The 57,671-nt window shown below is 65.0% G+C and carries 41 protein-coding genes and 2 tRNA genes (2 of these 43 cut by a window edge); 17 read left to right on the top strand and 26 right to left on the bottom strand.

Translation table 11 applies throughout. The annotated features are described in order from the left end of the window. The 5 genes in view from CSC74_RS04680 to CSC74_RS04700 are tightly spaced (at most 3 nt apart) and all read left to right on the top strand, a layout consistent with a single transcriptional unit that may run on beyond the window. Nucleotides 1–569 carry the 3' portion of a glycosyltransferase gene (locus tag CSC74_RS04680; protein ID WP_162313224.1) on the top strand. The gene continues 583 nt to the left of window position 1, outside the view, so only the last 569 of its 1,152 coding nucleotides appear in the window; its start codon lies beyond the left edge, outside the window; the stop codon is at nt 567–569. After that, complete coding sequence (locus tag CSC74_RS04685) at nt 566–2,353, top strand: asparagine synthetase B family protein (RefSeq protein WP_162313225.1); 1,788 nt, start codon at nt 566–568, stop codon at nt 2,351–2,353. The genes CSC74_RS04680 and CSC74_RS04685 overlap by 4 nt, the downstream gene beginning before the upstream one ends. After that, entirely contained in the window at nt 2,343–3,524 is a 1,182-nt protein-coding gene (locus tag CSC74_RS04690) for a glycosyltransferase family 4 protein (RefSeq protein WP_162313226.1), read from the top strand. Before CSC74_RS04685 ends, CSC74_RS04690 begins: the two co-directional genes overlap by 11 nt. A gap of 3 nt (nt 3,525–3,527) precedes the next feature. After that, nucleotides 3,528–5,408, top strand: a complete 1,881-nt coding sequence (gene asnB, locus CSC74_RS04695; RefSeq protein ID WP_162313227.1) for an asparagine synthase (glutamine-hydrolyzing) — start codon at nt 3,528–3,530, stop codon at nt 5,406–5,408. A gap of 1 nt (nt 5,409) precedes the next feature. Further along, nucleotides 5,410–6,762, top strand: coding sequence for an O-antigen ligase family protein (locus CSC74_RS04700; protein WP_162313228.1), 1,353 nt, complete (start codon nt 5,410–5,412; stop codon nt 6,760–6,762). A 5-nt stretch (nt 6,763–6,767) separates the two neighbouring features. Here the strand turns inward: CSC74_RS04700 and CSC74_RS04705 are convergent, their stop codons facing one another. Both CSC74_RS04705 and CSC74_RS04710 read right to left on the bottom strand, forming a co-directional pair. Next, a complete protein-coding gene (locus CSC74_RS04705) occupies nt 6,768–7,529 on the bottom strand; it encodes a YdcF family protein (protein ID WP_162313229.1) in 762 nt (253 codons plus the stop codon). Further along, complete coding sequence (locus CSC74_RS04710; RefSeq protein WP_162313230.1) at nt 7,529–9,079, bottom strand: oligosaccharide flippase family protein; 1,551 nt, start codon at nt 9,077–9,079, stop codon at nt 7,529–7,531. Before CSC74_RS04710 ends, CSC74_RS04705 begins: the two co-directional genes overlap by 1 nt. Before the next feature lie 451 nt (nt 9,080–9,530). On the opposite strand from CSC74_RS04710, the gene CSC74_RS04715 reads away from it, so the two are divergent. Next, entirely contained in the window at nt 9,531–11,174 is a 1,644-nt protein-coding gene (locus CSC74_RS04715; RefSeq protein ID WP_162313231.1) for a hypothetical protein, read from the top strand. Between the two features lie 75 nt (nt 11,175–11,249). On the opposite strand, the gene CSC74_RS04720 is transcribed toward CSC74_RS04715, so the two are convergent. Genes CSC74_RS04720 through CSC74_RS04735 form a run of 4 tightly spaced genes read right to left on the bottom strand, consistent with a single transcriptional unit; the run spans nt 11,250 to nt 25,203 of the window. Continuing rightward, the gene (locus tag CSC74_RS04720) at nt 11,250–12,032 is read right to left on the bottom strand and encodes an alpha/beta hydrolase family protein (RefSeq protein ID WP_162313232.1); all 783 of its coding nucleotides are present in this window, start codon (nt 12,030–12,032) and stop codon (nt 11,250–11,252) included. Continuing rightward, a complete protein-coding gene (locus tag CSC74_RS04725; protein ID WP_162313233.1) occupies nt 12,025–12,885 on the bottom strand; it encodes an alpha/beta hydrolase family protein in 861 nt (286 codons plus the stop codon). Before CSC74_RS04725 ends, CSC74_RS04720 begins: the two co-directional genes overlap by 8 nt. After that, entirely contained in the window at nt 12,830–19,390 is a 6,561-nt protein-coding gene (locus CSC74_RS04730) for a non-ribosomal peptide synthetase (RefSeq protein ID WP_162313234.1), read from the bottom strand. Before CSC74_RS04730 ends, CSC74_RS04725 begins: the two co-directional genes overlap by 56 nt. Further along, a complete protein-coding gene (locus tag CSC74_RS04735; RefSeq protein ID WP_162313235.1) occupies nt 19,387–25,203 on the bottom strand; it encodes a hybrid non-ribosomal peptide synthetase/type I polyketide synthase in 5,817 nt (1,938 codons plus the stop codon). Before CSC74_RS04735 ends, CSC74_RS04730 begins: the two co-directional genes overlap by 4 nt. Before the next feature lie 346 nt (nt 25,204–25,549). Here CSC74_RS04735 and CSC74_RS04740 point away from each other — a divergent pair, with 346 nt between their 5' ends. Beyond that, the gene (locus CSC74_RS04740; RefSeq protein WP_162313236.1) at nt 25,550–26,011 is read left to right on the top strand and encodes a J domain-containing protein; all 462 of its coding nucleotides are present in this window, start codon (nt 25,550–25,552) and stop codon (nt 26,009–26,011) included. A gap of 45 nt (nt 26,012–26,056) precedes the next feature. On the opposite strand, the gene CSC74_RS04745 is transcribed toward CSC74_RS04740, so the two are convergent. From CSC74_RS04745 to lexA, 9 genes are all read right to left on the bottom strand, one after another. Then, a complete protein-coding gene (locus tag CSC74_RS04745; RefSeq protein ID WP_162313237.1) occupies nt 26,057–27,451 on the bottom strand; it encodes a TIGR03013 family XrtA/PEP-CTERM system glycosyltransferase in 1,395 nt (464 codons plus the stop codon). Nucleotides 27,452–27,750: 299 nt separating this feature from the next. Then, nucleotides 27,751–28,485 (bottom strand): 4'-phosphopantetheinyl transferase family protein, encoded by a 735-nt coding sequence (locus CSC74_RS04750; RefSeq protein ID WP_162313238.1) that lies wholly within the window; start codon nt 28,483–28,485, stop codon nt 27,751–27,753. A gap of 125 nt (nt 28,486–28,610) precedes the next feature. Then, a tRNA-Arg gene (locus tag CSC74_RS04755) sits at nt 28,611–28,687 on the bottom strand. A gap of 120 nt (nt 28,688–28,807) precedes the next feature. Next, nucleotides 28,808–28,900, bottom strand: a tRNA-Ser gene (locus CSC74_RS04760). 80 nt (nt 28,901–28,980) lie between these two features. Then, a complete protein-coding gene (gene csrA, locus CSC74_RS04765; RefSeq protein WP_162313239.1) occupies nt 28,981–29,193 on the bottom strand; it encodes a carbon storage regulator CsrA in 213 nt (70 codons plus the stop codon). 142 nt (nt 29,194–29,335) lie between these two features. After that, nucleotides 29,336–31,993, bottom strand: a complete 2,658-nt coding sequence (gene alaS / locus CSC74_RS04770) for an alanine--tRNA ligase (RefSeq protein ID WP_162313240.1) — start codon at nt 31,991–31,993, stop codon at nt 29,336–29,338. A gap of 111 nt (nt 31,994–32,104) precedes the next feature. Next, nucleotides 32,105–32,602 (bottom strand): regulatory protein RecX, encoded by a 498-nt coding sequence (locus tag CSC74_RS04775; RefSeq protein ID WP_162313241.1) that lies wholly within the window; start codon nt 32,600–32,602, stop codon nt 32,105–32,107. Between the two features lie 55 nt (nt 32,603–32,657). Then, on the bottom strand, nt 32,658–33,692 hold the full coding sequence (gene recA, locus CSC74_RS04780; RefSeq protein WP_162313242.1) for a recombinase RecA: 1,035 nt from the start codon (nt 33,690–33,692) through the stop codon (nt 32,658–32,660). 201 nt (nt 33,693–33,893) lie between these two features. Next, the gene (lexA, locus tag CSC74_RS04785; protein ID WP_162313243.1) at nt 33,894–34,529 is read right to left on the bottom strand and encodes a transcriptional repressor LexA; all 636 of its coding nucleotides are present in this window, start codon (nt 34,527–34,529) and stop codon (nt 33,894–33,896) included. A 115-nt stretch (nt 34,530–34,644) separates the two neighbouring features. On the opposite strand from lexA, the gene CSC74_RS04790 reads away from it, so the two are divergent. Both CSC74_RS04790 and CSC74_RS04795 read left to right on the top strand, forming a co-directional pair. Further along, entirely contained in the window at nt 34,645–35,196 is a 552-nt protein-coding gene (locus CSC74_RS04790) for a hypothetical protein (RefSeq protein ID WP_162313244.1), read from the top strand. A gap of 1 nt (nt 35,197) precedes the next feature. Further along, a complete protein-coding gene (locus tag CSC74_RS04795; RefSeq protein WP_162313245.1) occupies nt 35,198–35,401 on the top strand; it encodes a helix-turn-helix domain-containing protein in 204 nt (67 codons plus the stop codon). 2 nt (nt 35,402–35,403) lie between these two features. On the opposite strand, the gene CSC74_RS04800 is transcribed toward CSC74_RS04795, so the two are convergent. Both CSC74_RS04800 and CSC74_RS04805 read right to left on the bottom strand, forming a co-directional pair. Further along, nucleotides 35,404–35,901 carry a CinA family protein gene (locus tag CSC74_RS04800; RefSeq protein ID WP_162313246.1) on the bottom strand — a complete coding sequence of 166 codons (498 nt, stop codon included), beginning with the start codon at nt 35,899–35,901 and terminating at the stop codon, nt 35,404–35,406. A 137-nt stretch (nt 35,902–36,038) separates the two neighbouring features. After that, on the bottom strand, nt 36,039–38,621 hold the full coding sequence (locus CSC74_RS04805; RefSeq protein WP_162313247.1) for a TonB-dependent receptor: 2,583 nt from the start codon (nt 38,619–38,621) through the stop codon (nt 36,039–36,041). Between the two features lie 313 nt (nt 38,622–38,934). On the opposite strand from CSC74_RS04805, the gene mutS reads away from it, so the two are divergent. The 3 genes from mutS (at nt 38,935) to CSC74_RS04820 (ending at nt 44,058) form a co-directional block, all read left to right on the top strand. After that, nucleotides 38,935–41,490 carry a DNA mismatch repair protein MutS gene (mutS, locus tag CSC74_RS04810; protein WP_162313248.1) on the top strand — a complete coding sequence of 852 codons (2,556 nt, stop codon included), beginning with the start codon at nt 38,935–38,937 and terminating at the stop codon, nt 41,488–41,490. Between the two features lie 296 nt (nt 41,491–41,786). Then, nucleotides 41,787–43,253 (top strand): catalase, encoded by a 1,467-nt coding sequence (locus CSC74_RS04815; protein ID WP_162313249.1) that lies wholly within the window; start codon nt 41,787–41,789, stop codon nt 43,251–43,253. A gap of 187 nt (nt 43,254–43,440) precedes the next feature. Further along, nucleotides 43,441–44,058: a DUF937 domain-containing protein gene (locus tag CSC74_RS04820; RefSeq protein ID WP_162313250.1), complete on the top strand. Its 618-nt coding sequence runs from the start codon at nt 43,441–43,443 to the stop codon at nt 44,056–44,058. A gap of 188 nt (nt 44,059–44,246) precedes the next feature. Here the strand turns inward: CSC74_RS04820 and CSC74_RS04825 are convergent, their stop codons facing one another. The 7 genes from CSC74_RS04825 to ffh form a co-directional block, all read right to left on the bottom strand. Next, the gene (locus CSC74_RS04825) at nt 44,247–44,642 is read right to left on the bottom strand and encodes an RNA-binding S4 domain-containing protein (protein WP_246192942.1); all 396 of its coding nucleotides are present in this window, start codon (nt 44,640–44,642) and stop codon (nt 44,247–44,249) included. A gap of 93 nt (nt 44,643–44,735) precedes the next feature. After that, a complete protein-coding gene (gene rplS, locus CSC74_RS04830; protein WP_162313252.1) occupies nt 44,736–45,140 on the bottom strand; it encodes a 50S ribosomal protein L19 in 405 nt (134 codons plus the stop codon). 153 nt (nt 45,141–45,293) lie between these two features. Then, complete coding sequence (gene trmD / locus CSC74_RS04835) at nt 45,294–46,055, bottom strand: tRNA (guanosine(37)-N1)-methyltransferase TrmD (RefSeq protein ID WP_162313253.1); 762 nt, start codon at nt 46,053–46,055, stop codon at nt 45,294–45,296. 159 nt (nt 46,056–46,214) lie between these two features. Next, the gene (gene rimM, locus CSC74_RS04840) at nt 46,215–46,727 is read right to left on the bottom strand and encodes a ribosome maturation factor RimM (protein WP_162313254.1); all 513 of its coding nucleotides are present in this window, start codon (nt 46,725–46,727) and stop codon (nt 46,215–46,217) included. A gap of 37 nt (nt 46,728–46,764) precedes the next feature. Further along, nucleotides 46,765–47,031, bottom strand: coding sequence for a 30S ribosomal protein S16 (rpsP, locus tag CSC74_RS04845; protein ID WP_162313255.1), 267 nt, complete (start codon nt 47,029–47,031; stop codon nt 46,765–46,767). Nucleotides 47,032–47,193: 162 nt separating this feature from the next. Next, entirely contained in the window at nt 47,194–47,985 is a 792-nt protein-coding gene (locus CSC74_RS04850; protein ID WP_162313256.1) for an aminotransferase class IV family protein, read from the bottom strand. Nucleotides 47,986–48,235: 250 nt separating this feature from the next. Further along, nucleotides 48,236–49,606, bottom strand: a complete 1,371-nt coding sequence (gene ffh / locus CSC74_RS04855; protein ID WP_162313257.1) for a signal recognition particle protein — start codon at nt 49,604–49,606, stop codon at nt 48,236–48,238. A 167-nt stretch (nt 49,607–49,773) separates the two neighbouring features. Between ffh and CSC74_RS04860 the strand changes: the two genes are divergently transcribed. From CSC74_RS04860 to CSC74_RS04880, 5 genes are all read left to right on the top strand, one after another. After that, nucleotides 49,774–50,568, top strand: coding sequence for a cytochrome C assembly family protein (locus tag CSC74_RS04860; protein WP_162313258.1), 795 nt, complete (start codon nt 49,774–49,776; stop codon nt 50,566–50,568). 100 nt (nt 50,569–50,668) lie between these two features. Then, complete coding sequence (locus CSC74_RS04865; RefSeq protein WP_162313259.1) at nt 50,669–51,124, top strand: MarR family winged helix-turn-helix transcriptional regulator; 456 nt, start codon at nt 50,669–50,671, stop codon at nt 51,122–51,124. Nucleotides 51,125–51,130: 6 nt separating this feature from the next. Beyond that, complete coding sequence (locus CSC74_RS04870; protein WP_162313260.1) at nt 51,131–52,612, top strand: efflux transporter outer membrane subunit; 1,482 nt, start codon at nt 51,131–51,133, stop codon at nt 52,610–52,612. Continuing rightward, the gene (locus tag CSC74_RS04875; RefSeq protein ID WP_162313261.1) at nt 52,609–53,811 is read left to right on the top strand and encodes an HlyD/EmrA/EmrK family protein; all 1,203 of its coding nucleotides are present in this window, start codon (nt 52,609–52,611) and stop codon (nt 53,809–53,811) included. The genes CSC74_RS04870 and CSC74_RS04875 overlap by 4 nt, the downstream gene beginning before the upstream one ends. Nucleotides 53,812–53,818: 7 nt before the next feature. Then, nucleotides 53,819–55,408: a DHA2 family efflux MFS transporter permease subunit gene (locus CSC74_RS04880; RefSeq protein ID WP_162313262.1), complete on the top strand. Its 1,590-nt coding sequence runs from the start codon at nt 53,819–53,821 to the stop codon at nt 55,406–55,408. 125 nt (nt 55,409–55,533) lie between these two features. Here the strand turns inward: CSC74_RS04880 and radA are convergent, their stop codons facing one another. Then, nucleotides 55,534–56,913, bottom strand: a complete 1,380-nt coding sequence (gene radA, locus CSC74_RS04885; RefSeq protein ID WP_162313263.1) for a DNA repair protein RadA — start codon at nt 56,911–56,913, stop codon at nt 55,534–55,536. A gap of 443 nt (nt 56,914–57,356) precedes the next feature. Then, nucleotides 57,357–57,671, bottom strand: the 3' portion of a protein-coding gene (locus CSC74_RS04890) for a sterol desaturase family protein (protein WP_343037876.1). It continues 966 nt past the right edge of the window; the window shows 315 of its 1,281 coding nt (coding positions 967–1,281); the start codon falls outside the window, past its right edge — the gene reads right to left on this strand; the stop codon is at nt 57,357–57,359.

A 57,671-nucleotide genomic window follows, 5' to 3' on the forward strand; every position in this document is an offset into this window, starting at 1 on the left:
TGGTCAGGCAGAAGAACCTGGGCTGCCTGATGCGCGCCCTGGCCAGCCTGCCGGCGGCGCAGCGTCCCTGGATCGCGCTGGCCGGCAACGGTCCGTTGCGCGAGGAGATCGATGCGATGCGCGAAGCCGCGGGCCTGGATGACGATGTGCGGTTCCTTGGCGAGCGCAGCGATGCGGTGGAGTTGATGAAGGCCGCCGATTTCCTGGTCCTGCCTTCCTCCTACGAAGGCATGTCCAACGTGTTGATGGAAGCGATGTCCGCGGGCTGCCCGATCATCGCTTCCGATGTCGGCGGCAATCCCGAACTGGTGGAAGACGGAATCACCGGATTGATATTCCCCGCGGACGATGCGGCCGCCCTCGCCTCGCACTTGCGGCGCATGTCCGGCGAACCGGAATTGCGCGAACGGTTGTCGGCCAGCGCGCTCGAGCGGGTGCGCAGCCGGTATTCCATCGGCAACCTGGTCGCCGCCACCGAAGCCATCTACCAGCGCTGCGTTTCCGCGCCAGCGGCCCGCTTTACCAGCGCAGCCACGCTGGTTTCCACCCATTCCGGCGACAAGCCATGACCCTGGCAGCGAGCATCCGCGGCGATTTCATCCTCGCGGGCGGACCGCGGGCAGCGCAATGGCTGGCGCAGTTGTCCGGTTTCGAGGTCGAGCATGCCGCCGGTTCGCCGATCGCACTGGCCACGCGCGATTGCGTCCAGCGCGGTTCTTCCGCCTCGGGCGAGCGCTGGCTGGCTTTGGCCGACCTGGTCCAGGGAAGCCTGGAGGATGCCGCTGGCGACGTGGATGCCTTCCCACAGAAGGACTGGCGCGGCCGCTTCGCCTTCGCCGGCTGGCGCGACGACGATGCGGTCCTGCACGCGTCCACCGACCATTTCGGTTCGCTGCCGTTGTACTGGTACCAGCGCGATGGGCATTACGCCGTGGCCTCGGACCTGCGCCTGCTGCTGGCTGCGCCCGGCGTGCGGCGGGAAGCCGACCCGACCGCGGTCTATCACTACCTCAACTTCGCCTGCATTCCGGCGCCCTCCACCATCTGCCGCGATATCCGCCGGGTCGAACCCGGCACGCGCCTGGACCTGGGGCCGGATAGCAGCAGGCTCACGCGCTATTACCTGCCGGCCTATCCGGCCGACCTGCAGGGCAGCGACGAAAAGCTCGCGGCGGACCTGCGCGAGCGCATGGTCGCCAGCGTGCATGCTTTCCGCCCACAGGCAGACACCGGCTGGGGCTGCTTCCTCAGCGGCGGCACCGACAGCAGCAGCATCGTCAGCATCCTCTCGCGACAGGGTGGCGCGCAGGTGCAGAGCTGTTCGATAGGCTTTCCCGAAGCCGGCTACGACGAGCTGGATTTCGCACGCATCACCAGCGAGGCCTGCGGCGCCAAACCGCACCTGGCCCAGGTCGACCACCAACGCGCGCTCGGCCTGCTCGACTCGGTGATCGAGGCCTACGACCAGCCGTTCGGCAATGCGTCCGCGGCACCGACCCTGGCCTGCGCCGAACTCGGCAAGGCGCAGGGGTTTTCGCAGATGCTGGGGGGCGACGGCGGCGACGAGATCTTCGGCGGCAACCAGCGCTACGCCAAGGACAAGGTGATGGAAAGCTTCTACGGCCTGCCATCGCCGTTGAAAGCGGCGGCGCGCGCCGTGGGCAAGGCGCTCGGCGGCGGCAGCAACAACCTGCTCAACCGCATCGAGAATTTCACCAAGCGGGCTTCGTTGCCCAACCCGGACCGGTTCTACACCGACGATTCCTTTGCTTCGGATTATTACGAGGAACTGCTGACCCCGGAACTGCGCAAGCATGTCGATCGCGATGCCTCGCTGGAGTTCATGCGTGGCGTGTACGCCAAGGGCACCGCTGCCGAACCGCTGCACCGGATCATGCGCCTGGACCTGATGATGGCCATCGCCCAGAACGATCTGGTCAAGGTGCATCGCGCGTGCAAGCACCATGGCATCTCCGCGCGCTTCCCCTACCTGGATCCGGTGCTGGTCGATCATTGCGGGCGCCTGCCCGCCCGCTACAAGGTACGCGGCCTGAAGAAGCGCTACCTGTTCAAGCAGGCCATGGCCGGCATCCTTCCCGAAGCGATCCTGAGCAAGCGCAAGCAGGGCTTCGGCATGCCGATCGCGATCTGGATGAAGACCGATCCCGCGCTGCAGGCGCGGGTGCGCGATGTGTTGCTGGACGACCGCACCCGCCAACGCGGCTGGATCAATCCGGAATTCGTCACCCGCCTGGTCGAACTGCACATGGCAGGCGGCTGGGACCACTCGGCCGCGATCTGGCAGTTGCTGGTACTGGAGTTGTGGATGCGGAGGTACATGGATGTCCAGTGAGAAGCGACCGTTGCGCATATTGATGGTTCTGGAAGCGGCATACCCGGCCGAACAGGGCGGCGGCGCCGAGGCCCAGGTACGCACGCTGTCGCGCGCGCTGCGCGCGCGCGGCCAACGCGTCACCGTGCTGTGCATGCGGCGCGAATGGGGCCCGCAGGAACGGGTTTCCACGGTGGACCGCGTGCCGGTCTGCCGCCTGGCCTATCCGCGCATTCCGTTGCTGGCCGGGCCGTTCTGCTGGCTGGCGCTGCTGTTCTTCCTGTATTCGCGCCGTGGCCGCTACGACGTGTGGCACGTGCACATCGCCCACCGGCTGGCCGCGGTCTGCGCGCTGGTCGCGCCCTGGTGGCGCGCACGCGTGCTGACCAAGGTGTCGGGCTGGTGGGAACTGGAGAAAGGCACGCTGGCGCCCGATGCCCGCCCGGTCAACCGCGTCGCCGGACTGCTGTTGCGGCGAACGGCGAAATGGCAGGCGATCAGCCGCCGCATCGGCAGCACCCTGGTGGCGCGCGGCATCCCCGAATCGCGGATCGCCTATCTGCCCAATGCGGTGGATACCGAACGTTTCGCCGGCATGCGCCGGGTTCCTGATGCGCCGCCCAGATTCATCTTCATCGGCCGCCTGGAGGCGGAGAAAGGACATTCCACCTTGCTCGGCGCTTTCTCCGACATCAACGCGGCGCATCCGCTGGCGACGCTGCTGCTGGTCGGCACCGGCTCCATGGAAGACCAGCTCAAGGCCGAAGCCGAACGACTGGGCGTGGCCCGGAACGTGACCTTCGCAGGCCACCGCGACGATATCGAAACCCTGCTGGCCGAAGCCAACATCGGCTTGCTGTGCTCGCGCATCGAGGGGCTGTCCAACGCCATGCTCGAATGCATGGCTTCTGGCCTGCCGATGGTCGCCAGCCGCATCAGCGGCAACGAAGACTTCGTGCGCCACGGCGAGAACGGCTGGCTGTTCGACTACGGCGACCGCGCGCAGCTGGCGCAATGCCTGGCCACGGCCGCGTCGCTGGCCCCGCAGCAACGCATCGCCATGGGCGAGGCGGCGCTGGAAACCGTGCGCCGGCAATCCGGGCTGGACCAGGTCCTGGGCAAACTCATGCATCTGTATCGCGGCGAAGCGCATGAACTCGCGACCGCCGCAGTCTCCGAAAGGAGCGCCTGACCCATGTGCGGAATAGCGGGCATGGTGGTGGCGCCGGGACAGGCGCCGCCTTCGCCGGAACTCGGACGCCGCATGACCGCGGTCATACGCCATCGCGGACCGGACGACGACGGCCTGCACCACGACGAACGCGCGCTGCTGGGCATGCGCCGGCTGTCGATCATCGACGTGGAAGGCGGCCACCAGCCCCTGTACGGCGCCGAGCGCCGCGTCTGCCTCGTGTTCAACGGCGAGATCTACAACTTCCGCGAACTGCGCGCCGGCCTGGAGAAGGACGGGCACGTTTTCGCTACCCACAGCGACAGCGAGGTGATCCTGCAGCTCTACCTGCGCGACGGAGTGGCGGCGTTCGCGCAACTGGACGGCATGTTCGGCATCGCCCTGTGGGACAAGCGCAACCAGGAACTGATCCTGGCCCGCGACCGCCTCGGCGAGAAACCGCTGTACTACGCCCACAGCCCGCAGCGCCTGCTGTTCGGCTCGGAGCTGAAATCGCTGCTGCAATCGCCGGACTGCCCGCGCGACGTGGATTCCGACGCGTTGCGCGCCTACCTGGCCTTCGGTTACGTGCCTTCGCCCAATGCCATCTTCAACGGCATCGGCAAGCTTCCGCCCGCGCATTACCTGCGCTATCGCGACGGGCAGACCAGCCTGCATCGCTACTGGCGTCCTTCGCTCGCCAGCAAGACCACGCTGGGTGAAGCGGAAGCCGGCGAAAAGCTGGAAGAACTGCTGGATCGCGCGGTGGCCAGCCGCCTGGTGTCGGACGTGCCGTTCGGCGCCTTCCTCAGCGGCGGCCTGGATTCCAGCACCGTGGTCGCGTTGATGGCGCGGCACCTGTCGCAGCCGGTCAAGACCTTCACCATCGGTTTCAAGGAAGCCGCCTACAGCGAGCTGGACGATGCGCGCCGCGTGGCCAGCCACCTCGGCACCGAGCATCACGAACTGGTGGTGGAACCGGATGCGGTGTCGCTGCTGCAGAAGCTGGTCTGGCATTTCGACGAGCCGTTCGCGGACTCCTCGGCGGTACCGACCTTTCTGGTCTCCGAACTCGCCAGCAAGCACGTGAAGATGGTGCTGACCGGCGACGGCGGCGACGAGATGTTCGGCGGCTACGACCGCTACCTGAAATTCATGAAACTCGAACGCCTGGGCGCCTTGCGCGGACCCGCGGCGATGGCGATGGGCCTGGCCGGCGCATTGCTGCCGAATCCGCGCGGGGACCGCTTCCAGCGCATCGGCGAGCGCCTGCGGCTGCCGCCATCGGAACGCTACCTGAGCGGCGTGGCCCTGATGCGCGCCGATACCGCGCGCAGCCTGCGTCCACAGGCCGGTGGCAGCGACCATTTCGACCTGCCCCTGCTGCATGAAGCGGGCAGCGACCTGGGCGCCGGCGACTCCGCCCTGGACCGCGCGGTGGCCATCGATCTGCAGAGCTACCTGCCCGACGACATCCTGGTGAAACTCGATCGCATGGCCATGGCCGCTTCGCTGGAAGGCCGCTCGCCGTTCCTGCAGACCGACCTGGTCGAGTTCGCATTGAGCCTGCCCGACCATTACCGGGTGCGTGGCGACCGCGGCAAACACCTGCTGCGCGAGGTCGCGGGCAAATGGCTGCCGCCACGCGCGATCAGCAAGCCGAAACAGGGTTTCGCCATCCCGCTGGCCGAATGGCTGCGCGGGCCGCTGAGCACGCTGGCCGCGGACACTTTCTCCAGCCGCGCCTTCCGCGAACGCGGGCTGGTCCAGCCGCAAGCCGCGCAATCCTTGCTCGAGGACCACCTGCATCGCAACATCGACCGCAGCGAGGCGTTGTGGCAGCTCCTGTGCCTGGAACTCTGGGCGCAGCGCTTCCTCGACCCGGCCACGGCGCAGGAGCACTGAGATGTGGATGCGCCTGCTGCTGGCGGTGCCGATCCTGTTCATGACGAACATGCTGCACGTGCCGTTCGAAACCGGCATCCCCGGCTTGAACATCGCCAACATCCTGTTCGTCCTGGTCGCCGGCGCGCTGATCGTCGGCGGGCGCAAGTACCGGCCACTGGAGGGACGCGGCCAGTTGACGACCCCGTTGCTGCTTCTGTTCGGCGCGCTGACCTTCGGCTTCGTGATGGCCCAGGCGACTTCACCCGGGGATGTCATGCTGGACATCACCTACCTGAAGAACCTGGTCTTCTACCCGTTGCTGTATTTCCTCTATCGCCGTTGCGGGCAGGGCCTGAAGGGCACTCGCCAGTTGATCATCCTGGTGATGGCGGTGGCGGCCATCGCCGGCCTGGAGGCCGTTCGCGAGGGTATCGACTACGGCTTCGGTTCGTACTCGGAAACGCACCGCGCCGCCGGACCCTTCGGTGAAGATTACGGCTCGTCCAACCGGGCCGGCGTGTTCTACGCCATGTTCCTGCCGATGTTCGTGGCCATGATCCTGTTCTTCCGCAAACAGAAATTCTGGCAGGTGGCCGCGATCGGCGGAGCGACGATCCTGATCGTGGCCATCATGGTCACTTACTCGCGCCAGTCCTATCTGATCGCCCTGGTCGGCATCGCCCTGCTGCTGCTGCGCCGCAACGTGGTGCTTGCGGCGTTGATCGGCGTGCTGATGCTGCCGGCGATAAGCTTCCTGCCGGAAGGCGTGACCCAGCGCGTGGCCGAGACCGAACAGAAGGACGCGGTGGGGAGCGAGAAACTGGATGTCAGCACCGCCAGCCGCTTCGAGATATGGGATGGCGCCATCGAGATGTGGAGCAAGCGCCCGCTGGGCGTGGGCCTCAACCGCTTCAAGGAATCGATCGGCGACTACGTCCCGCGCTATGCGGGTTACGACGCCCACAACATGTACGTGCTGATGCTCGCGGAATGCGGCTTGTTCGGCGTCGGCGCCCTGCTCTACCTGTTGTGGCGGATGCTGCGCATGGGCATGGGTTTCACCCGTGCCGTCCCAAGGTCCGACGCGGAAGCCAAGGCCCTTTCGCTGGGTTTCATCCTCGTGGTGATCTCGGCCGCCATGGGCAATGTGTATGGCAGTCCGTTCTTCGAAGGTGCGGTGATGGCCAACGTGTGGATCTTGTGCGGACTGATGGAGCACTACATCGCACTCAAGCGGCGGGGCGCGGCGGCGGCCAGCGGAGTCGCGACGACCGAAGCGTTTTCCGTTCCCGCGGTCGCCTCGACGCGGATAGGCGAACGCTTCCCACTGGCCGCCAGGATCGCGCCCGGTCGCTATCCCGGCCAGGAATAGCGCCGTCAATCGCTGGCGCCGGAGGGCTCCTGGTAGGCGTGCCAACGGTAGAACACCAGGCCTACGATTTCGTGGAGCGCCATTTCCGATTTCAATACCGCATCGGTGGTGGGAACGAGCGCGCGCAGATTCTCGGCCGGCACATGCCGCCAGTCGGCGCCCAGCGAGCAGGTTTCGAAGCCCGCTTCGTGCATCGAATAGACCGCGCGGCGCATATGCATGGCCGAGGTCACCAGTTCCACCCGACGCGGCAGCTGCGGACGCATCGCCAGCAGGTTGTGGGCGTTCTCCCAGGTATTCCGCGAGCCCGACTCCACCCTGACGGAAGACGGATCGACGCCCAGTTGCGTGGCGTAATTGGCGATCAGCAGGCTTTCGGCAATGCGCCCGCGTCTGATCGTGCCGCCCGCGAAGACCAGCTCGCGCCCTGGTCGATCGCGCCACCAGTCGATGGCCTTTTCCGCGCGGCGACGGCTGACGATGTTGATGGCGCCGAAATCCCTGTCGTTGCGTGGCCAGCGGTCCAGGCCACCGCTCAACACCACGGCGGTCTTCGGCGGATCGCTTTTGCAGAACTGCGGGCGCGGCTGGTAGTACTCCAGCCAGTCGACCAGCAGGTTGGCGAACAGCGGCGTCATTGCGAAAACCGACAACGCCGCTGCCGTTGCACAGGTCCAAAGGAACTTGCGTCCGCGCAAACCGGCGGCACGGCCGGCGACCAGTGCCAGCAACGCGAGAAGCAACCAGGTCAGCGGCGACAGGTACATCAGCCGTTCTTCGCCTGCACCGGAGGCGTCGCACCGGTCCTGCCACGACGCAACAACAGGGCGCGAAGGCGCCCGTCCAGCGCCAGTGCGGGCAATACGTACAACAGCAGCCAGAAGCCACCCGCCACGAACAACCGTGCCCACGGCGATGCCAGCCCGAACAGATCGGAGAACCCGACCGCTGCCAGGAACATCGCCGCGCCACCCAGTGCGATCGCCATCGCTCTGGCGTCCGGAAGCCGGCGCAGATCGCGCGGGCACATGGCGGTGATCGCCAGGCCGAGCACGGCATAGGCCGCGACTGTCGCGTACACCGAGCCCATGATGCCGTAGACCGGAATAAGCCAGAGATTGAGCCCGATGTTCAGCAGCGCCACGAACACCGTCAGTCCCAGCAAGGTCATCGAGCGCTTGTGCAGCAGCAGGCCATAGCCGCCGATGTCGAGCAACGGGTACAGCGCATACATCATGCCGATCCATGCGAACACCGGCCCCGAAGCCGCCTTGTCGGCGCCGCTGATGGCCTGCACCGCTTCGCTGCCCACGCACCAGATCGCCACGCCCACGCCGATGGACGCATAGGTCATCGGGAACAATACTTTCGATTTGAGCTCGCGGACGCCCGAGGATCCCTGGGTTTCGTAGGTACGGTTGGCCACCGGGATGAACGATTCGGAAAGCGCGGAATTCATCAGCATGCTGACCTGCAAGGCAAGCGAATAACCGATGGTGTAGATGCCCACTGCGGCGAAATCGTCCAGCATCCCCTTCAGCATCAGCCTGTCGATGGAGATCAGCAGCACGGTGGCGATCTCGTTGACCACCAGCGGCATGCCATAGGCCAGCGAAGCGCGGAACTGGCCGAAATCGACCAGTTCGCGCGAGAACCGCAGGTGCTTGCGCACCCAGTGCACGTAATACAACGCGACCACCACCGCTGCCAGCACCTTGCCGCCGTACGCGGCCAGCGCGGTGCGTTCCAGCGCCAGCACCGCGCCAAGCATCATCACCAGTTCCATCCAGCGCCACGACACCCGGGTGACCATCAGCAGGCCGGAATGTTCGCCTGCGCGCAGCAGCATCTGCACCAGGCTGACGAACACCATCAGGGGAATGGAAAGCACCGCCAACCACAGCACCGCCGAGAAATCCGCGCCGCCGAAGTAATCGATGCACAGGAATACCGTGATCGCGACCGCCCACAGCGCCACCGACACCAGCATGGGCAGCAGGAAGAAATTGGTGGCGAAATGCTTGAGCCCCGCGCTTTCGCCGCCGTAGGGATAAAAGCGGATGATCGCGTGCTGGGCACCCAGCTTGGCCACCGCCACGGCGATCATCAACCAGGTCTCGTAATAGCCCAGGATGCCGTACTGGGTGTTGTCGAGCAGGCGGGTCAGCAGCGGGAACGAGATCAGCCCCGCCAGCATCACCAGCACGCTGGCCGACGAGTACCGCAGGTAGTGCGTGCCGATGCCGACCTTCCCTGGCGTGACCACTGCCGGCTCCGGCGCGGGTATCGCGGCGGAGTCGTCCGGGGGAATACTCATCGTGCGTCCAATAGGAGGAAATCCATTGCGCGCACCGGTCCGCCGGGCATGGCGCACCCATCGCGCGCGCTCAAGCCCGTATGCATGTCGACAGGCTCATCGCTCATTGGGAATCGTGGAAATGCCCTTCGAAAGCCCCGGGACGCCCTTGGCGCAGGCCTCCGGTGGACACGGAATGCGTCGCGTGATGATGTGCTCACATTTATCAACCGGACTTAAAGGCATGTTTTAAAAGGGGTTTTTTGTGAACTCAATCTAAATATCGAGCCGGATTTCTGGCGAATACGTGAACTGGGTAGCGGCACGGGTAACAACGTTCTATAGACTTGCAAGCGGACAGGGGTGATCCATCTATCAAAGTGCCAGCGGCCGACAGGAGCCGTTCTAGATGACTGCCCATTATTTTTTTGGCTTTCCCCCCTCTCGCGCCCTTCTGGGCGTTTTTGCGGCCTTGTTCGGCCTCTTCAGCGCCAATGCCGGCGCCCAGTCCCTGGGCAAGTGCAATTCATTCTATTCGACCGGTTTCAGCGTAGCCGAAGGCAAGGTGAATCCCGCCATGCCTAGCCTGGCCAAGCCCGCCCAGGGGGCGGCGGTCAAGGAACCCAACTTCAATACCTGCCTGGTGCGCGGCACCAACCATGCGGGTACGCCGAGCACCCAGTTCGCGCGCAACGACTACTCGCGGCGGCAGGCCTTCAATGCCGACAACACCTACTTCATCGTCTACACGGGCGGCGGCTGGTGGCATCTGTACGACGCCAACACCATGAAGTTCCTGCGCCAGTTGTCGCCCAAGGTAGCGAACTCCAATGTTTCGAACGAGTTCCATCTGGCGGCCGATGCCGAGCCGCAGTGGCACCCCACCGATCCGAACATCCTCTATTACCTGCCGACCAACGGCGGCACCAAGCTGCTTAAGCTCGACGTGCGCACGAATACGTATTCCATCGCGGCCGACTTCGCCGGCAAGCTGCCTTCGTGGGCGTCCACCGCGCGCCATATCTGGACCAAATCGGAGGGTTCGCCTTCCGCCGACGGCCGTTACTGGGGTTTCCAGGTCGAGAACAGCAACTTCGGCCTGCTGGGCTACATGGTCTGGGACCTGCAGAACAACAAGCTGGTCGGCAGCGTGCAGAACAGCAGCCGCCCCGATCATTCCAGCATGTCGGCCGCCGGCCGCTGGTACGTGACCTCCTCGGACAGCAACGGTACCTGGGCCTGGGCGCCCGACTTCAGCAAGAAGAAGCTGCTGCTGCACAAGAGCGAGCATTCGGATCTCGCGCTCGGGCCGAATGGCGAGGACTACTACCTGTCCATCGATTTCCAGAGCGGCAACGGCGATGTTTTCTTCATCAACATCGACAGCTGCCCGTCCGTCGCACCAACCGCCACCACCGCGACCGAATGCCCGCGCACGGTGCTGTTTCCGACCTACGTCAACGGTTCCTCGTCCTCCTTCCATTTTTCCGGCAAGGGCATGAAGAAGCCGGGTTGGGCAGTGGCCAGCACGTATGGCACCAAGGCTTCGCGCGACGGCACCTATCCCTGGTTCAGCAACAAGGTCTTCGCGTTCGAACTGAAAGCCAATCCGCGCGTCTACCCTCTGGCCTACACCCGCCGTGTTGGCGGCGGCACCTACTGGTCCGAACCGCAGGCCTCGGTGAGCCGCGACTTCACCCGTGTCGCGTTCAACAGCAACTGGGGCGCGGCTGGCGACGACATCGACGATTACATCATCCATATCCCGTCGAGCGCGCTGCCTGGCGGCACCACGACGACCAAGCCCAGCCACGTGACTGGCGGCAACTCGCAGCCCATGCAGGCACCGAGCGGCTCGCGGCCCGCAGCCTCGCAAGGCGCCGGCATCCGCGTGACCGGCGGCGATACCTCGACAAGCGGAAACTCGACCTCGGCCAGGGGTGACGGCAGCACGATGTGGGTTTCGCCCGGCGAGCGGTTGCTGCGCCGTGCCGCGACGGCGGCCCGCCGCACTGCACGTTCGCTGGCCGCAAGCCGCAGGCTGCGTGCCGCGCTGCTTGCGGTACCAAGCGTAGCGTGGTGGCACAGCGCCTTCGAGGAAGAGGACGACCGCTGAAGACGGTCATTGATCGCCTCGAAAAAACAGCCGGCCCCGCCGGCTGTTTTTTTATTCGGCGCCTACGGGCATCCGTTATCCGCCTGCGGACCACTCGCTTATCCGCTCCACCATCCGTTGGCGATCAGGCGGCACGAACACCAGGTGATCGACGCCGGGCCAATAGTGGACCTGCAAGCCCGGATGTCGCCGCGAAGCGCCGAAGGTGGCGTCGAGTTGACGACGATGCAGCAGATAGTGCGCGACTCCCCCGGTATAGAGCGCCAGCACCTTCACTCCGCGTTCGAGCATTTTCTCCAGGTCGGATTTGAAGATGGCGTGATCCGGCCAGTCGCGGAAATCGGCAAGCCCCGGGCCATCGACAGGCTTCGCCGGCTTGAAGAAACGCCAGGCCATGCGCGGCCAGCTGGAAATGGGACGCCTGAGCAGCAGTTGCAACTGGCCGACCCGGAACCAGCGACTGCGTACCGCCATGCTGTCGATCAACAGCAGGCCATCGACCCGCGGTTCGGCAACCGCCACTTTCCAGCTCAGGTCCGCGGCACTGCAAAGTCCGCCGACGATGAACGAGGTCGCGCCGGTGGCTGCCTGGACGCTGTCCAGCGCCTCCCTGGCGGCCGATTCCTGCGTGGCATGGCTGCCCGCCGGCGCATCGCCGATCCGCGGCAGGTCGAAGCGGAACACGTCGAATCCTTGCGCCGCAAGCCGGCGCGCGAGATGCACGTGCAACCGGAACGGACCGACGCGGTGTATCAACCCGGCATTGAACAGCACCACCGCCCTGCCGCGCGCATCGGCAGCGGCACGGGTCAGGATTCCGAAGCTCCGGCCCCCATCCAGCGACAACACTTCATCCATGGGCAGTCCACCTCGGGATATCCGACACAAGCGCCTCCAGGGCATCGCGCGCATCGCGCAGCGGGATCAGGCTGGTGAGGTCGAGCTCGTCGGACCAGGCGGTGACCGACGCGGGAAGCTCCAGCCTGGCATCGGCCGCGAGCTGCATCGCGGGATCGTCCGGATGCGCGAGCACCGCCATCGGAACACCGCATGCCTCCCGGTCGATCGAGTACGTGGCCAGTTCGCTGCGAAAACGTTCGGACAGGGCGAATCCCATCAAGTCCTGCGGACCGGCAGCGGCCATGCCACGCAACAAGGGATAACGATAACGCGAACCCCTTTCGAAACGGTCGCGCTTTTCCAGACTCTGGACATAGCCGGCGCCATCCAGGACCGGCTGCCACAGCCACAGAGCCGACGCACCCAGATTTTCCGCTTCCCGGTGCGCGAAGAGCGCGGAACCGCGAATGGCGACGAGTATCAGCGGGGCGCCGCCGCTGCGGCGGCGCAATTCCTCGGCCGCCAAGGCGATATCCAGGCCGCAGTCGGCGGGGTTGAACTGATCGTCCCCTCCGTCCGAATCGCCGGTACCCAGGTAATCGAAGCGGAGGCAGGCGAGACCGGCGCCGGCCAGTTGGCTGGCGATCTGGGAAAAGAACCGATAGCTCCTGAAATGCTCGTTCAACAGGGGCGGACACATCAGCACGGCCCCGCGCGGCGGTTCCGCCGGAGCGTGATGGACGCCGAACAGCCGGCGCGCGGGTGGGCCGAAGTAGACAGGTTGCAAGATTGGCTCCATCAGATGAACTTCGTCCTCACGCGCGCCGCCTCTTGCCGCCGAAGAGTCGCCCGAAGAATCGCGACAGGCCATTGCCCGTCGATTCGCCCACGGACTGACTGCCGGATTGCTCGGGCAGCAGGGCAGCGGCTTGCGCCAATGTCTGCGTGGCCAGCGAAAGCAGGCGCAATCTGACGCCGGTGTCGCGCATCACCCGATTGGCCATCTGCACCGCCAGCATGGAATGCCCGCCGAGATCGAAGAAATTGTCGTCCGGTCCCGCCGGGTTGCCCAGCAATTCGCTCCACACCGTCATCAGGTAGTCCACGCGCGGATCGTGGAGAGTGGAGCCGCTGGCGGCCGATTCCGCACTGTTTGCGCCGGAAGACCGGATGGCCGCCGCGATCGATGGCTGGGGCGAAGGCAATGATTTCCTGTCGACCTTGCCATTGGGCAGGAGCGGTATGGATTCCAGCATCACTACATGCTGCGGAACCATGTAGTGCGGCAACGCATCCCGCAATGCGGCGATCAGGGCATGCTCATCCAGGGACGCGTCGCCCTGGGCCACGACATAGGCGACCAGGCGGACATCGCCGGGCCGGTCCTCGCGTGCGATCACCACTGCCCGGGATACCTCCGGCTGTGCGATCAGGGTGTTCTCGATCTCGCCCAGTTCGATGCGATGGCCCCGGACCTTGACCTGGAAATCGAGGCGTCCCTGGTGTTCCAGTACCCCGTCCCTGCGCCAGCGGCCACGATCGCCGGTCCTGTACAACCGTGCCGGCAACGCACTCGGCGAAGGAGCCGAGCGCGACACGAAGTCGTCGGCGACGAAGCGCTCGGCCGTCAGCTCGGGGCGGTCGAGGTAACCCAAAGTGACGCCATCGCCACCGATGTATATTTCGCCCGAAACCCCGATCGGACAGACTTGGCCGCGCGGATCCAGCACCCACACCGTGGTGTTGGCGATGGGCTTGCCGATGTGGATATCGGGCGCGCGACCTCCGGCACCGGCTTCGACGCGCGCGCAGGTCGACCACACCGTGGTTTCGGTCGGGCCGTACATGTTCCACACTTCCGTGCAGCGGGAAAGCAGCTGCACGGCCAGGTCGGCGGGAAGCGGCTCGCCGCCGCACAGCGCCTTGAACCCCGCCCTTCCCTGCCATCCCGACTCGACCAGCATCCGCCAGGTCGCGGGCGTGGCCTGCATGAGGGTGATGCTCTCGCGCTCCAGCAACGCCGCGATCTCGTAACCGTCGGTGGCGACGTCGCGCGTGGCCAGCACGATTTCCGCACCCAGGCTCAGTGGCAGGAATATTTCCAATACCGCGATGTCGAACGAAGTCGTGGTGACCGCAAGCAGGCGATCGTCGCGATCCATCCCGGGCTCGTTGCGCATGCTGTGCAGGAAGTTCAGCACCGCCCCGTGCGGTACCTGCACGCCCTTGGGCTTGCCGGTGGAGCCGGAGGTGTAGATCACGTAGGCCGCCGAGTCGTAGCCCGCCGGATCCACCTGCTGCCCGGCGACGACCGCCGGCGCCGCATCGATCTCGGCGGCATCGGCATCCAGCAGCAGGACCCGCTCGCGCGGCATGGCCAATGGCGTCGCCAGGTCCGCTTCCGCCACCACCATCGCGAGCCTCGCGTCCTCGACCATGAACTGCAGCCGGTCACCGGGATAAGCCGGATCCAGCGGCACATAGGCCGCACCGGTCTTCAGTACCGCGATCATGCTGGCGATCAGGTCCGGGTGGCGATCCAGCGACACGCCGACCAGGTCGCCCGCGCGCACTCCGCGCGCGACCAGCGCATCGGCGATGCGCGTGCTGCGTGCGTCCAGTTGCGCGTAGCTGACCCGCTCGTCGTTGAAACGGATGGCCGTGCGCTCCGGCGCGGCTTCGGCCTGCGCCGCCAGCATCGCGTGCACGGTCTTCTGCGCGGGCATTTCGGAGGCGGTGGAATTCCACCTTGCCAGGGCATCGAGGTCTTCTTCGCTCAATGCGTTGGCGTCGCCTATCGCCACTTCGGGGTCGTGGCGGAAACCTTCCAGCAGTTCGATGAAACGCCGGTGGATGGCCGCGCCGGATTCGGCGGACAGGATGTCCGCGTTGTAGTTCATGTCCGCGACCACGCCATCGGCATCGCCGAAGCACCACATCGACAGATCGTTGGTCGCGGTGATTTGCGGCAGCATGACGTGTTCGTAGCGCAGGTCGCCCCAGCGCGTGCGGCGCTCGCCGATGTCCTGGTAAGAGAACAACGCCTGGTACACCGGCGAGCGGCTGGGATCGCGCGGCACGTTGAGTTCCCGTGCAAGATATTCCAGCGGCACATCCGGGTTGGAGAAGCAGTCGAGCACGGCTTTGCGCACCTGGGCGACCGTCTCCACGAACGAAAGTTCGGGGTCCACCTGCAGGCGCAGCGGAAGGATGTTGACGAAGAACCCCATCACCTTGTCCATGTCCTCCGAGACATGGTTGCGCACCGGCAGGCCGACGATGATGTCGCGCTGGCCGGTCAGCCGATGCAGCAGCACGTAGTACGCGGCCAACAGGGTCATGAACAGGGTCGCATCGACGCGACCGCCGATCTGGCGCAAGGCCGATGCAAGCACGGCATCGATGCGCATGATTTCTCCGCCGCCTTTCCCGGTCGCCTGCGCCGGCCTCGGGAAATCCTCAGGCAAGTGCAATGGCTCCAGTTCGCCTGCAAGGTGCCGCATCCAGTGGTCGATTTGCGGACGCAACGAACCCTCTTCCAGTTGTTGCAGGTGCCAGGCGGTGAAATCGCAGTAGCTGCGCTTCAACTCGGGCATGGTCGACAAGCCGCCCTCGCTGTAGGTCGCATACAACTCTGCCATCTCTTCGCAGAACAGGTTGAGCGAGACCCCGTCCCAGATCGCATGGTGGGCCATGAAGAACAGCATGTGGTCTTCCGCGGAGAGCCTGAACAGGCGCGCACGGAAAAGCGGCGCCTGGTCCAGCGGCATCGGCTCCGCCGTGAGCGCCTCCATGCGCCGCATCACTTCGGCCTCGCGCTCCTTCTCATCGAATCTGGTCAGATCCTCGACGGGCAGCAACGACGCTTCCATCTTGGCGTGCACGCGCTGTATCGCAGCGTCGCCATACGGTTCCAGTTGCGTGCGCAGGGTGGCCTGGCGCTTGACCACTTTCTTGAATGCGTCGTCGAGTGCGATCAGGTCCAGCGGCCCGCGCAATCGGTGCGCGGACTGGATGTTGTAGGCGGCCTGGCCCGGTTGCATCTGCTCGATCACCCACAGTCGCTGCTGCATGAGTGAAAGCGGCGCCGTTTCCTGGTTGTCCTGGCGGACGACCGGCGGCGGCATGTGGGCGGTGGTGGTGGCAATGACTTGGTCCCCGATGAAATCGGCAAGACGGCCCACGGTGGGCGCGTCGAATAGTGCGCGTAGCGGCAGCTGCACGCCGAGCTCCCTGCTGATGCGCGTGGTCAGGCGCGCGCCCAGCAGTGAATGGCCGCCCACGGCGAAGAAATCCTCATCCATGCCGACGCTGGCCACGCCGAGCACGTCCGCCATGATCGACGCGATGCGCGCCTCGATGCCGTTGCGCGGCTCGCGGCGTGCGGCATGCGCCGACTGGAGCTCCTGCGGCGCCGGCAGCGATTTCCGGTCCACCTTGCCATTGGGCAGCAGCGGGATTGCATCCAGTACGACGATATGTTGCGGAATCATGTATTCGGGAAGCGTGCCCCGCAGGTGCGCGGCAAGCCCGCTTTCCACGATGGCGCTTCCGGGCTGCGCCACCACGTATGCGATCAGGCGGACATCGCCGGGCCGCAGTTCGCGTGCGACCGTCACCACCCGCGCCACGGAGGGATGGGTGGCGAGGTTGTTGTCGATCTCCTCCAGCTCGATCCGGTAGCCGCGGACCTTGACCTGGAAATCCATCCGGCCCATGTGCTCGATGTTGCCGTCCGCGCGCCATCGGCCACGGTCTCCAGTGCGGTACAACATGGGTCGCTCTCCCGATACGTTCGCATCCGGATCCGAATGGCGATCGGCGATGAAACGATCCGCGGTGAGTTCCGGGCGCGCCAGGTAGCCAAGAGTCACCCCCTGTCCACCGATGCATATTTCGCCGGGCACTCCACGTGGGCAGAGTTCTCCCTGCGCATCGAGTATCCAGATCCGGGTATTGGCGATGGGTCGGCCGATATGAATGTCGGAAACCCGGCCATCGGCACCGGCCTGCACCTTCGCGGCAGTCGACCAAACGGTGGTTTCGGTGGGCCCGTACAGGTTCCACAAAGCCCCGCAACGGGGCAGCAACGCTGCCGCCAGGTCCGGCGCCAGTGCTTCGCCGCCGCAAAGCGCACTGAAACCCGGGCCGCCCGACCAGCCGGTTTCCAGCAGCAATCGCCAGGTGGAAGGCGTGGCCTGCATGACCGTGGCGCCGCTTTCGTCCAGCAGTCGGGCCAGGGCGATCGCGTCGCTGGCGGTGTCGCGATCGGCCAGGACCACCTGTGCGCCCACGCTGAGCGGCAGCATCAGCTCCAGTACGGCGATGTCGAACGAAAGCGTGGTGACCGCCAGCAATCTGTCGTCGGCGCCGAGGCCCGGTTGCGCCTGCATGCCGGTCAGGAAATTGGACACCGCCGAATGCTGCACCTGCACGCCTTTCGGCCGGCCCGTGGAGCCCGAAGTGTAGATGACATAGGCCACCGATTCCGGCAGCGCGCAATCCAGGTCGTGGCCGATGCGCAGGTCCGGGGCGCTGGCGATCTGCGCCTCCATTTCGTCGATGGCCAGCACAGGCCGCCCATCCAGGTCGAAACGGGCCGCGTACTTGCGCTCGGTGATCAGCGCCGCCAGCCCGGCGTCCTCGGCCATGTAGGCGAGGCGGTCGGCGGGGAATTGCGGATCCAGCGGCACGTAGCCGGCCCCGGTCTTGAGGATGCCCAGCAAGGACGCCAGCATGTCGATGCCGCGGTCGATGGAGATGCCGACCAGGGCGCCGCGCCGCGCGCCCGCGGCGCGCAGCAGGTGGGCGATGCGGTTGGCGCGCGACTCCAGTTGCGAATAGGTCATCGCCTCCTGGCCGAAACGCAGGGCGATGCGGTCGGGGGCGCGATCGCATTGCAGCTCCAGGTATTCATGCATGAGGCGTTCGCGCGGGAACGGCACCGGCGCCGGCTGCAGCGCCGCAAGTTCGCCACGGGCGGCCGCATCCACCAGCGGCAGGCTGGCGACGCTGGTTTCGATGCCCAGGGTGGCGGCGCGCAGCAGCGACTCGTAGGCGCCAAGCCAGCGGCGCACGGTGGCGTCATCGAAAAGATCGCGGTTGTACTGGCACTCCAGACGCAGCGTGCCGTGGACCTGGGCGGCATTCACGAACAGTTCGAAGGTATCGAAACTGCGCGGATTGTCGGAAAACTCGAGTTCCAGTCCTGGAAACGCGGTGGTTTCGCTTTCCAGCGCCTGGTCGATGTTGAACAGCACGCTGACCAGCGGCATGCGGCTGGGATCGCGCTGGATCGGCAGCTTCTTCAGCAACGTGCCGAAGGTGTAACGCTGGTGCTCCAGCGCATCCAGCAGCACGACCTGCGCATCGTCCACCGACTTGGCGAAAGACTGCCCGGGATCCAGGTCGAAGCGCAGCGGCAGGGTATTGACGCAATGGCCGACCAGATCGGTCTGGCCTGCCGACGATTGACCTGCGGCCGGAATGCCGACCACGATCGTGCCCTGCCCGCTCAATCTCGACAGCAATCCAGAGAATCCCGCCAAAAGGGTCGCGAACAGGCTCGCGCCGCGCCGCGCGCCCATGCGCCGGATCGCCGCGACGAGTTCCACATCCAGGACATGGTCCACGCGTGCGGACGCGAAGCTGCGGCGCGCCGGCCGCGCCCGGTCGGTGGGCAAATCCAGGACCGGGATCTCATCGGCGAAGCGCGATAGCCAGAAGGCCTCGTCCAACCGGTACTGCGCGGTCTGCGGATGGGCGAATTCGGCGATGGCGTAATCGGTGAAATCCTCGGCCTGGAGCAGCGACGCATCGGCCAGCCCGGCGTACCGCGCATACAGGGCGCCGAGCTCGCGCACGATCACCCACCAGGACCAGCCATCGCAGACGATATGGTGCGCACTGAGGATCAGCAGGCTTTCCTGTGGGCCCAACTGCAGCAGCTCCGCACGGAACAGGGCATCGAATTCGATGCGGAACGGGGTTTCCACCGAGTTCCTGAGCCGCGCCTCGAGCGCCTGCAACCCGGCATCGCCCGCCAGCGTGGAAAGATCGATGACCGGCAATTCGAAGGCGACGTGCTGGCGAATGCACAGGGTTTCGCCATCCGGGCCGAAACTGGCGCGCAATGCATCGTGCCTGTCCACCAGTTCCTGCAAGGCCGATCGCAGCGCGCGCGCATCCAATATCCCGCGCAGGCGCAGCGATACCGAAAGGTTGAACGCCAACGATGCATCGGTGCCCAACTGGTTGGCCAGCCAGATTTCGCGCTGCGATTCGGTCGTGGGAACCACGCGCGCCAACTCGCCGCCGGCGAAAGGGTTGTAATCGACGGAGATGAAATCGTGGGACACCGGAACCGCGCCGCTCATCTGGCCACCTTGAGGAATTTTCCGGGTTCGTCGGGATGGGCGAGGTACCAGGCCGGATCGCCCTCGGGGGAACGTCCCAGCTTCGCGCCCGGCAGCACCGGTTTCCTTGCATCCATGATCTTCATTTCCACTTGCGATCCGGCGCCGGTTTCGGGCGCGCTTGCTTTCGCCGTCGACCCCGGCATTGCAGCGGCCGCAACCTCCTGGGCAAGCGCACCGGGCATGTCCTTGCCGGACAGCAACGCGAGCTGCCGGGCCATCAATTCCTGCTGCTGCAGGACGATCCGGTAGGTCGTATCGCCGCCCTGCCACGACTGTTGCGCAAGCAAGGTCAGCTGTTGCGACATCAGTTGCATCTGCTCGCGGACCATCCGGTACTTCGCTTCCGCCTCGGATCCGGCCGGCGTGGCTGGTGCGGTCGGTTCCGGCTGCGATGCCGGTACTGGTGCAGCCATTGCGGCCGGGACCCCATCGACCGGCGCATTCGTGACTGCTCCGGCCGGGAGATGCGGCTCGAGTAGCGCCGCCAACCGGCCCAGGCTGGAAGCATCGCTCATGAGTTGACGGAAAGTGACCTTCACCGCGAAGGCCTTCTGCAGCTGCAGCGCGATCTGGGTCAGCATCAGGCTGTCCAGGCCGACCTCGATGAAGTTGGCTTCCGGATCCGCCACCTCCAGCCCCGAGGCATCCTCGAAAATCCCGCGCAGGCGGGCGATCAGGGGGGAACCGCGACCCCCGGCGGCCTGTACCGATGGCGTCGAGGCCACCAGGTGCAAGGGGCTCTGCTCTCCCGCCGCCGCGGCATGCGCCGGGTGGGTGAGCACGGTGGCCGATCCGGCCGGCACCGCATCTATCCAGTAACGCTGGCGCTCGAATGCATAGGTCGGCAACAGGACGCGCCGGCGCGACTCGCGGGTATCGAAAACAGCGATGTCCAACGCCACGCCGTTGGCCCAGAGGTTGCCGGCCGCCTGGCGGAAATCGGCCAGCTCCGACTGCGGCGAATCGGCCAGCGAAGACACCGCCACCTTGTTCGCCTTCGAAAGCTGCGGATGTTGCCGCGCCAGCGCGCTCAAGGTGCCGCGCGTGCCCACTTCCAGCAGCACGCGGGCGGGCGAATCAAGGGCCTTGAGCAACGCCCCGGAAAAACGCACCGGCTCGCGCAGGTGCCGCGCCCAGTAATCGGGCGAGACCGCGGTTTCGGCATCCAGCCACTCGCCGGTGGCGGTGGAGATGATCGGCATCTGTGGAACCGAACGCGGGACCGCCGCTACTTCGGCACGGAACAGCGCCACCACCGAATCCATCATCTCCGAATGGAAGGCATGGGAAGTATGCAGCGCGCGGCAGGCGACGCCCTCGCCTTCCAGTTGCGCATGGAAAGCCGATACCGCGTCGGTCGGCCCGGAGACGACGCAGGCGCCGGGCGCATTCTCGGCAGCCAGCGACAAGCCCGGGGGCAGGCGCGTGGACAATGCGGCCAATGGCATCCGCACCGACAGCATGCTTCCCGGCGGCTGCGCCTGCATCAAGCGCCCACGCCGGGCGACGAGCTTCAGGGCATCGGCCAGCTCGAAGACGCCGGCCAGGGTGGCCGCCACGAATTCGCCGATGCTGTGCCCGAGCATCGCGGCCGGCGCCACTCCGCAACTCATCCACAGGCTCGCCAGAGAGTATTCGACGGAAAAAATCGCCGGCTGCATGACCGAAGTGGGAAGCAGCGCTTGCGCGTCGTCGCCGAAGACGACCTGGCGCAGGTCGAAACCCAGTTCCGCGAGCAGGCCTTCGGCGCATTGATCGAAGGCCGCGCGGAAATGGGGCTCGGCTGCGTACAGTTCGCGCCCCATGCCCGCGTACTGGGAGCCCTGGCCCGGGAACAGGAACGCCACTTCGCCCGCATGCGCGGGTCGGCTGCGGGCGATTGCCGCAGCGGTATCGGGGTTGCGCAGCTGCGCCACGGCAGCCGCGACGTCGCTGGCCGTCACCGCCACGCGATGGGCGAATGCCTTGCGGCCGACATCGAGCGTCCAGGCGACATCGGCCAGGTTGATCCGCGGGTGCGCTTCCAGGTGATCGGCCAGTTGCAGCGCCATGCGGGCCAAAGCGGCGGGCGTGCGTGCGGACAGCGTCAACAGTTGCGGGCCGGTCGCCGTTTCCGAATCAGGCAGCAACGGCGCCTCTTCCATCACCACGTGCGCGTTGGTGCCGCCCACGCCGAAGGAACTGACGCCCGCGCGGCGCGGCGCATCCTGCATCCGCTTCCAGTCGATGCCGTGGCCGGCGACCACGAACGGCGTGCTGGAGAAATCGATGTCGGGGTTGGGCGCGGTGAAATGCGCGGTCGCCGGGATCCGTTCCTCTTTCAATGCATAAGCGGTCTTGATCACGCCCGCGGCCCCGGCCGCTATCACCACATGGCCGATGTTGCTCTTGACCGAACCGACATGGCAGAAGCCGTTGTCGCCGGTGCCGAGGCGGAAGGCCTTGGTCAGGCCTTCGATCTCGATCGGATCGCCCAACGGCGTGGCGGTTCCGTGCGCTTCGACATAGCCGATGCTGCGCGGACTGACGCCTGCATTGGCATGGGCCAGGGCGATCACTGCCGCCTGGCCCTCGCTGCTGGGTGCGGTGAAGCTGGCCTTGTTGCCGCCGTCGTTGTTGATGGCGGTGCCCTTGATCAGGGCAAAGACCTGGTCGCCGTCCGCCAGCGCGTCGCCGAGGCGCTTGAGCAGCAGCACCGCTGCGCCGTCGCTGAAGACCGTTCCCCGCGCATCCTTGTCGAAGGCGCGGGTGTGGCCATCGGGAGACAGCATGGAACCTTCGAGGTAGCGATAGCCGCTGCGCGGCGGACAGGTCGCCGAAGCCGCGCCGGCCAGGGCCATGTCGCACTGTCCGGCGCGCAGGCTGTCCACCGCCTGGCAGATCGCGACCAGCGAGGTTGAACAGGCGGTATGGGTGCTTACCGCCGGCCCGGTGAGGTTGAGCTTGTGCGCCACGCGCGTGGCGATGTAGTCCTTCTCGTTGTTGACCATCACCTGGAAGGCGCCGAGTTTCTCGATCAGGTCCGGGCGCAACGACACGTGGTGCTGGAAATAGGTGGCGTTGTTCATGCCCGCGAACACGCCGACCGGACCCGGCGTGGCATCGGGCGCATAGCCGCCGCGTTCCAGGCATTCCCAGCACAGCTCCAGGAAGATGCGCTGCTGAGGATCCATGAGTTCCGCTTCGCGCGGACTGATGCCGAAGAACGCGGCGTCGAACTGCTCCAGCCCTTCGATGATGCCGCGTGCGGCGACATAGGAAGGATCGGCACGCTCGGCGGCGCCTACCGCGGGATCCAGTTCGTCGGGCTTGAAGAACGAAATGGTGTCGCGGCCGTCGCACAGGTTGCGCCAGAACGATTCGACATCGGCGGCGCCGGGGAAACGGCCGGCCATGGCGACGATCGCGATCGGCTCGTTGTACGCCGGGCGGTCGCCATGGGTCCGGCTGATGCGCGCGGTTTCGAGCGCACCATCGCTGCGTCCGGAAAGCGCGGCTACCAGCGCGGCCGGCGTGGGGACGCGGAAGAACACCGTGGCCGACAACACCGGCCCGGGCGACTCATCCGGCGACCGGTCCCGCGCACGCGACTTGCGCACGCGTTCCAGCAGGCGCATCGCGAGCAGCGAATTTCCGCCCAGGTCGAAGAAATTGTCGTGGCGCCCGACCTGGTCCAGGCCCAGCACCGCTGCGAATGCGGCGCAGGCTTCCGCTTCTTCGGCATTGGCTGGTGGTTCGTAGGCGATGGCCAGGTGCGGGCGGGCCGTGTCCGGTTCCGGCAGTGCGCGCCGATCCAGCTTTCCGTTCGGGGTTACCGGCAGGCTGTCCAGGCGCACGTACAACGCAGGAATCATGTACTCGGGAAGATGCCGGGCCAGGTGGTTGCGGAAATCTTCCACGCCGACCGCGGTCCCGGCTTCGCGTGGCACGTAATAGGCGACCAGGCGCAGGTCCCCCGCGCCGTCGTCCCGCGCCAGCACCACGCCCGCGCCGACCTGCGGGTGTTCGATCAGGCGCGCTTCGATCTCGCCCAGCTCGATGCGGAAACCGCGGATCTTGACCTGGAAGTCGTTCCGTCCCAGGTACTCGATGTTGCCATCCGGCATCCAGCGGCCCAGGTCGCCGGTGCGGTACATGCGCGCATCGCCGCCAAGGAAAGGATCGGGGACGAAGCGTTCGGCTGTCAGCTCGTCGCGATTCAGATAGCCGCGCCCCACCTGCACGCCACCGATGTAGAGCTCGCCGGCGACGCCTTGCGGCACGGGCTCCAGATAGGCATCGAGCACGTACATGCGCGTATTGGCGATGGGTCGGCCTATGGGAATACTCAGGCCTTCGGCTCCGGGAACACAGGTCCAGGCGGTGACGTCGACCGCGGCCTCGGTGGGCCCGTAGAGGTTATGCAGTTCAACCCCGGGCAGGCGTTCGTGGAATCGTTCCGCCAGCGATACCGGCAAGGCCTCGCCACTGCACATCACCTGCCTCAACACCCCGGCGCACGACGAAGCGCTGTCGTCTTCGAGGAACGCGTGCAGCATCGACGGCACGAAATGCATCGTCGTTACCTGTTGCGCGCGGATCAGCGCGGACAGGTAAGCGGGATCCTTGTGCCCTTCCGGGCGCGCCATCACCAGGCGCGCGCCGGTCATCAACGGCCAGAAGAATTCCCACACGGAAACATCGAAGCTGAAGGGCGTTTTCTGCAGCACCGTGTCCCGCGAAGCGAGCCGGTAGGCGTCCTGCATCCACAGCAGGCGGTTGACGATGCCGCGGTGTTCGTTCATCGCCCCCTTCGGCAAACCGGTCGAACCGGAGGTGTAGATCATGTAGGCCAGGTTGCGCGCACCCAGGCCGATCTCCGCCACCGGGATATCCGTCGCCGGCAGTTCGCCCCATGGCGTGGCCTCGGCCGAAAGATCCAGCAACGGACACGCGACTTCGAGCCCGCGCAGCAGGGGCTCCAGGCTCGATTGGGCCAGCAGCACCTTGGGCGCGCTGTCCTTCAGCATGTGCGCGAGGCGATCCACCGGGTAGGCGGGATCCAGCGGCACGTAGGCGCCGCCGGACTTCAGGATGGCCAGCAGGCCGACCACCATCCGCCAGCCACGCTCCACGCAGATGCCGACGCGGTCGTCCGGGCGCACGCCCAGCGCGCGCAGATGGTGCGCCAGCCGGTTGGCGCGCCGGTTGAGTTCGGCGAAATCCAGCTCGAGGCCTTCGCTCACGACCGCAATCGCTTGCGGTGTGCGCGCGACCTGCGCTTCGATCAGCGTGTGCAGGCATTGATCCTGCGGATAGCCGACGACCGTATCGTTCCAGGTTTCCAGCAAATGCCTGCGCTCGTCCGCGCCGATCATGGGGAGCTTGCCGACTTCCGTTTCGGCATCGGCGCCCATGGATTCGAGCAGGGCCTGCCAATAACCGAGATAGCGATGCGCGGTGGCGGAATCGAACAACGCCGTCGAGTAGCCAAGCCGGACATGGACTCCGTCCCCGGATTCGATGACCTGCATCGCCAGTTCCGAACCCGCGATCTCGATCGCATGCTTCGAATCCATGCCCACCGCGAACGAGACCTGCCACGACTTGCATGCCCCGTCGGGTCCGCTCCGGAACCATTGGCCGATGTACGCCAGGAACTGCGCGGTCGTGGCAGTCGCGGCAAGATCCAACGGCATCGCAAGCAGGTGCAGTCCGCTCTTCGGCGCAACCCCGAGAACCAGCCCGGACTGGCCGGACAGGCGCTGGACCAACACCGCCCATCCGGCCATCAATACGCTGGACCGATCGACTCCATAGCTCGCGGCCGTGGCCGCGAGAATCCGGCATAAGCGTTCTTCGAGCGTGGCTTCGATGACACCCGGGGCGTGCGCCTGGCCAGGCATCCGCGGCCGATCGGTCGGAATCTCAATTGGCGTTGGCATGCACGGAACGGCCGCACTCGTGTCTTGAGCGTTCTCCTGCATCATGCCCCCGGTACTTGGGCCTGTGCTTTGCATCTACAATCCCCTGTCGTCCACACGTTATCAAACGCACTTCAAGCCGCAGGGCGGCCACCATGTGCAGCTCGCGCAGCCGATATGACACGCGCTAGGATAAGACCATGGGGACACAGCGATGACACCGCCGGATTTCGGGCAGCTCTATGCCCAGCTCGGTCTGCAGCCGGGCTGCAGTCTGGAGGAATTGAAGCAGGCTTACCGTCGGCGGATAGCGGAGTTGCATCCGGACCGGAAACCCTCGCAGGCTTCTCCGGATGGCGTGGAAATCCCGTTGTCGGACTTGAATTCGATCTACGCCAGCGCGCTCCGCTTCCACAAGGAGCACGGCCGCCTTCCCGGTAGTCGCTCCCAGGCATTACGGACGCTGGGACCATCGCTGCCAGGGCGCGGCGCCGACCCAGGCAATGCGAAAACACCCGCGGTCGATCCAGGCGACGACAGCGGCCCGAACCTCCAGCGCGGACAGAAGCTGGTAGTCCTGTTGCTGCTGTCCGCGTTGGCATTGGCCATATTCCTGGATTCGGATCCCGCCGCCTCCAGCACCAGACCGCAAAGCTCGGCCATCGGCGATCACTGACCTCGCATGCAGGTTTCGCGCGGGTAACGACTTCCAGCAGTGCGCTCAGCGCGCGCCGCGACCGAACAGCACCACTTCCACGGTCTGCAACATGATCATGAGATCGAAAACCAGCCCGTGGTTCTTGACGTAGAACAGGTCGAACTTGAGTTTTTCTTCCGCATCCCGCACCGACGCCCCGTAGGGGTAGCGGAGTTGCGCCCAGCCGGTAAGCCCGGGCTTCACGCAATGGCGTACGCCGTAGTAGCGGATCTCCTCGCTGAGCAACTCGACGAAGTGCGGACGTTCCGGGCGCGGCCCGACGAAACTCATGTTGCCCATGATGACCGCGAACAATTGCGGCAGTTCGTCCAGGCGGGTAAGCCGGATGAAGCGCCCGACCCGGGTACTGCGGTCGTCGTCCTTGGTCGCCCAGCGTGCCACGCCATCCTTTTCCGCATCCACGCGCATGCTGCGGAACTTGATCAGCTCGAAATGCTGCCCGCGTTCGCCGACCCTGACCTGGCGGTAGAGAATGGGCGATCCGTCTTCCAGCCAGACCAGCAGCGCCACCAGCAGCATGAAAGGCCAGGCCACCAGCAACAGCGAAATGGCCGCGGCCAGGTCGAAGAAACGCTTGCTCAACCGACGCGGCGTGGAATAGTCGAAGCCGCCCGAGAACATCAGCCACGATGGATCCAGAACATTGAGCTGGACCATGCCCGCCTCGCGCTCGAAGAACGTCGACAGGTCGATGATCGAGATGCCGCGTTGCACGCAGGTCAGCATCTCTTCCATCGGCAGGCCGCCACGACGTTCGTCCGGCGCTATCACTATCTCATCGATCTGCAGCTGCTGGGCCAGCTCGACCAACCCCTGTCCCGGGTCGATCAACAGGCTTTCGTCGATCACTGCGGGCTGGCCAGGCACTGGTACGAAGCCCACCACCACGAACGAACGGCGGTCGGAATCCCGGCGCATGCGGCTGTTGATGAGGTCGGCATTCTTGCCCGCGCCCAGCACCAGTACCCGCTGCCTGAGCACGTCGGTACTGAATACATGCATGACCAGCAGACGGATGGCGACCACGCCAACCAGGCCGATCAGCAGCGACATCGCCATGACGCCTCGACCGATATACGCCTGCGGCAACGCGTAATACAGCACCAGCAGCGCCATCCCGCCGAAGGCGAACGACAATGCCAATCGCAGGATGAAGTCCATGCGGTTATGCCGCACATGCACCTGGTAAAGGCCGAAAGCGGCCATCGCCCCAGTGATGAACACGGCGACGATCAGGCCACGGATAAACGCATGTTCGGCGAAGGCCTGATGGTTCACTGGATCGTTGATGAAACGTATCCAGGCCGCGGCAAGGACCGAGAGCAGGATCAATGCCAGTTCGGACAGCCAAAGAGCCCTGATTGCGCGATCCTTGCGACTTGCCAATGGATTCTTCATTTCGCTTGCCTACGTCGCCAGCCTGATGGTTTCGATGCTCCGGAACCGCGATCGCCGGTTGCAATCCACGCAGGCTCGGTCCGCATCGCCAAACCGCGGCATCCCATTCAACACATCCATCTGCGCTTTCCCCTGTAATGCATGCAGCACCCCGCATCGCCGATCCACGGACCGATCCGGAAGGCTTCATCCTGCACAGCGCCAATGGCGCCAAAGCACATCCCGGTTTACTGATCCAACGCAGCACGGTGCGCGATCCGGCCATTCCTGGCCCGCGCGCGGGTGGCGCACGCAGCCGGCTATCGTGGGGCCGGGGAAAGCCGAGCAACGGCGGCCGTGGCGCCCGCCGGGCTGGCCAACGCGGCGAGGCAGGTGGAGTCCGTCTCAAGCATCTCCAGCCATGCGCACCCCCCCAACTCCGACATTGCCCGAACCGAGCCTTCAGGCGCGGAAAAACTGCTCATTTCCACCGACAGTCCTGTGCCGGCGGCCTTCAACAGCGCTTCCTTGCGTACCCACAAGGCCAGCAGCGCCCTGCCGCGGCGATCGATGGCGAGAGCCTCTATTGCCGCATGCTCCGAGCGGGTACAGATGGCATCGGCCATTTCCGGGAGCAGGTCCATGCGGACGAGTGGCTCGATATCGACGCCCACCGGGCCGGTTCTGCTGACTGCCAGCGCAATCCAGTCGCCGGCATGGCTCAGGCTCGTATGTACGAGGTTGTCGCCGACCCTGGGGCAGCCGGCCGCATCGCGCCACAGCGGCACGGCCATCGGATCCATACCGAGAATGCGCCCCAACAGGAGGCGATGCAGCGCATAAGCCACGGTCAGGACTTCACGGTCGTCCTGCCTGCGCTTGCGCCGCATGCGCAGGCTCTCGGCCGCGTCGAGAAGCGCCGACGCGTCGGGCAAGTACGACTTCCAGTCGCGCACGTCCGCCAACGCGACCACCAGGGGTTGCGAACACCACTCTTGCGACGGCAGCGCCCAGGCAAAAGCCCGGTGGATATCGTGGTCGCCCGTGAGGTTCATTCGATGTCGTGTCGGCCGTCCACTGTTCAACATAACGGACTTGCCTGCTTCGGCAGGTCATTTTTCGCGCGCCAATGAAAAAGCCGGCGAGCGTGAGCTCACCGGCTTTCATTTGCATCGTGTGTTGGTGCGCCCGGAGAGATTCGAACTCCCGACCGCCTGGTTCGTAGCCAGGTACTCTATCCAACTGAGCTACGGGCGCATAAGAAACGGAATTCTGCCTGAGTCGGCTTACGCCCGTCAATCCTTTCGTCTGTCCTGCAGAAGGCGATCGCTTGTCCAGAACACCAAAAAACCCTGAAAACCAAGGCATTTCAGCGATTGGCGGAGAGTGAGGGATTCGAACCCTCGATAAGGCTTTTGACCCTATACTCCCTTAGCAGGGGAGCCCCTTCAGCCGCTCGGGCAACTCTCCGGGTAACTTCAAGCGAGCCGCATCCAAGCGCGACAGCCATTTAGGATACCGGCTGCCGGGCACGGCGGCAAACTAAATCGTCAGCTGGAAGAAGTCGTTTCCGCGGGATGCGCGGGAGCGTTGGCATCCTCGCCCCGCTGGATGCGTTGGTAGATCTCTTCGCGATGCACGGCGACATCCTTCGGCGCAGTGATCCCGATGCGGACCTGGTTACCTTTGACGCCGAGCACAGTCACAGTGACCGAGTCGCCGATCATCAGGGTTTCGCCGACGCGGCGAGTCAAAATCAACATTACTTTGTCTCCATAATCCGGCAAGAGTAGAGCCGGCGGAGCATTTACGCCTTAACGGAGACGCAAACGCTTCCAGATTCATTCATAAACGTGAAGCATGGTAACGGGCGGCCATATTGACCCGCAAGCATGAATTCGCCGATCAGCGGGAATGTAATAGACGTTCTGAAACCCACGCGGGCACCCCAAGCAGCGCCGAGGCAAGGGCGGGCCCGTCCTCGCCACCACCCTGGGCGAGATCCGGGCGGCCGCCGCCCTTGCCCCCGGTGAGACTGGCGATATGCGCAAGCAGTTCCCCCGCTTTGACTCTGCCCGTTGCGGAGCCATTCACGCCGGCCACCAGTGAGGCTTTGCCCCCGGCCGCACCTGCCAGGACGATGACTGCATCGCCCAGTTGCTGCTTCAGCCGGTCCATTGCGTCGCGCAGCGCTTTCGCGTCGAATCCTTCCAGGCGCGCGGCCAGCACGCGTACGCCTTCAATCTCGACGGCCGAGCCAGCCAGGTCGGCGGTGGCGCCCGACGCGGCCTTGGCCTTGAGGCTTTCCAACTCGCGCTCCAGCTTCTTCTGGCGCTCGGTCAGTTGCCGGACTTTCTCGACCACTTCGCCAACATTGCCGCCCAGTAGTGCGGCGGCTTCATGCAGGCGCTGTTCCTCGCTGGAAACCAGGTCGAGCGCGCCCTGCCCGGTCACCGCTTCGATGCGCCGCACGCCAGAAGACACGCCGCCTTCGCTGACGATCTTGAACAGGCCGATATCGCCGGTGCGGCCGACATGCGTGCCGCCGCAGAGCTCGGTGGAATAGCCACCCATCTTCAATACGCGGACGTTTTCGCCATATTTTTCACCGAACAGGGCCATGGCACCGAAATCCAGCGCTTCCTGCATGCCCATGTTGTGCACTTCGGCCACATGGTTGGAACGGATCTCGGCATTGACCCGGCGTTCGATTTCGGCCAGTTCCACCGCAGTCATCGGCTGGAAGTGCGAGAAGTCGAAACGCAGTTTGTCGGGCGCTACCAGCGAGCCCTTCTGCTGCACATGGGTACCCAGCAATTCGCGCAACGCGGCATGCAACAGATGCGTGGCCGAATGATTGAGGATGGTGGCGGCGCGGCGCGGCGCATCGACCGAGGCAAGCACATGGTCGCCGAGCTTGAGGCTGCCTGCAGCCACTTTGCCGACATGTCCGTGGAACTGACCCGCGAATTTCAGCGTGTCGCTCACCTCGAACTTCACGCCCTGCTCCGCAAGCACGCCGACATCGCCGACCTGACCACCGGATTCCGCATAGAAAGGCGTGCGGTCCAGGATCACCACGGCCTCATCGCCCGCGCTTACGGAATCGACAGGCCGTCCTTCCTTCAACAAGGCCGCGACCACAAGTCCGCCAACGTCCAGGCTGTCGTAGCCCAGGAATTCGGTCGGTTTCAACTTCGCCACCAGTTCCGCAGGCAACCCGGAGCCTGCCGAGAACTTGCCCGCGGCACGCGCTGTTTCGCGCTGCTGCTCCATGGCTGCCTCGAAACCCTGCATGTCGACCGACAGCCCACGCTCGCGCGCGATATCGGCGGTCAAATCCACCGGGAAGCCATAGGTGTCGTACAGGCGGAAGGCATCGGCGCCGGGGATGACGCCATTCGCGCGCGCGGCCAGTTCATCGAAGATGCGCATGCCGGAATCCAGGGTTTCCGCGAAGCGTTCTTCCTCGGCCTTCAGCGCCTTCCCGACCAATTCTTGCGCCGCCGGCAACTCGGGATAGGCCTCGCCCATCAACGCGACCAACGTCGGCACCATCTTGTGGAAGAACGGCTGGCGCACGCCCAGCATCCAGCCATGGCGCAATGCGCGGCGGATGATACGGCGCAGCACGTAACCGCGCCCTTCGTTGGAAGGCAGTACGCCATCGACGATCAGGAACGAGCAGGCGCGGATATGGTCGGCGATCACGCGCAGCGACTTGTTCTCCAGGTCGGCGGTGCCGGTCAGTTCCGAGGCCTTGCCGATCAGCGACTGGAAAAGATCGATTTCATAATTGGTATGCACGTGCTGCAGGATCGCGGCAAGGCGTTCCATGCCCATGCCGGTGTCAACGCACGGCGCCGGCAACGGCACCAGCGTACCGTCGGGCTGGCGATCGAACTGCATGAACACCAGGTTCCAGATCTCGATGAAACGATCGCCATCCTCGTCCGGCGAACCCGGCGGGCCGCCGGCGATGTGCTCGCCGTGGTCGTAGAAGATTTCGGTGCACGGGCCGCAGGGGCCGGTATCGGCCATCTGCCAGAAATTATCCGACGCGTAGGGGGCACCCTTGTTGTCGCCGATGCGGACGATGCGTTCGGCGGGAATGCCGACCATCCTGTTCCACAGCTCGTAGGCTTCGTCATCCGTCTGGTACACCGTGACCAGCAGGCGTTCCTTGGGCAGCTTCCAGACCTCGGTCAGCAGCTCCCATGCCCAGGCGATGGCGTCCTTCTTGAAATAATCGCCGAACGACCAGTTGCCCAGCATTTCGAAGAACGTGTGGTGGCGTGCGGTGTAACCGACCTGGTCCAGATCATTGTGCTTGCCACCGGCGCGCAGGCAACGCTGGACGTCTGCCGCGCGCACGTAACTGCGCTTCTCGGCGCCCAGGAACAGGTCCTTGAACTGGACCATGCCCGAGTTGGTGAACAGCAGGGTCGGATCGTTGCCCGGCACCAGCGGCGCGGACGGGACGATGGTGTGGCCCTTGCCACGGAAGAATTCCAGGAAATCGCTGCGGATCTGGCTGCTGCTGAGCTTGTTGGAGGTGTTCATCTGGCTGGCGGTTGGCGGGCGGGCACGTCTGCCATGCCGCGATACCGTCAGGATGCGGACGCGAGCTGGAGCAGACAACCCAATCCGCAAAGGTTAGCAGGCCGCGCCGGATCAGTCCTCCGGGCCGCCGCCATGCAGGACGAACCTGACCGTTTCGCCATCAAAACCGCGCCGATAGAGGAAATCGGCCGCCTTCCGGCGGCGGACCAGATCCGTGACAAAGTCCGGGCCGAACCGACGGCAGGCCAGATCCTGCGCGACCTGGCGCCAGTCGCCTTCAAAGGCGGCCATGGCCGCCTCGATCGCATCGCGATCGAGGCCGTGGCTACCCAGCTCGGCGCGGATGCGGACCGGCCCCTGGTTATTGGCTACCCGGGTACGCACCAGCATCTCGGCAAAACGGGCATCGCTTTGCCAGCCATCGCCCGTCAGCCTGCCTATTGCCGCCGACGCCGCTTCACTTTCGATCCCGCGCTCGGCCAGCTTGCGGGCCAACTCCTTGCGGGAATGCTCCCGCCGCACCAGCAGCGCCAATGCGCGCTGGAGAGGCGTCAATTCCCGCTGCTTGCGCTTGCGGGAACCAGGAGCGCTACCGACATCTTCCGCCATCTCTATCCACTACTCTCGCTCGATCAAAAGCGGCGCTTCCTTGCGCCAATCCCGATCAAACTTCTGCGTCCTCGTCGACCTCATCCGGCTTTACTTCGGTCGGCTGGAACTTATCGCGCAGCTCGCCTTCCAGGCGGGCCGCGACCTCGGGGTTGTCCCTGAGGAACTGTCGCGAATTGTCCTTGCCCTGGCCGATGCGCTCATCGCCGTAGCTGTACCAGGCACCGGCCTTGTCCACCAGCTTGGCTTCCACACCCATGTCGATCAATTCGCCTTCGCGGCTGATGCCCTCGCCGTACAGGATCTCGGTGATGACCTGCTTGAACGGCGGCGCCAGCTTGTTCTTGACGACCTTGATCTTGGTCTGGTTGCCGATGATCTCGTCGCCTTTCTTGATCGCACCGATACGGCGGATATCCAGGCGCACGGAGGCGTAGAACTTCAGCGCATGGCCACCCGTGGTCACTTCCGGGCTCTGGCCGGGCATCATCGCTCCGATCTTCATCCGCAACTGGTTGATGAACAAGACCATGCAATTGGAACGTTTGATGTTGCCGGTCAGCTTGCGCAGCGCCTGGCTCATAAGGCGGGCCTGCAGGCCGGGCAGCTGGTCGCCCATTTCGCCCTCGATTTCGGCCTTGGGCGTCAATGCGGCCACCGAGTCGATGACGACCATGTCCACCGCGTTGGAACGGACCAGCATGTCGCAGATCTCCAGTGCCTGCTCGCCGGTATCGGGTTGCGAGAGCAGCAGATCATCGACATTGACGCCCAGCTTGGCGGCATAGATCGGGTCCAACGCATGCTCGGCATCGATGAAGGCCGCAGTGCCACCACGCTTCTGGCATTGGGCGATGGTCTGCAGGGCCAGGGTGGTCTTGCCGGAGGATTCGGGGCCGTAGATCTCCACCACGCGGCCCTTGGGCAGGCCGCCGATTCCCAGGGCGATGTCGAGCATCAGCGAGCCGGTGGGAATGGCCTCCACGGCCTCGATGATCTGGTCGCCCATGCGCATCACCGAGCCCTTGCCGAACTGGCGCTCGATCTGGGTCAGGGCAGCGGAAAGTGCGCGCTTCTTGTTCTCGTCCATCGTGGTGTCCTTGGTTGCTTGTCGGGTTGAGGGCAATTTAGCGGCCATGGGTCGCACAGGTTGCGACGCGGTGGGCCGTGATCGAAATTATCGTTACAACACGGGGTGCGGCTAGCGGACAACGGCGCGATGACGTGTCGGAAATTTCCTGTTTGATAAAAGAACCCTTCTTTGCAAGTGGATGATTGAGCAGATACGGCATCAGCGATTCGGTCGCACCAGTCCGCAATACAGGCCTTCGATGGCGAAGTCCTGGTCGGGCATGACCTCGATCGGCGAGTAATCGGGGTTGCGCGGCAGCAGGCGGATGCGGTCCTTGCCGATCTTCAGCAGTTTGACCGTGATCTCGTCGTCGATGCGCGCCACCACGATCTGTCCCGAACGCGCGTCGGGGGTGCGATGCACACCGATCAGGTCGCCATCGAAGATGCCTTCGTCGCGCATCGAATCGCCCTGCACTTTCAGCAGGTAGTCCGGCGCCGGGGCGAAGAAGGTGCGATCCAGGAGCACTACCTCGTCGGACTGGATGTCCGCGCCGATCGGCAGGCCGGCCGCCACCCTGCCCAGTACCGGAAGCTGCAGCGCGTTGTCCGGCAGCAGTGCCCCGGGCACGGGAATGTCGGTGTCGTCATGGACCAGGCGGATGCCACGGGCCTGCCCCGGCACCCGGCGGATCGCGCCGGCCGCCTCGAGGGCTTCGATATGGTACTGGGCCGCGCGGACCCCGCTGAAGCCGAAGGCCCTGGCGATCTCGGCCTGGGAAGGCGGGACGCCATCGGCGCCGATGCGTTCGGCGATCATGGCGAGGATGGCTTGCTGGGTGTCGGTCAGATTCATGGTTAGTAGTAATACTACTAACGAAGCGATTAAGCAAGATTTGCAATCGAATCCTGTTTCTATTGTCTTAAATAGATATTATATTTACGTATTACATAAATAAATTGAGACGAGCATGAGCGACGCGCCCTATGCCATCAGCCAGGCACAATTGCGGAAGGACGGGGTCAGACTCCGGCATCTGGCTGCCATAGGCCAAATCTTCACGGTGCTCGGCATCCTGGGAATTCCGCTCATCTTGTATGCCATACAACTTCCCGCTGCCCCCACGCTGGGTTTCTGGACATTTCTCAGGAAAATACTGATCACAGATCCTACCGCGATGGTGAACAGCTACGCGTTGATGAAGGCATGCGTGATACTGGTAATGCTGGGTCGCGTCAAACATCTTGGGGACGCGCTATCCAGTAATGAGCCATTGGCAAGCGACACGCTCAGGCATCTGAAATGGTTGGGCTATGCCATTGCGTTGCTGATAGCGATGATGTGCTTCAGCATCGAAATCAAGCCAGATTCAATGATCCAACCAGTCAATTTCACAACCCAATGGGGTGTGTCGATGACTCCGTTATACCTGGGAGCGATAGTCTTGCTGGGACTTTCAATCGTGCGCCGCATCGTCAGTCAGGCAGTAGCCCTGAAAGCCGAAACCCAGGAATTCGTCTGACATGCCTATCGTGGTCAACCTCGACATAGCACTGGCGCGGCGGAAGATGAAGTCCAAGGACCTGGCCGAGGCCATCGGCATCAGCGAGACCAACCTTTCGCTACTCAAGCAAGGCCACGTCAAAGGCGTGCGCTTCGCCACATTGGAAGCAATCTGCCGGGTGTTGGAATGCCAGCCGGCGGACCTGCTGGAATACCGGCCCTAACCCTAGCCCGCCACCGCATCCAACCCACGTAGCGCCGCCGCCACCGTCTGCCGGCGCACCGCCTCGCGATCGCCGTCGAAATGGAAGACTTCGGCCCGGGCATAGCCGCCTCTTCGCTTCCAGCCTATCCACACCGTGCCAACGGGCTTGTCCTCGCTGCCGCCGCCGGGCCCGGCGATACCGGTCACCGCCACCGCGATGCTGGCGCCGGAATTGACCAGCGCGCCGGAGACCATTTCGATCACCGTTTCCCGGCTGACCGCGCCATGGGTCTCCAGGGTTTCCGGGCGCACCCCGAGCAAAGCCTGCTTGGCCTCGTAGCTGTAGGCGGCCATGCCGCAATCGAACCAGTCCGACGACCCGGCGATATCGGTCACGGCCTTGGCGATCCAGCCGCCGGTGCAGCTTTCCGCGGTGACCAGGCGGTGATGCGAATCGCGCAGGCGCGCGCCCAGGGTTTCGGCGAGTTCGCGCAGATCGTTGTCGTCTGGAATGGACATCGGAATGGTTTCTGGAGAGGCGGCGTTGTCGTTGTATCCGAAAAGCACGGCGTTGTCTGCCGCACACCGCTTGCCATAAACAAAACGGCCCGCCACTTCCGTGGCGGGCCGCTGCGGTTGGCTTCCTGTTGCGAGGGTCAATAACTGACGCGGAAAGTGACCCCGTACGTGCGCGGCGCGCCCAGGAACGCGTTCCAGTTGCCCGGCTGGATCGGCGCATCGAAACCGACCTGCGTGTAGGTCTCGTCGGTCAGGTTCGCGCCCCACAGCTCGAACATCCAGCGCTTGTTCTGCGAACCGATGCCGATGCGGGCGTTGACCAGCGCATAGGCGCTCTGGATCTTCTGGATGTCCAGGTCCGAACCCGTGTTGTGCTCGGACAGGTACTTGGCGGCGATGTTGAAGCGGCCGACCAGGTTGCTGCCGATATCCCGTTCGTAGGTCATCGACGCGGAGGCCGACCACTTCGGCGCGAAACTGATGTAGTTGCCAGGCAGCAGCGCCAGGTCCGCGTCCGGCAGTACGTCGTCGCCATACTTGGTGATCGCATAGGTCACGCCGCCCTGGAACATCAACCCCTTGAGGCCGGTCTGCCACAGGATGTCGGCTTCGACGCCCTTGGAAGTGACCTCGGGAATCGAACGCACCACATAGCTGGTGCCCAGGAAGCTGTTGAGCTGGAAGTCGGTGTATTCCTGGAAGAACAAGGTGCCGTTCAACAGCAGGTTGCCATCCCTCCAGGTGGTCTTGGCGCCCAGTTCGTAGCTGTCCACGAACTCGCCCGGGAACGAAGTGTCGTCGACCGGCACGATGCCCGCGGTGCCGCTGGAGAGCCCATTGCTGGATTGCACGCGATCCAGGTTGAAGCCGCCGCCCTTGTAGCCGCGGGCGCCGGATACATAGGTCATGATCCGGTCGTTCCAGCGGTAGGCCGCCTTCAGCGTGCCGGACCATTCCTTCTCGGTGGAGCTCTGGTCGGTGGCGCGGCCGTTATGCAGTGCGTTGGCCCACGGCAGGCACATGTAACCCACGATGTTGGGGGCGACCGCGCCAATCAGGGCCGCCTGCGTGGCCGGCGGCAACGCACCGAAATTGGGGATGCGCGCCGCCAGGGCGGCACCCACGCGTCCACCCGGATTGGCAAGCGTCGCGCCGCAACCGGCGCCGCCGTTGGGATTGCTGTAGAGGGACGTCAGATCCTTCTTGTCGTGGGTGTAGCGCAGGCCCAGGGTCAGGTCGAGCTGGTCGGTTGCATGGAAGGTGTTGTTGGTGAACAACGCCATGCTCTTCGCATCCTGGTCGTAAGCGTCCTGCGCACCATGGCCGACGAAATTGGTGCCGAAGGGCCGTCCGCTGACCTGCGAGAGGAAGATTGCCGGGTTGGCCTGGTTGACGGTGAGCCCGAACGGAGCCAGCTGCGCCGCCAGGCCGGCCAGCACTTGCGAGCCGACCAGCGTGGACAGGTAGGGCTCGTAGTCCGCACCGATCATGTACTGGTCGTTGCGCTTGAGTTTTTCGTCCGAATAGAAGAAGCCGACCATCCAGTCCAGGCGGTCGGAGGAGCCGGTCAGGCGGAATTCCTGGCTGAAGGTCTTGAAGGCGGTGGACGAACCATCATCGGCGCGACGCCAGAGCAGATCCGCTCCCGAGAAATCCAGGTCGATGCCGTTGATCGTCTTCCAGTCGCGGTAGGCGCTGATCGAGGTCAGCGTGGCGCCGTTGAACCAGGGGGTTTGCCAGTTCACTTCCGCCGAAACGCCCTTGTCCTTCACGTCCTGTTCGGTGCTGCGGTTCGCATAGGCGAGCCGGCGGTCCATGTCGGGGACCGGAATCACGCCGTTGCCGCCGGCGAGCGCGTTGATGATGCTGGCCGGGCCTGCCCCCGCCGCGCTGCGCTCATCGGTCACGCCGACGCAGCAATGCTCCTCGCGGCTGGTGTAGTCGGCGATGAAGTTGATGTCCAGGGTATCGCTGGGTTCCAGCAACAACTGGCCGCGCAGGGTCTGGAAGTTGCGGTCGCCGTCCTCGGTTTCCACGCGTGGGCCCTTGCCCGTGTTCACGTCGGTGATGCCATCGCGCGTGCGCTTGGCGGCATAGACGCGGAACGCGGCATTTTCGCCCAGGGCGTCGTTGTAGGCGCCGGAAACGCCGATCTCGCCATAGTTGCCCACGGTGATCTCGGCATCGGCGCTCTGCGAATAGCTGGGACGCCGGGTCATGACGCTGATCACGCCGGCCGAAGTGTTCTTGCCGAACACGGTGCCCTGCGGCCCCTTCAGTACTTCGATGCGTTCGATCTCGCCCAGGTCGCCGAAGCCCACACCGGTTCGCGGGCGGTATACGCCATCGATGACCACGCCCACCGCCGATTCCAGACCTGCGTTGTCGCCGTTGGTGCCGACGCCGCGGATGCGGGCCGTGGTCTGCGATTCATTGGTGGTGGAACTGACGTGCAGGCCGGGCACCAGCAATTGCACATCCTTGATGTCGGAAACGCCGGCGTCCTGCAACAGTTGCTCCGACAGCACGGTCATCGTGATCGGCACGTCCTGCAGGGCCTCCTCGCGCTTCTGCGCGGTCACGGTCATGGTGGCGAGCGTAGTGGGCTCCTCGTCGGCGCCAGTTGCGGCAACCTCCTGTGCGTGTACCTGCGGCATGACGCAGAGCGCGGCGAATACGGCGAGCGTGAGCGCTTTGTATTGCGGTTTTGAAACGACCATGTTGTCCCCTCCCAGGGCCATCTAATCGCAAATGCGAAAGGATTTTCTGTGCGTGTGTTCTGTGTCCCCAAACATCTTGTAATGACCGGCGTTTTCCCCGCGCCGTAACCTGAACTTAACATCATCCGTACGCTATCGCATATTGCACTGCACCCATACCGGGTTTCGTGGATCGGGATGGCATCATGTCATGATCGGTTCGCGGGCCCGCCCGCCGACCGCTAGACTTCCCGTCCCCCCAATTCCCGGCCCCTTCGACCTTGATTGCGACCCTTTGGCCGTGAGCGACCCTGCAGCCTCCCACACCCCGCTCATGAAGCAATTCTTCGCCGCAAAGGCGGAGTACCCGGACCTGTTGCTGCTGTTCCGCATGGGCGACTTCTACGAGTTGTTCTACGACGACGCGCGCAAGGCAGCGCGGCTGCTGGACATCACCCTGACCCAGCGCGGCAGCTCCGGCGGCGCGCCGATCCCGATGGCAGGCGTGCCCGTGCATGCCTACGAGGGCTACCTGGCGCGGTTGGTGGCGCTGGGCGAATCGGTGGCCATCTGCGAGCAGATCGGCGACCCGGCCCAGGCCAAGGGCCTGGTCGAACGCAAGGTGGTGCGCATCGTCACCCCGGGCACGGTCACCGATGAGGCGCTGTTGAACGAGCGCCGCGACACCCTGCTCATGGCCGTATCGCGCGGAAAGACCGGGTACGGCCTGGCCTGGGCCGACCTCGCCGGCGGACGCTTTCTGGTCAATGAGGTGGAAAGTGCGGACGCGCTGGAAGCGGAGCTCTCGCGTCTCGAGCCTGCCGAGCTGCTGATCCCCGATGAAGAAGGCCTGCCGCTTTTCCTGCAGACCCGCACCGGGATGCGCCGACGTGCGCCCTGGTTGTTCGATGCCGACAGCGGCCGCCGCCAACTGCTCAAATTCTTCGGTCTGCACGATCTGACCGGCTTCGGCATCGACGACCGGCCGTTGGCCACTGCCGCGGCAGGCGCCCTGCTCGGCTATGTCGAGGAAACCCAGAAGCAGCGCCTGCCGCACCTGACCGCGATCGCGGTGGAATCCTCGGGCGAGGCCATCGCCATGAACGCGGCCACCCGCCGCCACCTGGAACTGGACACGCGCGTCGATGGCGACACCCGCAACACCCTGCTGGGCGTGCTGGACTCCACCATCAGCCCGATGGGCGGACGCCTGCTGCGGCGCTGGCTGCATCGCCCGCTGCGCAACCGGCAGGTGCTGGGCGAACGCCACCAGGCAGTGGCGACGCTGATCGAAAGCCGCGCCGATGACAGCTTGCGCGAACGCTTCCGTGCGCTCGGCGACGTCGAACGCATCCTCACCCGCGTGGCCCTGCGCTCGGCGCGCCCGCGCGATATGTCCACGCTGCGCGATGGCCTGGCCCTGCTGCCCGATATCCGCGAGGCGATCGCGTCGCTGGATTCGCCGCGCTTGAAGGCCCTGGCCACCGAACTGGGCGAACACGCCGCGACCGCCGCCCTGCTCGCCGATGCCGTCGCCGAACAGCCGCCCATGAAATTGAGCGACGGCGGCGTGATCGCTACCGGCTACGACGGGGAACTCGACGAACTGCGCCGGCTCAGCACCCACGCCGACCAGTTCCTGATCGACCTGGAAATCCGCGAGCGCGAGAGCAGCGGCATTCCCACGCTCAAGGTCGGCTACAACCGCGTGCACGGCTATTACATCGAGATCAGCAAGGGCCAGGCCGGCAAGGCGCCGGTGCATTACACCCGCCGCCAGACCCTGACCGGCGCCGAGCGCTACATCACCGAGGAGCTGAAGAGCTTCGAGGACAAGGTGCTTTCCGCCCGCGAGCGTTCGCTGTCGCGCGAAAAACTGTTGTACGAAGGCTTGCTGGACGCGCTCAACCAGGACCTGGAACCGCTCAAGCGCTGCGCGGCGGCGTTGAGCGAACTCGACGTGCTGGCCGGTTTCGCCGAACGCGCGCAGGCACTGGACTGGTCGCAACCGGAACTGTGCGATGCGCCCGGCCTGCATATCGAACGCGGCCGCCACCCGGTGGTGGAAGCGGTACGCGAGGAACCGTTCGAGCCCAACGACCTGGTGTTCGGCGAAGACCGCCGCATGCTGGTCATCACCGGCCCGAACATGGGCGGCAAGAGCACCTACATGCGCCAGAACGCGCTGATCGTGCTGCTCGCGCACATCGGCAGCTTCGTGCCGGCAACGCGCGCGGCGATCGGACCGATCGACCGCATCCTGACCCGCATCGGCGCCGGCGACGACCTCGCCCGCGGCCAGTCCACCTTCATGGTCGAAATGAGCGAAACCAGCTACATCCTCCACCACGCCACCCCGCAATCGCTGGTGCTGATGGACGAGATCGGCCGCGGCACCTCCACCTACGACGGCCTGGCCCTGGCCGATGCCGTGGCCCGGCACCTGGCCGCGACCAATCGCTGCTACACGCTGTTCGCCACCCATTACTTCGAACTTACCGCGCTGGCCGAACCGGGCAGCGGGATCGCCAACGTGCACCTGGATGCGGTGGAGCATCACGACAAGGAACGTGGCGACACCCTGGTATTCATGCACGCGGTCAAGGACGGCCCTGCCGACCGCAGTTTCGGCCTGCAGGTCGCCGCCCTCGCCGGCCTGCCCAAGGCCACCGTGCAGCAGGCCCGGCGTCGACTGGCGGAACTGGAACAGCGCGGCGGTGAAAGCCATGCCTTCCAGATGGCTCCGCAGGCACTGGACGCACCGCAGCAGTTCGGGTTGTTCGCCGCCGCGCCTTCCGCCGCGCAGGAAGCGCTGGCGGCGCTGGATCCCGACGAACTGACTCCCAAGCAGGCGCTGGAAGCCTTGTACCGGTTGAAGTCGCTGGGTTGAACCGCGTTCAACGGCTTCCCCTCGTAGGAGCGCCCCTTGGGCGCGATGCTTTATGTCGAGACAGCGAAAGAGCATCGCGCCCAAGGGGCGCTCCTACGGCGGTGAGGATCTTTTCGGGGAATCCGCCAGGAATATTTTTCGCCTGGCCGCTTCAGCGGTGGAAAGCCCACAAGTCCACATCGCAGCGGATGCCCACCATAGCCGGCTGCTATCGAATTCTCCCGTACATTCGATTTCCACTGTCATGACCAATGGCGTAGGTTGGCGTGCCTAGCCGCCGTCACATGGAGCCCGCGATGAGCAAGCCGTCAGACAACGAGAAGAAATGCCCGGTCACCCATCTCACCACGCAGTTCGGCGCTCCGGTGCCCGACAACCAGAACAGCCTCACCGCCGGCCCACGCGGTCCGCTGCTGTCGCAGGACGTGTGGCTCAACGAAAAGCTCGCCAACTTCGTCCGCGAAGTGATTCCGGAGCGGCGCATGCACGCCAAGGGCTCCGGCGCCTTCGGCACCTTCACCGTGACCCACGACATCACCCAATACACCCGCGCGAAGATCTTCAGCGCGGTCGGCAAGAAGACCGAGATGTTCGCCCGCTTCACCACCGTGGCCGGCGAGCGCGGCGCGGCCGACGCCGAGCGCGACATCCGCGGCTTCGCGCTGAAGTTCTACACCGAGGAAGGCAACTGGGACATGGTGGGCAACAACACCCCGGTGTTCTTCATCCGCGACCCGCGCAAGTTCCCCGACCTCAACAAGGCGGTCAAGCGCGACCCGCGCACCAACCTGCGTTCGGCCACCAACAACTGGGACTGGTGGACGCTGCTGCCCGAGGCCCTGCACCAGGTCACCATCGTCATGAGCGACCGCGGCATTCCGGCCAGCTACCGCCACATGCACGGCTTCGGCTCGCACACCTACAGCTTCTGGAACGGAAAGGGCGAACGCTACTGGGTGAAGTTCCACTTCCGCACCCAGCAGGGCATCAAGAACCTGACCGACGCCGAAGCCGGCGACATCGTCGGCAAGGATCGCGAAAGCCACCAGCGCGACCTGTTCGATGCGATCGAGCGCGGCGACTTCCCGAAATGGAAGATGTACATCCAGGTCATGCCCGAGACCGACGCGGAAAAGGTGCCCTACCACCCCTTCGACCTGACCAAGGTGTGGCCGAAGGGCGACTACCCGCTGATCGAGGTCGGCGAGTTCGAACTCAACAAGAACCCGGAAAATTTCTTCGCCGACGTCGAGCAGAGCGCGTTCGCACCGGGCAACCTGGTGCCGGGCATCAGCGTGTCGCCGGACAAGATGCTGCAGGCGCGCCTGTTCAACTACGCCGATGCGCAGCGCTACCGCCTGGGCGTGAACTACCACCAGATCCCGGTCAACGCCGCGCGCTGCCCGGTGCACAGCAACCACCGCGACGGCGCCGGCCGCATGGACGGCAATTACGGCGGCCTGCCGCACTACGAACCCAACAGCTTCAACCAGTGGCAGGAGCAGCCCCAGTACCGCGAGCCACCGCTGAAGATCAATGGCGACGCGGACTGGTGGAACTATCGCGACGACGACGCCAACTACTACAAGCAGCCCGGCGATCTGTTCCGGCTGATGACGCCGGCGCAACAACAGGTGCTGTTCGACAACACCGCCCGTGCGATGGGCGACGCGCCGGACTTCATCAAGCAACGCCACGTCGACAACTGCAGCAAGGCCGACCCGGCCTACGGCGCTGGGGTGGCCAAGGCATTGGGCCTGTAGCCGGGAAAATCGCGATCCATGCCTCCGGGGCGGCCAATGGCCGCCCTTTTTCTTCACGGCCCACTCACGTTGCGCATCGATGGCCCGGGACCGCCGCGCACATCGCGGCCCGGGACGTCGTTTGCACATTGAATGGCGCTAGGATGTTTCTCCCGCCCTACCCCAACGTCCTGGAGGACGCCTGCCCATGAGCAACCCATCGCTGACCGACGAACTTTTCGCGCAACTGCAAGGCGCTCCGCTGCAGCAGGTGTCGCAGCAACTGGGCATCGGCCAGACCCAGGCCGCGGGTGCGATCAGCGCCGCCCTGCCCCTGCTGATGGGCGCACTGGGCAAGAACGCGGCCGAGCCGCAAGGCGCGGAAGCGTTGTTCGGCGCGTTGCAGCGCGACCACGCCGGCCTGGACCTGGGCAGCGTGCTGGGCGCGGTGCTGGGCAGTGGCGGCAGCGTGCCGACCCGGAACGATGGCGGCGCGATCCTGGGCCATATCTTCGGCGGCAGCCAGCCGCGCGCCGAAGCCAGCCTCGGCCAGGCCACCGGCCTGGGCGGCGACAAGGCCGGCATGCTGATGAAGATCCTGGCCCCGATCGTGCTTTCGTTCCTGGCCCAGCGCTTCCTGGGACAGGGCAATGCCAGCCCGTCGGGTCTCAGCCAGGTACTGGGACAGGAACGCCAGTCGGTGCAGCAGCAAGGCGGCCTGGGTGGCGGCCTGTTGGGCGCCGTGCTCGACCAGGACGGCGACGGCCAGTTGGGCCTCGGCGACATCCTCAAGATCGGCGGCGGTTTGCTGGGCGGCAAGCGCTGAGCCGCGCGCAATTTCCACGCCCGAGACAATTTTCACGAATTACCGATAAGGATCGTCATCCCCGTAGGAGCGGGCCTTGCCCGCGATGCTCTTCCGCGATCTGGTCGAAGAGCATCGCGGGCAAGGCCCGCTCCTACGGCGCAATGCCACAAAAAAGCCATCCGCGAGGATGGCTTTTTGCATGCGCTTCACAGCGCGTCGATATCGCCCAATGCCTGGATCAGGCGGCGCGCACGCTTGTCGGGCTTGTGCTCCGGCGCGCGATAGCCGTTGCGTTCCATCGCGCGTTGCGCGCGCAGCTGTTCGCGTCTGGTCCGCGACTCCTCGCTTTCCGCATACAGGCCCTGGGCGATGCTGGCCGGGCCACGCTGTTCGCTCAATGCCAATACGGAAATTTCGAAGTATTCCTCGCCACGCGCGATCTTCAGCGAATCCCCGGGGCGCACCGTGCGTGAAGGCTTCGCGCGTTGGCCGGCCACTTCCACTTTTCCGGTTTCCACCGCCTGTTTGGCCAGGCTGCGGGTCTTGAAGAAACGCGCGGCCCAGAGCCAGATGTCGAGCCGTAGGGTTGTCGATTCGGTCATCGCATCGCGGTGTCGGGAGGAACGGCCCATTATCCTCCAAAGCAAACGGCCACCCGAAGGTGGCCGTCGCGACGACACATGGAAGCGTCGTAATTACTCGGCGGCCGCAGCCGTCGCGGCCGCCTTGGCGCGGGCGTTGCCGGCCAGGTCTTCCTTGATGCGCGCCTTCTTGCCTTCCAGGTCGCGCAGGTAGTACAGCTTGCCGGCGCGGACCTTACCGCGGCGCTTCACTTCGACCGAGTCGATCATCGCGCTGTGGGTCTGGAACACGCGCTCGACGCCGAACCCGTGCGAGATCTTGCGCACGGTGAAGGCGGAGTTGAGGCCGGCGTTCTTCTTGCCGATGACCACGCCTTCATAGGCCTGGACGCGCTCGCGGTTGCCTTCCTTCACCTTCACGTTGACGACGACGGTGTCACCGGGGCCGAAGGCGGGCAGTTCGCGCTTGATCTGGGCGGCTTCGAATTCAGCCAGGATGTTCATGTTGAGCTTGGTCATGGTGGCACCGTAGAAGTGTCGTGGGCGTGTCGTTCGACAACTGGAATCTGATGCAGTCACCGGATTGTGCTGCACGATATTATTGTGGGTTCCCCGGCACTGGACCGCCGCGAGCCGAGCATAATACTGGAATTTCCCTTGTGTTGCGAGGGGTTAGCCTTGTTTTTGGCCGGCCGCTTCCCATTCATGGCGAAAGGCCTGCAACAGGGCACGGTCGGCCTTGGAGAGCCCTTCCTCATTCAGCAGGTCCGGGCGGCGCAGCCAGGTGCGGCCCAGGGCCTGCTGGCGCCGCCAGCGGGCGATGGCGGCATGGTCGCCCGAACGCAGCACCGCTGGCACATCGCCCAGGACGTGACTGGCAGGATGGGTGTAGTGCGGGCAATCCAGCAGCCCATCGGCCTCGAAACTGTCCTGGGCGGCGGATTCGGCATCGTTCAAGGCGCCTTCCTGCAACCGTGCGACCGCATCGATCACCACGGCCGCCGCCAGCTCGCCGCCGGACAGCACGTAGTCGCCGATGGAGATCTCCTCGTCCACCTCAGTCGCGACCAGGCGTTCGTCGATGCCTTCGTAGCGTCCGCACAACAGGATCAGACGCGGTCGCGCGGCCAGTTCGCGGACTTTCTTCTGGGTCAGCGGCGCGCCCTGCGGGGTCAGGTAGATGACTGCAGCCGGTTGCGTATCGGCTGCGCGTGCCGCCGCCAGGCAGGCCTGCAAGGGCTCGATCATCATCACCATGCCCGGGCCGCCGCCGAACGGGCGGTCGTCCACGCGCCGATAGCCGCCCTGCGCGTGGTCTCGCGGATTCCAGCCCTGCAGCGACAGCAATCCGCGCTCCTGCGCCCGCCCGACCACACCGAAACCCGCGCATTGCGCGATGAATTCGGGGAATAGGCTGATGACGTCGATGCGCATGTTTGAGGAGTGAGGAGTGAGGAGTGAGGAGTGAGGAACGAGGAACGAGGAACGAGGAACGAGAAGTGAAGAATAAGGAGTAAGGAGTAGAAGCATTGCTCTTGCCTTCACTCACTCCTCACTTCTCACTCCTCACCACTCGCCCTTCAGCTATTCATCTCAAAAATCCGGATCCCAATCCACGGTGATCAGACCAGCCTCGAAATCCACCGATTTGACGAAATCCGGTTCGACGAACGGCACCATGCGCTCGCGATCGCCGCGTATCGACAGCACATCGTTGGAGCCGGTGGAAAACAGGTGCGAGACGGTGCCGAAATCGACGCCGTCCACGGTGACCACGCGGAATCCTTCCAGGTCCACCCAGTAGAACTCGCCCGCTTTCGGCGGCGGCAGCGCGGAACGCGGCACGTAGATGTCGGTACCGCGCATGGCTTCGACCACGTTGCGGTCGTCGATATCGGGAAAATTCGCGACCAGGTGCTTGCCTGATTCCTTGCCGCGCGCGCCGCTGAACTCGCGCTCGTTGCCCGCGGCATCGACCAGGATCCACGGCTGGTAGCGGAAGATCGCGTCGCGCGGCTCCGTCCAGGACTCGATCTTGATTTGCCCGCGTATGCCGAAGGCGCCGACTATCCTGCCCAGCAGGATCCGACGTTCGTTATCGCTCATAAGGAAGGGACGGCGCACAAGGCGCCGTCCTGCCGGATCAGGCCGAAGCCTGCGCCGCGACGACCTTGCCCGCTTCCTTGTACAGGTTGCGGACCTTGTCGGTCATCTGCGCGCCCTGGCCGACCCAATGGTCGACGCGTGCGGTGTCCAGCTCGATGCGCTTCTCGTTGCCTGCGGCAACGGGGTTGTAGTAACCCAGTCGTTCGATGTTGCGGCCGTCGCGCGCGCTGCGCGAGTCGGTGACGATGATGTGGTAGAACGGACGCTTCTTGGCGCCGCCACGGGTAAGGCGAATCTTGACCATTGTGCTGCTTTCCTGTGTTGCCCAGTCGCCATTGCGGCGCGGTGAACCGGGGATTGTAAGCCATTGAAAGACCGAAAGAAACCCACCCCCTGTAGGAGCGGGCCTTGCCCGCGATGCTTTTGATTCACCGGAAATGAAGAGGATCGCAGGCCAGGCCCGCTCCTACAGGGGGTGCCAGGGCCGGCTTTCCAAAGCTTCCTGCAGCATCGAAGCCAATTCCTGATCGGCCGTGAATCCAGTCTCATCAATGCCTGCGATCTGCTGGATCCCGCTGGCATTGCTGGTGAATGCGGCCTTGAAACCGCCCAGTTCGGACAAGCGGACCTCACGCACGACCTGCCTGGCGCCGGACTCCCGCAAACCTGTCTGCAGCAGTTGCTCGGAAGTGCCACGCAGCGCCGGGGCCTGGGGCCAGACCACCTGCCCCCCATCCCAGAATCCGACATTCCAGACCGAACCTTCCGAGACCTTGCCCTCGCTGTCGACGAACAGGGCATCGTCGTAACCCTGCCCCAGCGCCAGTCGCCGATAGTGGAACAAGGGGAAGGTGCCCACATGCTTGATGTGCGGCAACGGACGCTGGAAGGCGAACGATTTGACTTTCAGCGCCCGCGCGGAAGCCGGCGCGGGCGGCGAAAGCGAGATCAGGACTTCGGGATCGAAGCTTCCCGCCGGATTTCGGAAGTCGAAACTCCGGGAGAACACCGTGGCGCGCAACGTGCAGTCCGGCGCGGCGGCGACCGCGGCACGCATCCGTTCCCGCACTGCCATGAAGTCCAGGGTGCAGTCGAACAACTCGAGCGTTCCCGCCTGCAGGCGCTGCTCATGCAACTCGATCCCCTGCACCGCACCGTTGCGCACCTGCATGGAGCTGTAGTGGCCGTAGTTGACCAGCGCGAGAGTGCGCAGGTCTTCCGCGCTTGCGGGTTGTCCGTTCAGGAAAGCTGCGTGCATGCCCATCCCGTGATGATCGCGACTTTGGAAAACTGCCGTCATCCCCGCGAAGAGCCTGCCCTCGAATGCTGTAATCGGGGGCGGGGACCCGGCGACTTCCGGCTTGCACAGACAGAGGCACTGGGTTGACCGGCTACGCCGTTGAAATGCACTTCCGCCTTCGCGGGGCTTTCAACAGCCGAATGGCTGGTCATGACGAACTCACTATTTGCGGACGCTACAACCTTTCAACCCATCCCGGCACGATGGCTCAACGGAACGGCATGCCGCCGCCGCGCGCGCCCATCATGCCCTTCATGCCGCGCATCAGGCCCTTCATGCCGCCGCCGGCCAGCTTGCCCATCATCTTTTCCATCTGCTGGTACTGCTTGAGCAGGCGATTTACATCGGCCGGGGTGGTGCCGGAACCGCGGGCGATGCGCGCGCGGCGCGAGCCGTTGAGCAAGGCCGGATTACGCCGCTCTTTCTTGGTCATCGAGCCGATGATCGCGACCATGCGCGGCACTTCCTTGCCGGTAACCTGCTGTTTGACGCTATCGGGCACCTGGCCCATGCCGGGCAGCTTGTCCATCAGGCCGCTGATGCCGCCCATGTTCTGCATCTGCTCGAGCTGGTCGCGCATGTCGTTGAGGTCGAACTTCTTGCCCTTGGCGACCTTGGCCGCGAGCTTGGCCGCTTTTTCCTGATCGACGTTCTGTTCCACCTGCTCGACCAGCGACAGCACGTCGCCCATGTCGAGGATGCGGCTGGCGACCCGGTCCGGATGGAAGACATCCAGGCCGTCGGGTTTTTCGCCGACACCGATGAACTTGATCGGCTTGCCGGTGACATAGCGCACCGACAGGGCCGCGCCACCGCGCGCATCGCCATCGGTCTTGGTCAGGACCACGCCGGTCAGCGGCAACGCTTCGGAGAAGGCCTTGGCCGTGGTCGCCGCATCCTGGCCGGTCATCGAGTCGACCACGAACAGGGTTTCGACCGGCTTCACCGCGGCATGCAATGCCTTGATTTCGGCCATCATCGCTTCGTCGATGGCGAGGCGGCCGGCGGTATCGACGATCAGCACGTCGGCGAACGACTTGCGCGCATCCGCGATCGCCGCATTGACGATGTCGACCGGCTTCTGCGAGGCGTCGGACGCGAAGAACAGCACGTCCACCTGCTGGGCCAGGGTCTTCAATTGTTCGATCGCGGCCGGACGGTAGACGTCGGCGCTGACCACCATCACCTTCTTCTTGCGCTTTTCCTTCAGGTGCTTGGCCAGCTTGGCCACGGTGGTGGTCTTGCCCGCGCCCTGCAGGCCGGCCATCAGGATCACCGCCGGCGCCGGCACGTTGAGGTTGAGGTCGGTCGCGGCCGAACCCATCACCGCGGTCAGCTCGTCGCGCACGATCTTGATCAGGGCCTGGCCGGGGGTGAGGCTCTTCAGCACTTCCTGGCCGACCGCGCGCACCTTGATGCGTTCGATCAGCGCCTGCACCACCGGCAAGGCCACGTCGGCCTCGAGCAGGGCGATGCGCACTTCGCGGGTGGCCTCGCGGATGTTCTCCTCGCTCAGGCGGCCACGACCGCGCAGGCGCTCGATGGTGCCGGAAAGACGCTGGGTGAGGGACTCGAACATGGGCAAGGACTGCAGGCGGAAAACGGGCGTGGATTATAGCCTTGGCTCTTGGGATCACCCGGCCGTAGGAGCGGGCCTTGCCCGAGATGCTCCTGGCGTGTTGCCAGAAGGGCATCGCGGGCAAGGCCCGCTCCTACAAACGGCGGCCTGTATGCGACACTCAACCGATGACAATCGTTCTCATCGCCATTGCGCTGTACCTGGTCGCCGCCGGCCTGCTGGTGGGCGCGGTCGCCAGCGACAAACTCGGCTCCCGACGCGGATGGTTCTGGCCGGCGCTGGGCGGCGTGCTGCTGCACGGCAGCTATCACCTGCTGGTGGCATGGCGGACTCCCGGCGGCCCCGACATGCATTTCTTCGCGGCCCTGTCGCTGGTGGGTCTGGGCATGGCGGCCATGACCACGGTGGTGGGCGCACAAGGACGCATGCGCGGGTTGGGAGTGCTCGCCTTCCCGCTCGCGGCTCTGCTGCTGTTCGCCTATCACTGTTACGGACACGAACCCTCGCGCGGACTGGACTGGCGCCTGCAACTGCATGCCTGGATGGCGTTGCTGGCCTACGCGACGCTGGCGATCGCCGCGCTGCTGGCGGTGATGCTGTGGGCACAGGAGCGCGCACTGCGTCGGCGCGAGTTCCATGCCTGGCTGCGCGCCCTGCCGCCACTGACCGAGCTGGAAGACCTGCTGTTCCGCACGATCACAGTGGGTTTCATCCTGCTGACGGCCACGTTGCTGACCGGGATGTTGTTCGTCGAGAACCTGTTTGCCCAGCACCTGATCCACAAGACCGTGCTCAGCGTGCTGTCCTGGCTGGCCTTCGGCGCGCTGCTGATGGGCCGCTGGCGTTATGGCTGGCGTGGCGGCAAGGCGGTGCGCTGGACGCTGGTGGCGATGGCGCTGCTGCTGCTGGCCTTCTTCGGCAGCAAATTCGTGCTGGAGCTGGTGCTGGAACGAACCACTTGATCGATTGGTGAAGAAAACCGCACTGCTGCGACGCAATATTTCATTGCTGGAACAATATTTGCATTGACAACTATTGCCTAGGCGAGGATATTCCCCCGCCATGCCCGAAGTACCTACCCATCCCGAAGCCAACATGGGCCTGCTGTTCCGGCAGGTCCGTGATGCGATGTGGGCCGATGTGGCCCGGGAAATGGCCTTGGCGGGTCATGACCTGACCTACAGCCAGTTCATGACCATCAAGCAACTGGCCAATGGATCGGCCGGGGTCACCGACCTCGCACGCCATGCCCAGCTCAACCCGGGCGCGATGACACGCCTGCTGGATCGACTGGAAGCTCGCGGCGTGCTGCAACGCGTGGCCGATCCCAGCGACCGTCGTGCCCTGAACATCGTGCTGACCGAAGCCGGCCTGGCGATCTGGCGCGACATCAACCATTGCGGCCAGCGCGTGCGTGATCGCGCCGTGCAGGACATGGATGCAAGCGAGCGCGAACAGTTGTTCCGCCTGCTTAACCAGGTGCTCCGCAACTTGACTCCGCCCCACCCCAACGACTGAATCGACATGCCTATTTCCCTCTTCCGCAGCGGGCTCGTCCGGCCTGTCGCCATTTCCATTGCAATGGTTCTGCTGCTGGCTGGTTGCGCCAGCACCGGTAGCCTCGAGCCGCATGCGCGCGCGCTGAGCGGCGACAACCTGTCCGCCAACCGCAGCCTGGACGCGCACAAGCTGAGCACTGCCGATTTCCCGCGCCAGGACTGGTGGAAGGCATTGGGCGATCCGCAACTCGACGCCCTCATCGATGAAGCCCTGCAAGGCAACCCTTCGCTGGACGCCGCCGATGCGCGCCTGCGCAAGGCACAGGCCCAGTCCGGGCTGGCCGAAGCGGCGCGCAAGCCCACGCTGAGCGCCAGCGGCCAGTATTCCGGCGTGCAGTTGCCGGAAACGCTGATCCCGGCGCCGGAAGGCGGCTCCTACCTGGGCAGCACCGTGTTGATGCTGGACTTCAAATACGGACTGGACCTGTGGGGCGGCAAGCGTGCGCAATGGGAGGCGGCTGTCGGCCAGGCGAAAGCCGCCGAAATCGATGCGCAAGCCGCGCGGCTGACGCTTTCCTCGAATATCGCCCGCGCCTACGTCGGCCTCGCCCAGGCCCATGCCGCGCTGGACGTCGCCAACCACGAACACGACCGCGCCAGCCACCTGCGCGACCTCGGCCAGCAGCGCGTGAAAGCCGGCCTCGACAACCAGTTGCAGCTACGCCAGGCCGAAAGCACCATCGCCAGCGCCGAACAACAGGCGCAGGCCGCGCAACAGCAGATCGACGCCGCGCATACCGCCATCGCCGCGCTGATGGGCCAGGGACCGGATCGCGGCCTGGATATCGCCCATCCGCAAGTGTTGCAGGCCGGCACCCCGGGCATTCCCGGCGTGCTGCCCAGCGAATTGCTCGGCCACCGCCCCGATGTGGTCGCGGCGCGCTGGCGGGTGGAAGCGGCCAGCCGCGGCATCGACGCCAGCAAGGCCTCGTTCAAGCCCAGCATCAACCTGAGCGCGATCGTGGGCCTGGCTTCGGCCGGCCTGTCCGACCTGTTCAGCAGCGATGCCCTGCTCGGCCTCGGTGGGCCCGCGATCAGCCTGCCGATCTTCGATGGCGGCCGCCTGCGCAGCCAGCTCGATGCCAGCGACGCCGATTACGACCTGGCCGTCGCCAGCTACAACCAGAGCCTGGTCGGCGCACTGCATGAAGTCACCGACGCCCTGCAGTCCGCGCGTTCGCTGGACCAGCAGATCGATTCCAGCAAGCGCGCGCGCGCCGCGGCGCAATCCGCCTGGGACCTGGCCCAGGCGCGTTATCGCGCCGGGCTGGGCACGCAACTCGACGTGCTTTCGGCGCAACGCCCGTTGCTGCAACTCGACCAGCAGATCGCCGCATTGCAGGCGCAGCGACTGGCTGCCGCCATCGACCTGGATCGCGCCCTCGGCGGCGGCCTGGTCCTCGAACAGCCCACAACCCCCATTGCCAATACCGCGGTCACCCCATGACTTCCAAGATCAATCCCGAAGCTTCCACTCCCCCAGCCGAACCCGTCGCGCCGAAGAACAGCAAGCGCAAGCGTGCGCTGCTGATCGTCGCGGTCATCGTGATCGTCGGCGCGATCGCCTGGCTGGCCTACTACTTCCTCTATGCGCGCTGGCACCAGGACACCGACGACGCCTACGTCCAGGGCAACGTGGTCAGTATCGTGCCGCAGACCAGCGGCACGGTGATCAGCATCGATGCCGACGACGGCATGAAGGTGGAAGCCGGCCAGGCGCTGGTGCATCTGGATGCCAACGACGCGCAGGTCGCCTACGACCAGTCCGTCGCCAATCTGGCCGGCACCGTGCGTCAGGTGCGCGGCCTGTACAGCAGCGTCGATGCCGGGCAAGCCGACCTGCGTGCGCGCGAAGTCGCGGTTTCGCAGGCCCGCGCCGACGTGAATCGTCGCAGCGGTCTGGTCGCCAGCGGCGCGGTTTCCAGCGAGGAACTGGCGCATGCGCGCGACATGCTGGCCGCCGCGGAAGCCGCGCTCAGCGGCTCGCGCGGCAACCTGTCGCGCAGCCGCGCGCTGGTCGACGCCACCACGCTTTCGAAGCAACCGCAGGTGCAGTCCGCCGCTTCGCAGTTTCGCCAGGCCTATCTGAACCTGCAGCGTTCGGCGATCGTCGCGCCGGTCTCCGGCTACGTCGCCAAGCGCCAGGTGCAACTGGGCCAGCGCGTGCAGCCGGGCGCGACCCTGATGACCATCGTGCCGCTGGAACAGGTGTGGGTGGAAGCCAACTTCAAGGAAACCCAACTGGGCAAGATGCGCATCGGCCAACCGGTCGAAGTGCATTCCGATCTTTACGGCGGCGGTGTCGAATACGACGGCAAGGTCGCCGCGCTCGGCCTCGGTACCGGCAGCGCGTTCTCGCTGCTGCCGGCGCAGAACGCCAGCGGCAACTGGATCAAGATCGTGCAGCGCGTGCCGGTGCGGATCGAGCTGGATCCGGAACAGCTGGTCGAGCATCCGTTGCGCCTCGGCCTGAGCATGAGCGTCGACGTCGCCGTGCGCGACCAGAGCGGCTCTTCGCTCGCGGCCGCGCGCAAGGACGTGAAGCCGGTGCTCGCCACTGTCGCGTACAAGAAGCAGCTGGACGATGCCGATGCGCTGATCACCGGCATCATCGAACAGAACCTGCCCGGCGCGGCCAATCGCTGATCTCCCCATGGCCACCCTCGCAGAAGAAGAAGAGCGTTTCGGCCTGCCGGTGACGCCGGAGCCCGCAGCCAGGCCGTTCGCGCCACCCAACCTGGCATTGGCCACGATTGGTCTGGCCCTCGCATCGTTCATGCAGGTGCTGGACACGACCATCGCCAATGTCTCGTTGCCGACCATCTCCGGCAACCTCGGCGCCAGTTCCAACCAGGCGACCTGGGTCATCACCTCGTTCGCGGTCAGCAATGCGATCGCCCTGCCGCTGACCGGCTTCATGGTTCGCAAATATGGCGAACGCAAGGTCTTCATGTGGGCCACCCTGGCCTTCGTGATCGCTTCGCTGTTGTGCGGCCTGGCCAACAGCATGGGCCTGCTGGTCGCGGCGCGCGCACTGCAGGGATTCGTCTGCGGGCCGATGTATCCGGTTACCCAGGCCTTGCTGATTTCCATCTATCCACCGCAGAAACGCGGGCAGGCGATCGCGTTGCTGGCGATGGTCACCGTGGTCGCGCCGATCGCCGGCCCGATCCTCGGCGGCTGGATCACCGACAACTACAGCTGGGAATGGATCTTCTTCATCAACATCCCCATCGGCATCTTCTCCAGCATCGTGGTCGGCCGGCAGTTGAAGGGCCGCCCGGAGAAACTCGAACGGCCGAAGATGGACTACATGGGCTTGTCGATGCTGGTGCTGGGCGTGGGCGCGCTGCAGATCCTGCTGGACCTGGGCAACGACGAAGACTGGTTCAACTCCACCAAGATCGTCGCCCTGGCGCTGATCGCGGCGGTCGCGTTGACCGTATTCGTGATCTGGGAACTCACCGACAAGGACCCCATCGTCAACCTGCGCCTGTTCCGGCATCGCAACTTCGCGGCCGGCACGGTGGCCATGGTGATGGCCTACTCGGCGTTCTTCGCGGTCGGCCTGTTGGTGCCGCTGTGGCTCCAGCGCAACCTGGGCTATACGGCGATCTGGGCGGGCTTCGCCAGCGCGCCGATCGGCATCCTGCCGGTGCTGCTGACCCCATTCGTGGGCAAGTACGCAACGAAGATGGATTTGCGCTGGCTGGCCACGTTCGCCTTCATCGTCATGGCCGCGACCAGTTTCTTCAGGTCGGGCTTCAACCTGGAAGTGGATTTCGAACGCGTGGCGATGGTGCAGCTGGTGCAGGGACTGGGCGTGGCCCTGTTCTTCATGCCGGTGCTGACCATCCTGCTGTCGGACCTGGAGCCGCACGAGATCGCGGCGGGCTCCGGCCTGGCCACGTTCGTGCGAACTCTCGGTGGCAGCTTCGCGGCGTCACTGACAACCTGGGCCTGGAGCCAGCGCACTACCGTGCATCACGCGCAACTCACCGAACATATCTCCGCCTACGATCCGGCCACCCTGCAGACGGTGCAAGCGCTGGGCCGTGGAGACGTACAGCGTGGCGCGGTGGTCTTGAACCAGATGATTTCGCAGCAGGCCGTGCAGATCGGCTTCAACGAGATCTTCCACCTGCTCGGGATCCTGTTCCTGGTGGTCATCGCGTTCGTGTGGTTCGCCAGGCCGCCGTTCGCGGCGAAGATGGGTGGCGGCGCGGCCGCGGGCGGCCACTGACTACCCGGCGTGCGTAGGAGCGACGCAAGTCGCGATGAAGGTTCCAGGAAATTTCATTCGCGACTTACGCCCAGAAGGAAGTCCCCTTGGGGGACGTCGCTCCTACGCGCTCCTACGCTGCCGGTTTATTCCGACGCAGCTTCGAGCGCATCGGACAATCGATCCACGGCGATGACCTCCATCGCCTTGAACGCACCCGACTTCGGCGCATTGCCCTTGGCCACGATCGCCCGCTTGAATCCATGCGTGGCTGCCTCGCGCAAGCGCTCCTCGCCATTGGGGATCGGCCGGATCTCGCCGGACAAACCGACTTCGCCGAAGGCAATGGTCTTTTCCGCCAGCGGCTTGTCGCGCAGCGACGACAGCACCGCGAGCAATACCGGCAGGTCGGCCGCGGTTTCCTGCACGCGTATGCCGCCTACGACATTCACGAACACGTCCTGGTCGCTGGTGACGATGCCGCCGTGGCGATGCAGTACTGCAAGCAGCATGGCCAGCCGGTTCTGTTCCAGGCCCACGGCCACGCGGCGTGGGTTGGACAGCGGCGACGAATCGACCAGCGCCTGCACTTCCACCAGCAATGGACGCGTGCCTTCGCGGGTCACCATCACGCAGCTGCCGGGCTGCTGGGTGCTGCCGCCGGAGAGGAAGATCGCCGAGGGATTGGGCACTTCCTTCAGTCCCTTCTCGCCCATCGCGAACACGCCCAGCTCGTTGACCGCGCCGAAGCGGTTCTTGAACGCGCGCAGCACGCGGAAACGGCTGCCGCTCTCGCCTTCGAAATACAGCACCGCATCGACCATGTGTTCCAGCACGCGCGGGCCGGCGATGCCGCCGTCCTTGGTCACGTGGCCGATCAGGAATACGGCGGTGCCGGTTTCCTTCGCATAGCGCACCAGCCGCGCCGCGCTTTCGCGCACCTGGCTGACCGAACCGGGCGCGGCGGTCAATGAATCGGTCCACAGGGTCTGCACCGAGTCGGCGACGATGATCTTCGGTTGCGCGGCGACGGCGTGGTCGAGGATCTTCTCGATGCCGGTTTCCGCGAGCGCCTGCAGCCCGTCCATCGGCAAACCCAGTCGCAATGCGCGACCTGCGACCTGGGCCAGCGATTCCTCGCCGGTCACGTACAGCGACGGCAGGGTCTGCGACATCTGCGCCATCGCCTGCAGCAGCAGCGTCGACTTGCCGATGCCGGGATCGCCACCGACCAGCACCACCGCCCCTTCGACCAGGCCGCCACCCAGCACGCGGTCGAACTCGCCGATGCCGGTGGACACGCGTGCCTCCTCGCTGCTGCGCACGTCCTTCAACGCGGTGATCTTCGGGGTTTCCAGTTTCCCCGCCCAACCGCCGCGACGCGCGGCCGAAGGCGCAGCGGCGGCGGTTTCGAGCACGATCTCGGACAAGGTGTTCCAGGCCCCGCACTCGGCGCACTGCCCCTGCCACTTGTTGTGTTCTGCACCGCATTCGCTGCAGACGTAGGCGGTCTTGCTCTTGGCCATGCCGTTCTCGTTACCAGGATCAGTGCACAGGATAGACGGCCGGGATCGCGTGGGGCGAGATTCGACCCCATAGCCGCGGGACCCCGCCCGTCATCGCACAAGGCGGGCCCCGGCCCGCCGAACGGAATCGCAGCAGCCTTCGGGAATCCCGCGATTGGAGCGCCGATGAGACCAATGTAGGAGCGACGCCAGTCGCGAAGTCCATGATCCCTCACCATCGCGGCACATCCGCGTCCCATGCTTCGCCATGAGGCTGCGGTAATCAGGGAATACGTGACATATGGAAACGCAAGGTTCGTGGACTTCGCGACTGGCGTCGCTCCTACATAAGCATCCGGATGCCTGGAGCAAGCGCAGGGCGGGTCTTGACCCACCTGCGGGAATCTCGCTACGCCGCATGCGGCGGGCCGGGCCCACCCTATGGCGTCTGCGCGATTTTTTATCTAACGAAGGTCTACACCATCGGCGATCGTCACGGCTTCGTCCTTCCGTATCGTTGGCTGACTCCGCCAAGCCAATAACAGCATCATCATGCTGACCGCAGCGACCAGCGCACAAATCCATCGCGCCGCAAGTGGCAATTCGCTCCCATCCAGCCACAAGCCACTGATTGCCGGGATCGCGCCGAACAACACCAACCTCGCCACCTCGAACCAGCGCGCAAGCCGCCGCCCTTCCAGCAATGCGCCGAGCACGACAAGACTTCCGATCAGGAAGACCAGGTACACGATGACCGCGGCCAGCGACATCAGCATCGC

Origin of the sequence: Pseudoxanthomonas yeongjuensis, assembly GCF_010093345.1 — a bacterium.
GTDB classification, from domain to species: domain Bacteria; phylum Pseudomonadota; class Gammaproteobacteria; order Xanthomonadales; family Xanthomonadaceae; genus Pseudoxanthomonas_A; species Pseudoxanthomonas_A yeongjuensis.

What these genes read in the sequence shown, in the direction of transcription:
- CSC74_RS04685 (WP_162313225.1), top strand. Translation starts at nt 566, where the DNA reads ATGACCCTGGCAGCGAGCATCCGCGGCGATTTCATCCTCGCGGGCGGA.
- CSC74_RS04690 (WP_162313226.1), top strand. Translation starts at nt 2,343, where the DNA reads ATGTCCAGTGAGAAGCGACCGTTGCGCATATTGATGGTTCTGGAAGCG.
- asnB (WP_162313227.1), top strand. Translation starts at nt 3,528, where the DNA reads ATGTGCGGAATAGCGGGCATGGTGGTGGCGCCGGGACAGGCGCCGCCT.
- CSC74_RS04700 (WP_162313228.1), top strand. Translation starts at nt 5,410, where the DNA reads ATGTGGATGCGCCTGCTGCTGGCGGTGCCGATCCTGTTCATGACGAAC.
- CSC74_RS04705 (WP_162313229.1), bottom strand. Translation starts at nt 7,529, where the DNA reads ATGTACCTGTCGCCGCTGACCTGGTTGCTTCTCGCGTTGCTGGCACTG.
- CSC74_RS04710 (WP_162313230.1), bottom strand. Translation starts at nt 9,079, where the DNA reads ATGAGTATTCCCCCGGACGACTCCGCCGCGATACCCGCGCCGGAGCCG.
- CSC74_RS04720 (WP_162313232.1), bottom strand. Translation starts at nt 12,032, where the DNA reads ATGGATGAAGTGTTGTCGCTGGATGGGGGCCGGAGCTTCGGAATCCTG.
- CSC74_RS04725 (WP_162313233.1), bottom strand. Translation starts at nt 12,885, where the DNA reads ATGGCCTGTCGCGATTCTTCGGGCGACTCTTCGGCGGCAAGAGGCGGC.
- CSC74_RS04730 (WP_162313234.1), bottom strand. Translation starts at nt 19,390, where the DNA reads ATGAGCGGCGCGGTTCCGGTGTCCCACGATTTCATCTCCGTCGATTAC.
- CSC74_RS04735 (WP_162313235.1), bottom strand. Translation starts at nt 25,203, where the DNA reads ATGGCCGGATGGGCGGTGTTGGTCCAGCGCCTGTCCGGCCAGTCCGGG.
- CSC74_RS04740 (WP_162313236.1), top strand. Translation starts at nt 25,550, where the DNA reads ATGACACCGCCGGATTTCGGGCAGCTCTATGCCCAGCTCGGTCTGCAG.
- CSC74_RS04745 (WP_162313237.1), bottom strand. Translation starts at nt 27,451, where the DNA reads ATGAAGAATCCATTGGCAAGTCGCAAGGATCGCGCAATCAGGGCTCTT.
- CSC74_RS04750 (WP_162313238.1), bottom strand. Translation starts at nt 28,485, where the DNA reads ATGAACCTCACGGGCGACCACGATATCCACCGGGCTTTTGCCTGGGCG.
- csrA (WP_162313239.1), bottom strand. Translation starts at nt 29,193, where the DNA reads ATGTTGATTTTGACTCGCCGCGTCGGCGAAACCCTGATGATCGGCGAC.
- alaS (WP_162313240.1), bottom strand. Translation starts at nt 31,993, where the DNA reads ATGAACACCTCCAACAAGCTCAGCAGCAGCCAGATCCGCAGCGATTTC.
- CSC74_RS04775 (WP_162313241.1), bottom strand. Translation starts at nt 32,602, where the DNA reads ATGGCGGAAGATGTCGGTAGCGCTCCTGGTTCCCGCAAGCGCAAGCAG.
- recA (WP_162313242.1), bottom strand. Translation starts at nt 33,692, where the DNA reads ATGGACGAGAACAAGAAGCGCGCACTTTCCGCTGCCCTGACCCAGATC.
- lexA (WP_162313243.1), bottom strand. Translation starts at nt 34,529, where the DNA reads ATGAATCTGACCGACACCCAGCAAGCCATCCTCGCCATGATCGCCGAA.
- CSC74_RS04790 (WP_162313244.1), top strand. Translation starts at nt 34,645, where the DNA reads ATGAGCGACGCGCCCTATGCCATCAGCCAGGCACAATTGCGGAAGGAC.
- CSC74_RS04795 (WP_162313245.1), top strand. Translation starts at nt 35,198, where the DNA reads ATGCCTATCGTGGTCAACCTCGACATAGCACTGGCGCGGCGGAAGATG.
- CSC74_RS04800 (WP_162313246.1), bottom strand. Translation starts at nt 35,901, where the DNA reads ATGTCCATTCCAGACGACAACGATCTGCGCGAACTCGCCGAAACCCTG.
- CSC74_RS04805 (WP_162313247.1), bottom strand. Translation starts at nt 38,621, where the DNA reads ATGGTCGTTTCAAAACCGCAATACAAAGCGCTCACGCTCGCCGTATTC.
- mutS (WP_162313248.1), top strand. Translation starts at nt 38,935, where the DNA reads ATGAAGCAATTCTTCGCCGCAAAGGCGGAGTACCCGGACCTGTTGCTG.
- CSC74_RS04815 (WP_162313249.1), top strand. Translation starts at nt 41,787, where the DNA reads ATGAGCAAGCCGTCAGACAACGAGAAGAAATGCCCGGTCACCCATCTC.
- CSC74_RS04820 (WP_162313250.1), top strand. Translation starts at nt 43,441, where the DNA reads ATGAGCAACCCATCGCTGACCGACGAACTTTTCGCGCAACTGCAAGGC.
- CSC74_RS04825 (WP_246192942.1), bottom strand. Translation starts at nt 44,642, where the DNA reads ATGACCGAATCGACAACCCTACGGCTCGACATCTGGCTCTGGGCCGCG.
- rplS (WP_162313252.1), bottom strand. Translation starts at nt 45,140, where the DNA reads ATGACCAAGCTCAACATGAACATCCTGGCTGAATTCGAAGCCGCCCAG.
- trmD (WP_162313253.1), bottom strand. Translation starts at nt 46,055, where the DNA reads ATGCGCATCGACGTCATCAGCCTATTCCCCGAATTCATCGCGCAATGC.
- rimM (WP_162313254.1), bottom strand. Translation starts at nt 46,727, where the DNA reads ATGAGCGATAACGAACGTCGGATCCTGCTGGGCAGGATAGTCGGCGCC.
- rpsP (WP_162313255.1), bottom strand. Translation starts at nt 47,031, where the DNA reads ATGGTCAAGATTCGCCTTACCCGTGGCGGCGCCAAGAAGCGTCCGTTC.
- CSC74_RS04850 (WP_162313256.1), bottom strand. Translation starts at nt 47,985, where the DNA reads ATGCACGCAGCTTTCCTGAACGGACAACCCGCAAGCGCGGAAGACCTG.
- ffh (WP_162313257.1), bottom strand. Translation starts at nt 49,606, where the DNA reads ATGTTCGAGTCCCTCACCCAGCGTCTTTCCGGCACCATCGAGCGCCTG.
- CSC74_RS04860 (WP_162313258.1), top strand. Translation starts at nt 49,774, where the DNA reads ATGACAATCGTTCTCATCGCCATTGCGCTGTACCTGGTCGCCGCCGGC.
- CSC74_RS04865 (WP_162313259.1), top strand. Translation starts at nt 50,669, where the DNA reads ATGCCCGAAGTACCTACCCATCCCGAAGCCAACATGGGCCTGCTGTTC.
- CSC74_RS04870 (WP_162313260.1), top strand. Translation starts at nt 51,131, where the DNA reads ATGCCTATTTCCCTCTTCCGCAGCGGGCTCGTCCGGCCTGTCGCCATT.
- CSC74_RS04875 (WP_162313261.1), top strand. Translation starts at nt 52,609, where the DNA reads ATGACTTCCAAGATCAATCCCGAAGCTTCCACTCCCCCAGCCGAACCC.
- CSC74_RS04880 (WP_162313262.1), top strand. Translation starts at nt 53,819, where the DNA reads ATGGCCACCCTCGCAGAAGAAGAAGAGCGTTTCGGCCTGCCGGTGACG.
- radA (WP_162313263.1), bottom strand. Translation starts at nt 56,913, where the DNA reads ATGGCCAAGAGCAAGACCGCCTACGTCTGCAGCGAATGCGGTGCAGAA.